Genomic DNA, 45,155 nt, shown 5'->3' on the forward strand with positions numbered 1-45,155 from the left:
CCAAGGGGCACCAGTTCGAGGTGCCGTTCGCCGTTGACGCCGAGGTTCCCATGACCTGGGAGTGCAAGTTCGACGGCAGCGTCGCCCGGCTTGTCGACGGCAACGAGCCGGAGGCGAAGAAGGCGAAGCCGCCGCGCACCCACTGGGACATGCTGCTCGAGCGGCGCTCGATCGCGGAGCTCGAGGACATCCTCAACGAGCGCCTCGAAGAGGTCCGCCACCGTCGCGGTCGCTCGGCATAAGCGGGACCACCGCATAAGCACACAGGACGGCAAGGACGCCCCGACGGTCGATGACCGTCGGGGCGCTCTGCGTGCCGGCCCGCCCGCCAGGCCGGCCGCAGCGCAGCCGGCAGCACCAGACGCCGAGAGCACCAAGAGCGCCGACCCCCGGGCCGGGCTTCGCGCCGACTGTGGCAGCTGCTTCGGGTTGTGCTGCGTAGCGCCGGCGTTCGCGAGGTCCGTGGACTTCGCCATCGACAAGCCCGCCGGGCACCCCTGCCCGAACCTCGGCACCACCCCGACCGCCAGCCCGACCGGCACCCCGGCCGGCAGCGGCACCCCGACCGGCGGCGGGTTCGGGTGCGGCATCCACACCCAGCTGCGGCAGCGCGGGTTCGTCGGGTGCACCGTCTACGACTGTTTCGGCGCCGGGCAGAAGGTCGCCCAGGTGACGTTCGGGGGCCGGGACTGGCGGCAGGCACCGGGCCAGGCGCCGCTGATGTTCGCCGCGTTCGCGACCATGCGCCACCTGCACGAGCTGCTGTGGTACCTGACGCAGGCCCGTGACCTGCCGGCCGCGGCGCCGCTGCACGACCGCCTCGACGCGGCCGTCGCCGAGACGCAGCGCCTCAGTGACCTGCCCGCCGGGGAACTCGCCGGCGTCGACGTTGACGCGCACCGCGGCTCGGTGGTGCCGTTGCTGCGGCAGGCCAGCGAGCTCGCGCGGGCGAAGGTGGTGGGGAGGCGGACGCCGTACCAGAGCCGCAGCGTCGTCGGGAAGGACCTTCGGCGTGTCGATCTGCGTGGTGCTGACCTGCGGGGCGCGTCAGCCGTCGGCGCCGATCTGCGGGGTGCGGACCTGACGGGCGCCGACGTCACCGGCGCGGATCTGCGTGGCGCGGATCTGCGGGGTGCGGACCTGCGCGGCGTGCTGTTCCTGATCCAGTCGCAGCTGGACGCCGCCCGTGGTGACGCGGTAACCCGCCTGCCGGCCGGGTTCAGCCACCCGGCGCACTGGACCGTTCAGCGGACGCACCCCGGGACGGACCCTACGAGGGCGGGGCATCCTCGATCGGGTCGCGAGGCCGGGGGGCGGGCGGGGCGCCGGTCAGGGCGTCGCTGACCGTGGCGTGGACCGGGATCCGACCGGTGAGCCCGACCGTGTCCAGCAGCCCGGCCAGAAACGGTGACGGCGCCGCGAGCCGTAGGTAGCCTCCGTGGGCGACGCACCGGTTGTGGCTGTACGCGAACGTCCCGAGCCCCACCGAGTCGCAGAAGTCGACGTCGCCGAGGTCCACCACGATCCGGGAACGGCCACGGTCCAGCGCGCCGTGCATCGCCTCACGTAACTGTGGGGCCGAGTCGATGTCGAGGGCGCCGCGCACCGCCACGAGCACGACACCGTCGGCACAGTCTGTCACTGCAACGTCCATCATCCGATCCTGCACCGGTTCGGCGCGGTCCGCAGGACAGCGGGTACGTTGCTGCGATGCTCGCCCGTCTCCTCACGGCCGCGACCCTGGCCCGGACCGCGGAGGCGGCCGCCGCGGTGGTGCTGCTGCTCGCCGCGGTGCGGCAGACCGGCGACCCGGCGCAGGGCGCGACGGTCCTGGCCGCGTTGCTGGTCCCGCACGTGCTCGCCGGGCCGTTCGTCGGTCTGGTCACCGACCGGGCCCGCCGGCCGCGGCTCGTCCACGCGGGGTTCGCGGCGCTGTTCGGGCTCGCGCTCGGTGGGGTGCTGCTGCTGACGGGGGTGGCGCCGCTGCCGGTGGTTGTCGGGTTGGCGCTGGTGGCCGGCAGCTGCGGTCCGATGATTTTCGGTGGTCTGTCGAGTCTGCTGGATGATGTGGTACCGCCACCGCGGCGGCCGCGGGCGCGGGGGCTGGACGCGGCGACGTACAACGTGGCGGAGATCGCGGGTCCGGCGGCTGGGGCGCTGCTGGTGGCGGCGTTCGGGGTGCCGGTCGCGGCGCTGGTGCTGTCCGGCGCGTGTCTGCTCGCGGCGGGCACGCTGCTCACCGTCGCCGACACTCTCGACCCGGAGCCGGCTCTCGACCCGGAGCCGGCTCCCGCCGTGGAGCCGGCACCCGCCGTGGCGGCCAAGAACGCCGCCGGAGCTCAGAACAGCGCCGGGGCGCAGAACGCGGCCAGCGCTCAGGACAGCGCGGGGGTTCAGGACGACGCGGGGGCGCGGGACGGTGGGGCGGGCGGGGCGCGGGTCGGGGTCCGGGACGGCCTCGCCGCGATCGTGCGCAGCCGCCCGCTGCTGGCGGTGACCGCGGCGACCGCCCTGGCCTCGTACGGCGCCGGCATGATCACCCCGGTCGCCGTCGTCCTCGGCGTCGCCGCCGGGCATCCGGCCGGTGGTGGCCTGCTGGTGACGGCGTTGGGCGTGGGTGCGTTGTGCGGGTCGCTGCTCGTCGCGCGGTTCCCGGTGCGGCCGGCGCCGCAGCTGGTCGTGGTGGCGTGCCTGCTGGGGGTGGGTGCGGCGTTCGCCGGGCTGTCCGGTGCGGTCCTCGGCGGCGTGTCGTGGCCGGTGCTGGTCGCGGTGTTCGCGGTGGCCGGGGTCCTGGACGGCCCGTTGCTGTCCTCGGTGCTGCTGGTCCGCTCGCGGGAGGCGCCGCCGGGGACCCGTACGCAGGTGTTCACGCTCGGCGCGGGGATCAAGCTGACCGCGGCGGCGGTCGGCGCGGCGACGTTCACGGTTCTGGCGGCCGCTCCGCCGGCGGTCCTGGTCGGGGTGTTGTCCGCGAGTCACCTGCTCGCCGCCGCCGTCGGCGCGGCCCTGCTGCGCCGGCGGACCCGCTGACGGGCCGGGACCGCGGACGAACGCCGGCGGGCGGCACCCGGGAAGGGTGCCGCCCGCCGTGTGCGATGCGATGGGTGCTAGCGGTGGCGGCGGCCGCCGTACTCGTGCGCGACCAGGACGTACCGGACGTGGTTGCGGCTGCCGATGCGGTAGCAGTCCGAGTCGTCCCACCAGTTGCGCTGCTCGCCGATCCAGCCGGCGAAGTTGCACGCCTTCTTGTTGCGGAAGGTGTCCACCACCCAGGACTGGACCCACTGGTTGTTGCGGCGGTGGCCGTCGAAGTTGCCGTGCCAGCGGCCGCCGCCGTTGTTGTTGCCCATGCCACCCGGCCAGGCGGGACCGCCGCCGGGCTGGCCGCCGCCACCGCCCGGCTGGCCGCCGCCCCCACCGGGCTGACCGCCACCGCCGCCACCGCCGGGCGGCGGGGCCTGGACGGCGGTGGTGCCGCTGTCGGCGCTGGGCGCGGCCGACGCGGCGGTGGCGCCCATGCCGAGAATCGCGCCCGCAGCGAGCGTCATGCCCGCCAGGGTCAGGAACCGTTGTGTGTTACGCATCTTTGACTCCCCCTCGTGTCGTGATGACGTGATTACACTATGTAGCGGAAAGCGGCATTTCTCGCAAAACGCGTCATCCTTTCAGCCAAAGGCTGGACGACTTTAGGGCAGCCGACGACCGCTTTCGGGCCAGCTCGTTGAACATTGACCGCCCGGTGCGAGACCGGTGCGAGACCGGTGCGAGATTTATGCGAGGCGCAGTTCCAGGACGGTCCCGCCGGTCGTGAACGGCGCCCGCCGGGCGGCCGTGAACCCGGCCCGGACGTAGGTCCGCAGCGCCGCGTCGTTGCCGGCGGCGACCTCGAGCTCGACCCGGCTCGCGTGCCGGCGCCGGGCCCAGCCGGTGACGGCGGCGACGAGCCGCCCGCCGGCGCCGCGGCCGCGGGCGGTGGGGCTGACCCACATGCCGATCAGGTGGGTGACGTCGGGGTCCGTGGGGATGATCCAGGTGCCGGCGATCCCGACCGGGTCGGCGCCGTCGAACACGGCGAAGCAGGCGCCGTGCCGCGGCCAGTCCCGCCACTCGGCCTCGGACCGGCCGGCCTCACGGGCGTGGCTGCTGGCGAACGCGGCCGGGCTGTCCAGCAGCGCGGCGAGCCTCAGGTGCCGTTTGAGCTGCCATTCGTCGCAGGTGAGGGGCCGGGTGCGCACGGGTGGCGGTTCACCGGGCGGCGTGGTCGGTGTCCAGCTGCTCCAGGACCGGCCGGACCACGTCGTCGAGGTGCCGCACGAGGACGGTGACGGCGCGTTCGGCGGCGGCGTCGACGTGCCGGTCCTCGGTCGGGGTCGGCAGCCCGTCCAGGGGCAGCGGCGTCTCCAGCAGCAGCGTCCCGCGCAGGTGCGGGTGCCGGCTGAGGTCCTGCTCGGTCGGTTGGATGAACTGCCCGAACAGTTCCGGCCAGCCACGCCAGCCGCGGTCACGCCACCAGGTGCGGGACACGGTCAGCGGCGCCGGCAGCGGCGACACCAGCTCCACCCGGGCGGTGAGGCCACCGTCGAACGGGTTGCGCTGGCACACCGCGGTCAGCACCCGCCGGTGCCAGCGCACGTAGCCGGGGTCCAGCAGCGGCGGCGTCGCGGCGGCCCAGGCGACGCACGCGAACCCGACGGGGGCGATGTCGCCGACGGTGCCGGCGAACTCCGCCGCGTGGCGCTGGACGGCGCTGAGGTACCGGTCCCGGTCACGGTCCACCCAGAACGTCTTCACACCTTGCGACGGTAGCCCGTGAAAGGTCAACCCGTCCGCAGGACCGCGGCGGTGACGGCCCGGCGCAGGTCGGCGCGGCCGAGCAGGTCGGTGTTGTCGACGTACTGGTCGACGCCGCCGACCGGAGGCAGCGCCGCGACGGCCGGGTCGGTGACGGCGGCGCTCAGCGCGGCGGCGAACCGCCCGGCGTCGATCACCGGGTAGGGCCGGTCGAAGTACGGCCGGCGGGTCGCGTCCACGGCCGCGGACAGCCCGAGGCTGTTCTGCCGGCGTCCCGCGTCCTCGTACGCGCCGCACAGGTCGTCCACGTCCAGCGGCCCCGGCAGCGAGCTGAACGCGGTGCCGAGCCATTTGCTGTACGGCGGCCACCGCCGCTCCTGCAGCAGCCGCAGCCGCATCACGTGCCGGGCGAGCCGCGCCGCGACGACCCGCCCGCCGAGCGTGTCGCCGGCCTCGGCCGCCCGGCCGGGGAACGCCTCCTCCTGCGCGATGTGGGTCCACTGCGCGGCCAGCACGTACCGCCACAGGTCGGGCGGGTACCAGGCGACCGCCGCCCGCAACGCCGTCAGGTCCCCGGTGTCGTCGTGGTACACGGCGCCGCCGGCCGTCTCCGCGAACGTCTGCGTCGGGGTGGCGAGCCAGTCCAGCAGCGACCCGGTGAACGGCGCCCCGAACTGCCCGACGGTCCAGTCGGCGACGGTGGTGACGTCGACGCGGTGCGCGACCGGCCCGTCGGTCGCGGTCATCACCCGGACCCGCGCGTCCTCGGGTGTGAAGTGCGTCGGCCAGCCCAGCACGTGTTTCGGTAGCCTCGCCCGCAGCAGCGCGTCGATCCCGGCGGCGTGCCGGGCGTGATCGGCGGGGTCGAGGAACAGGGTGAGCCGCGGCCCCCAGTCGTGGTCGGTGGAGCGGGGACCGTCGTAGCCGAGGACCTCCGACCCGGCGCCGATGCGGGCGGCGGCGTGCGGCAGCCCCGGGTACACGTCGTCCAGCAGCGGCCGGACCGCGTCGCGGTAGAACACCCCGCACAGCTCAAGCCCCGGCACGAAGACCGGGGCCGGATCGGGGGTCACAGTACGACCGCTGGGTGGCGGGGGTCGTCGGCGCGCACGACGACGTCGGCGATGTCCTGGGGCAGCACCTCATTGTCGTACCGCTGGAACGCCGGCAACGTCCACTGCATTTCGGCCGGGGTGCGGCGGGCGAGCGCCGCCGGGGACTGCGTGAGGTGGACGGTGACGTCGAAGTCGAGACCGGCGCCGAGCAGCATCGTGCCGGACACGACGACCACGGCACCGGCCGGCAGGTCCAGGTAGGCGGCGCGGGTGGCCCGGTCGGTGACCGGGTCCCGCAGCGACGGCAGGACCCGTCCGGTGCCGCCGGTCGCCGCCGGTCGCAGGACCTCCCGGGTGATCGCCCGCAGGTCCAGCCAGTCCTCGTAGTACGCGTCAGGGTTGGTGCGGCCACGCTCCAGCCGCAGCGACGCCTGCCGCAGGAACCCGCCGGCGGGGATGTGCACGGCGTGCCCACCGTCGGCGTGGACCTGCTCGACGACCCGGGCGGCGAGGACGTCACCGCCGGCGGTCGGTGCACCGTCGACGGCGACCCGGGTCGCGTGGACCTTCCCGACCCGGGCGGCGATGTCGGCGGCGAGCCCGCCGACGGTCACGGGACGGGCCTTCACGCGTTGTGGTGCCGGTGCTGCGGGTCGATCACGTCGCCTTCGATGACCTCACCCTGCAGGACCTCGCCGCTGCCGGGCTGGTGCGGGACCTGGCCCGGGTCGGTGCGGGAGTCGGTGTGCGGGTCGGCGCGGGTCGCCTTGACGACCCTGGGACCGAACAGGTCCCCGGCCGCGGCGGCGGAGATCCGCGCCTCGGTGGCCCGGCGGACCTGCCGCCCCGCGAACGCCCGCACCGGCGGGATGAGCAGCAGCAGCCCGGCCGCGTCGGTGACGAACCCGGGGGCGAGCAGCAGCAGCGCCCCGGTGAGCCCGGCGACGCCGGTGCCGGCGTCACCGCCGGGTGGGCGGCCTTCGCTGACCGCGGCCCGCAGCCGCTGCCACGCCCGGATCCCCTCGCGTTTGGCGAGGATCCCGCCGAGGATCGTGGTGCCGATCCCGGCCAGGACCGCCCACCACCAGCCGATCGCGTGCGCGACCAGCACGAACACGGTGATCTCGACGATCACCAGCAGCAGCGCGCCGGCGGCGGCGAATCCCAGGGTCCGCATGACAGTTGCTCCTCAGCCGCTCTGCCGGGCGTCGGCTCGGGCGTCCCGGGAATCCCTGGGTCCGCCGCCGGCGACGCCGCGGCGCAGCGCCTCCCACCGCGCCGACGCACCCCACACGGTGACCCGCCACAACGCTTCCCGCACGATCGACGAGCTCATCTTCGAATGCCCGCGTTGCCGTTCGGCGAACGTGATCGGGACCTCCTGGACCCGGAACCCGTTGCGGAACGACCGCCACGCGAGGTCGACCTGGAAGCAGTACCCCTGCGACGCGATCGACTCGATGTCAATCTTGCTGAGGACCGGGATCCGGTACGCCCGGTAGCCGCCGGTCGCGTCGCGGAACGGCATCCCCAACGCGATCCGCACGTACAGGTTGCCGCTGCGGGAGATCAGGTGCCGGTGCAACGGCCACCCGACGGTCTTGCCGCCCTTGACGTAGCGGGAGCCGAGCACGACGTCGGCCTCGCCGAGCGCGTCCAGCAGCCGCGGCAGCTCCTCGGGCGCGTGGGACCCGTCGGCGTCCATCTCCACGACCGCGTCGTAGTCGTGTTCGGTGCCCCACGCGAACCCGGCCAGGTACGCCGCGCCGAGCCCCTGTTTCCCGGGCCGGTGCAGCACGTGCACGGCCGGGTCGTCGGCGGCGAGCTCGTCGGCGATCCGCCCGGTGCCGTCGGGGCTGTTGTCGTCGGCGATGAGCACGTCGACGGCCGGGGTCGCGGCGCGGACCCGGGCCACGATCGGCCGCAGGTTGTCGGCCTCGTTGTAGGTGGGGATGATGACGAGGACCCTGCCGACCCCGGGGTACTGGTTCACGCCTCGGTCGGTTGCGCTCACACGTCCTCCTCGGTTGGGTGCTGCCGGTTGCGCCGGCGGACCGCGGCGGCGGCCACCACAGCGGCAATACCCAGCATCACGATCACATACTCGGGACCGGCGCCGACCCTCGTCGCCAGCGTACGGGCCGACCCGAGGTGCAGTTCGGCGACGATGACGGCGGCCTCGTTGAACTTCGTCTCCTGCCGGGTCCGGCCGGCGGCGTCGGCGAACGCGGAGATCCCGACGGTCGAGGCCATCAACGCGTCCCGGCCGTGTTCGACGGCCCGCAGCCGCACCATCGCCAGCTGCTGCCGCGCCTCGGCCTCGTCGAACGTCGCGTTGTTCGTCTGCACCGCGAGCAGCTGCGCGCCGCCGGTGACGGTGTCGCGGACGAGCCCGTCGTAGGCGACCTCGAAGCAGATGACGTCACCGACGGTTGCCGGCCCGACCCGCAGCACCCCGGGCGTGTCACCGGGGGTCATGTCGGAGACCCGGTCGACCTCTTTCGACACGATCCGGGCGATGTCCCGCAGCGGCATCGTCTCCGCGAACGGCACCGGGTGCCGTTTCGTGTACCGCGCCGACACCCCGCCCTGCCGGGCGTTGCCGTCGGCGTCGACGTCGGGTTCCCAGACGAGCCCGGCGTTCTCGACCCCGACGGCGGGGTCGGTGAGGACCGCACCGACGAGGATCGGCACACCGACGGCGCGGGCGGCGGTCGCGATCGCCGCGGCCGCGTCGGCGTTGCGCAGCGGGTCGATGTCGGAGGAGTTCTCCGGCCACACCACCAGGTCCGGCCGGCGCGCGCCCTCCTGGGTGACCTTGCGGCCGAGTTCGACGGTGGCCCGCACGTGGTTGTCCAGGACGGCGCGGCGCTGTTCGTTGAAGTCCAGCCCGAGCCGCGGCACGTTGCCCTGCACGACGGCGACGTACACGCCCTTGCCGGCCGGCTGCTGCAACGGGATCAGCAGCGCCCCGGCGACGACCACGAACGCCCCGGCGACGGCGGCGGCGGATCTCACCCCCGGATTCCACCCGGGGGTGACAGCGCCCGCCGCGGCCGGTCGGGGTGTGCTGATCCGCAGCAACGGCACGGCGAGGAGGGCACCGGTGAACGCGACCGCGAACGTCACGAGGGGCGCCCCGCCGACGGCGGCGAGCCGCAGCAGCGGCGACGTGTCCTGGCTGAACGCGAGCCGGCCCCACGGGAACCCACCGAACGGCGCCCGGTCCCGCAGCGCCTCCTGCGCGGTCCACAGCGCGGCCAGCGCCGGCACCCACGTCCACGCCCACGACCGGGCCCACGACCGGACCGGCGTCCGGGCCCCGGTCCGGGTCCGGAGTGGGCTGATCCAGGCGGTGGCGACGCCGAGGAGCCCGATGAACAGCGCCTGCAACGCCGACAGCAGCAGCCACGGGACCATGCCCGTGTGCAGGTTCGTCCACGACAGCAGCGGCGTGAAGAACACCGCACCGGTGAGGGTGCCGAGCCCGAACCCGGCCCGCAGCCGCCGCCCGTGCACGGCGGCGGCGGCGAGCGCCACCGCGATCGGCGCGGCCCACCACCATCCGTACGGCGGGAACGCGACGAGCATCACCGCACCGGCCGTGGCGGCGAGCACCACGGCAACCCACAGCGGCGGCACCGCCCGCCCCGCAGAGCCCGCCACAGACCCCGCCACAGACCCGGCCGCGGTCCCTGAGACGGGTCCGGGGGTTTCGCCGTCCGCGGCGCCGTGTGATGGCTGCGGGGGACGGTCGGCGCCGTCCCGGCCGTCGGTGCCGTCGGTGCCGTCCGCCGCGCTCCCGGTGTCGACCAAGGTCACCTGCGCCATCCCCTGCCGTGTCGTGCGGTCCGCCCGACCGCGGCGTGTGCAGCGTCGGACCCGCGGGCCGGTACCGGCCCGCGGCGCCAATTATGCGGCCAGGTCACCCGGGACAGGGAATCGGCGGTGGTGTCCGCCGCTGTGAATGTGCTGGGATGTGGCTGGACTGTCCCCGACGCGCGACCGCGACCGGGCCGGCCGTCACCACACCCTCGCGACCGTTGCCGGTGACCGCCGGGGCGGCGACCCGCGGGTGCGACCCTGGCGGCGGTGCGCTTCGGGGCTGAAATCGGGGCGCGACCGAAGTCGCGCCCCGCGCTCCCAGGCCCTTGGTCCGGCCGGTGCGGCAGGGGTGTCTGGGCGCGGCCTTCGTTCCGGCGCGGCTCGGGCTGGCTGCCCGGGGCGTGCCGTTGTCTACTGGTCGCGTGACCCCCCTGCCCTGACACCGGTGGATGCCCGGCCCGCGGCCCCCGCCGACCCCCGCACACTGGATCCGGTGGTGTCCCGTCGGTTGACGAGGACGTCCGATCAGTGGGCGTTGGGGAGTAGCGAACCGTGGTCATCCGCGCCGAAGTAGGACGCAAAGACGTTACGCGCTCGCCGGGGGGCCCTGTCAACCGTCGCACGCGATGTAATTCACCTGGTTCGGCGTGTCGGGTGCGTCGGGTGCGGTGTGTCGGGCCTGGTTCACCCGCGGCGAGTGACAAGCGCTCACGGGCCGCCGGATGCTCCGTCCGTCACCCACTGTGCAGGTGCGCCCGGAGCAGCGCCGCCGCGGCGGCGGGATGCTCGTCGGCGAGCAGGCCCGCGGCGGCCAGGACGTACCGGTCGTCGACGGTGACGTGCGGGTCGCGGGGCAACGCCCACCCGCCGGCGTGATCGTGCAGGACCGGGCCGAGCGCGGCGACCGCGTCGCGGCGCTCGGCGTGCCGGAACACCCCGCCGGACGCGACGACCGTCACGACGTTGCGCAGGTCCCGGCCGCTGCGGGCGTGCCGGCGGGCCGCGATCACGGTCGCGGCGGCGGCGACGCCGAGCGGCCCGTCGCCGACGGTGACATGTTCACGTCCGGCGGCGGTGTGGACCCCGTCGACGTTCCACCGGACCCCCAGGTCCCCCTCGACGGTCCGGGCCCGCCACAGCGTCCCGGCGACCCCGGAGGTGCCGCCGTCGGGGACGAGCGCGGAGTACACGTCGGTGGTGGCGCCGCCGACGTCGACGACCAGCAGGTCACCGGCGGTCGTGTCGGCGAGCAGCGACACGCCGGTCAGGACCGCGTCGGGGGTCGCCATCCGCACCAGCCGACCGAACCGGGGCCCCTTGGACAGGTGTTTGCCGCCGATGACGTGCCGCAGGAACACGTCGCGGATCGCGGCGCGCGCCGGCCCGGGTTCGGTGACCCCGATGCGGGGCAGGACGTTGCCGGCGCCGACCGCCGGCACACCCCGCGCGGTGAGCAGTTCCACGGCGGTGTCGCGGACGTCGGTGTTGCCGGCGACGACGACCGGGACCCGCCACCTGGCGGCGGCGAGGCGCCGCGCGTTGTGCAGCAGGGTGTCGCCGTCACCGCCGTCGGTGCCGCCGACGAGCAGCACCACGTCGGGTGCCGCGGCCCGCACCGCCCGGACCCCGGCCGGGTCCTGCATGCCGGCGGCGACGTGGACGACCCGCGCGCCCGCCGACAACGCGACGCGGTGCGCGGCGTCGGCGGAGACGAGAGCCTCGTAGCCGATGACGGCGAGCCGCAGCCCACCCCCGGCCGACGAGCAGCAGTACACGGCACCGACCGGCCCGGCGTCGCGCAGCAGCGCGTCGACACCGTCCAGGACGTCACCGGCGGTGGTCGGATGGGTGCCGGTCCGCACCAGCGTGCCGTCGGTGGTGTCGACGACGGCGAGTTTCGTGTCCGTCGACCCGACGTCCAGGCACGCGACCAGCGTCCCGCGGGAAGGCACCGGATTCAGGGGACGACGACGGTGCCGGTCGCCGACACCGCCAGCAGCGGCGGGTCCAGCACGGCGGCGGCCGAAGCGCCCGCCTCCGGCGTACCCCGGCACACGACGTGGCAGGTGAACTCGACGGTCCGGGAACGGGTCCCGACCTTGACGATCGTCGCCGTCACCTCCAGGACGTCACCGGCCCGCACCGGCGCCTGGAACGCCACGCTCGCGTACCCGGCGAACAGGCCCTCGTCACCGTCGGTCCGGATGCACAGTTCCGTGGCGACGTCACCGAACAACGCCAGGCTGTACGCACCGTCGACGAGGTTCCCGGCGTAGTGCGCGTGCGAGTACGGCACGTACCGGCGGTGCACCACCCGCACCCCGACCTCCGCGCCGCTCACCGCGCACCCACCGCATGGATGAGGTACGACGCGACCTCCCGCGGGGTGGTGCCCCGCCCGAAGATCCGGTCGACGCCGAGGTCCGCGGTCTGCAGCTCGTCGAACCGCGGGCCGCCGACGACCAGCAACGGCCGTTTCGCGGCCGGGAACGCCTCCCGGAACGCCGCCGACATCTCCCGCGTGTTCGTCAGGTGCGCGTCGCGTTGCGTGACGACCTGACTGACCAGGACCGCGTCGGCCTTCTCCGCCCGGGCGTGCTCGACGAGCGCGGCGACGGCGACCTGCGCGCCGAGGTTCACCACCCGGCACTCCCGGTAGTACTCCAGACCCTTCTCACCGGCGATCCCTTTCACGTTGAGGATGGCGTCGATGCCGACGGTGTGCGCGTCGGTGCCGATGCACGCACCGACCACGACGAGTTTGCGCCGCAACCTGGCCCGGATCGCCGCGTTGACCTCCTTCGCCGACAGCAGCGGGTAGTCCCGCTCCGCGACGACGACCTTCCCCGGTTCCACGAGGTGGTTGACCCGGCCGTACACGACGAAGAACGTGTGCTGCGCACCGATCGGCCGGGCGTGCACGACCATCGCCGGGTCGATGCCCATCTTCCCCGCCAGTTGCAGCGCCGCGCCCTCACCACGCTTGTCCGCCGCGAGGGGCAGCGTGAAACTGACCTGGACCATGCCGTCGCCGGTCGTGTCCCCGTAGGGGCGGATCACCGCTGCGCTCATGACTGTGTCCATGACGGCCCGTCCAGGATCTCGATCGCCGGGTTGAAGTAGCCGGGTTCCCGCGCCGCGACCCCGTCGAGGCCCTTGCCGCGGTCCGCGGGCCGGCGCATGATCCCGAACGTGCCCTCGCCGATCGCGTCGAGGAGCCCCTGCCGGCCGATCTGCCGCAGCAGGGTCACGGCCTCACCGAGGACAGTGTGGGCCCGGTCCCGGATGAACGCGCCGGGGGTGAAGTCCTCGTGCAGGTTCCCGGCCGCGGACAGCACGTACCGCACGTTCTGCAGCGCGATGTCCCGGTCCGACAGCCACGGCGTCACCACCGCCTCCGTCATCATCCCCACGAGGAGGATCCCCTGCCCGGTGAGCGCACCGGCGAGGTTGAAGAACCCGTCGAGGAGGTTCCCGCGGAACACGTCGCCGGTCATGTGTTTCGTCGGCGGCATCCACTTCAACGGCGCGTCCGGGAACAGTTCCCGCGCCAGCAGCGCGTGGGCGAGCTCGAGCCGGAACGACTCCGGCAGCTCCGGGTTGATCTCGAACGCGTGCCCGAGCCCCAGCTGCCAGTCCTCAAGTCCGGCCTCGTGCGCGAAGTACTCGTTGAGCAGCTGCGACACCGTCACCGTGTGCGCCGCGTCGACCGCGTCCGCGGTCGTGAGGTAGTTGTCCTCACCGGTGTTGATGATGATCCCGGCGCGGGCGTGGACCTGCCGGGAGAACCGCTGGTCGACGAACGTGCGGATCGGGTTGATGTCGCGGAACAGGATCCCGTACATCGAGTCGTTGAGCATCATGTCGAGCCGTTCGAGCCCGGCGAGGGCCGCGATCTCCGGCATGCACAGCCCCGACGCGTAGTTCGTCAGCCGCACGTACCGGCCGACCTCCTTCGACGTGTCGTCCAGGGCGGCGCGCATGAGCCGGAAGTTCTCCTGCGTCGCGTACGTCCCGGCGAACCCCTCCCGGGTCGCGCCCTCCGGCACGTAGTCCAGCAGCGACTGCCCCGTCGACCGGATCACCGCGATCACGTCGGCGCCGGCCCGCGCCGCCGCCTGCGCCTGCGGGATGTCCTCATGGATGTCGCCGGTCGCGACGATCAGGTAGATCCACGGCCGCTGCTTCGGGTCGCCGTACCGTTTGATCAGCCGGTCCCGTTCTCTCCGGCGCCGATCGACCTGGGCGAGACCGGTTTTGACCGCTCGTGCCGCCGCCCGTTTCGCCGCGGCCGGGGTCTCGGCGCGGAACGTGACGCTGCCCGCCGCCGCCTTCTGCGCCAGCAGGGTCAGGTCCTGGTGCCCGTCGCGCTGCAGCGCGTCGAACACCGGCCCGGCGACGCCACCGCCGAGCCCGACCTGCTCCACGACGGTGTCGACGAGGCGGTTCACCCACGGGATCCCGTCCGGGTCCGCGCCGGTGATCCCGGCGAGACGCAACGTGGCCCGTTCCACCGACACCGTCGTGTGGCTGCGCGCCAGGTCCACGACCGGCCGGCCGGCGGCCGCCGCCAGCCGCCGCGCGGTCGCGACGGTCCGCCGGTCCAGCTTCAGCTTGTTCACAGGGGTTCCTGCCTGTTGTGGATCGGGCGGCCCCGCAGCACCGTCACCCGCGCCTGCGGGTTCGTCTCGGTGTGCAGCACCTCACTGATGTCCTCGGTCGTGTCCCACACGGTGAACGTCGCCGACCAGCCCGGGTTCAGGACACCCTCGTCGTCGACGCCGACGGCCCGCCACCCGCCGCGGGTGTGCGCCGCGAACGCGGCCTTCGCCCCGATCCGCTGCACCGGGTTGTGGTGCCGCATCGCCGCCCGGCACGTCCCCCACGGGTCGAGGTCCGTGACCGGCGAGTCCGACCCGAACGCCAGCAGCACCCCGACCCCGGCCAGGGCCCCGATCGGGTTCGACGCCAGGGACCTCGCCCGGCCGAGGCGCTGCGCGTACATGCCGTGCTCGCCGCCCCACAGCCGGTCGAACGCCGGCTGCACCGACGCGACGAGCCCGAAGTCGACGAGCCCCGCGATCAGCGTCTTGTCCAGCAGCTCGACGTGTTCGATCCGGTGCCGCCCGTCGCGGATCCGGTCGATCCCGACCCGTTTCGCCGCACCCTTGAACCCGTCTACGACGGTGCTGATCGCCTGGTCGCCGATGGCGTGGAACCCGCCCTGCATCCCGTGCCGCACACAGTCCACGACGTGCTCGGTGACCTGCTCGACGCTCAGGTACCCGTGCCCGTGCTCATCCGCGGCGGCGCCGTCCAGGTACGCGCCGCGCAGGTGCGCGGTGCGGGCACCGAGCGCACCGTCGGCGTACAGGTCACCGGCCGCGCCGACCGCACCGAGCTGCTTCGCCTTCCCGGCGGCGTTCACCTCACCCCACAGCCCGTACACCTGCGGGTATCCGCCGCCGTGACCGAGCGCGGCGACGAAGTCCGCCTCCCCGGACGTGCCCGGACCCCCGCACTCGTGGATCGACGCGATCCCCAGCGACGCGGCGTGGGTCAGCGCGGCGCGTTGCGCGTCGAGGATCTGCGGGTGCGTCACCGACCCGAACGCGACCTCCCGCACCAGGTGGTGCGCGTCGCGGCGCAGCCAGCCCGACTCGTCGTATCCAGCGGCGGCCCGCACGGCGCCGGTGAGCAGCGCGCTGGACACCAGCGCCGCGTGGACGCAGGCCCTGGACAGGTACACGGCGCGGCCGCCGCCGGCCCGGTCGAGCTCGGCCGCGGTCGGGGTCCGCTGGTCCCGCCACCCGGACTCGTCCCAGCCGTGCCCGATGACGATCGCGTCGGCGGGCAGGGTCGCGGCGTGCGCGGCGACGGCGTCGAGGACCTGGAGTTTGGAGGTGGTCCCGGCGAGGTTGAGCCCGCGCAGGGTGAACCCGGTCGCCGTGGTGTGCACGTGCGCGTCGACGAACGCGGGCGTGACGAGCGCCCCGTCGAGGTCCACGACCCGGTCGACGCCGCCGGTCGGCGCGTCGCCGGTCGGGCCGAGCCAGGCGATCGTGTCGCCGTCGACGAGCATCGCCGTCGCGGACGGGTCGGCGGGGGTGTGGACGCGGCCGTCACGGAAGAGGGTTCGCATGCGGCTCAGTCTGCCAACCCGGGCGGTGCTTCGGTCCGCAGCCGCGCCTGGAAAAGGTCCCGGACGCCCGCGTCGGTCCGCAGCAGCCGCAGCGCGTAGTCGGCGTGTCCCGGGACGTAACCGTTGCCGATGAGCATCGTCACATCCGCGGCGAGCCCTTCGGCGCCGAGCGCGGCGGCGGGGAACGACGTGGCCATCGAGAAGAAGATCACGGTGCCGCCCGGCGCGGTGGCCAGGACCGCGGCGTGTTCACAGCCGGGGACGTCGACGCAGACGACGGTGACGTCCGCGGGGCCGCCGGTGCGGTCGAGGGCGGCGGCGAGACCGACGGCGTCGCGGGCGTCGGCGACGGTCACGGTGTCAGCGAGCCCGGCGGCGGTGAGCCTGGCCCGTTCGGTGTCATCCCGTACCACTCCGACCGCCCGGACCGTCACACCTGCGTCGTCGACAACGGCGCCGGCGTCCCGTGCGACATCCCGTGCGACATCCCGGGCGTCTCCGGCGGCGTCTCTGGCGGCGGCGAGGGCGAGGGAGCCGCTCTTGCCCGCCGCGCCGAGCACCGCCACCGTCAGCGGCCCCGTCGCGGCCGCCCGGTCCCGCAGCGACTGCCGCACGACCCGGGCCACCAGGGCCGGGGCGCCGCACACGTCCAGGACGGCGAGGGCCAGCTGCGGGTCCAGGTCGCCGGGCAGGACCGCGGCGATCGACCGGGCGAACAGGATCGCGTGACCGTCGCACGGCACCTGCTCCGACAGCCCGTCCCAGTCCCGCAGGTCATCGGCGATCCGCAGCGGGGTCAGGGTCAGCGACACCAGCGTCGCGACCCGGTCACCGGCCCGCAGGCCCAGCGGCGACGCCGGCCCGACCGCCTCGACGGTGCCGATGAGCATGCCACCGGAGCCGGTCACCGGGTTGTGCATCTTGCCGCGGCGGCCGACGATGTCCAGCACCGCCGCCCGGACGAGGCCACCGTCGCCGCCGTGTTCGGTCCGCAGCTGATGAAACGACGCGGCGTCGAGGTTGAGCCGCTCGACGCGGATCCGGACCTCGTCCGCGCCGATGACCGGGTCCGGGTCGAGACGGTCAGCGGCCTGGGGCAGCACCCCGGCCGGTTCCACGACCCGATGCAACCCGATCGGCGATGTCATTTCCCGCACTGCCACAAGTTAGCCGAAGATTTTCCGGCACACCAGCCACAACGCGGGAAGAACTACCGTGCCCGTGCGGTCGACAGCGACAACACATGCTCAACCAGGCCGATCAGCACCGCCTTGCTCGACTCCCGGTCCCGCGCATCACACAACAACAACGGCACATGACCGTCCAGATCAAGGGCCTCCCGGACCTCCGCCTCCGTATACGACGACGCGTCATCGAAACAGTTCACCGCCACCACGAACGGCGTATTGCGCCGCTCGAAGTAGTCGATCGACGGGAAACAGTCCGCCAACCGGCGCGTGTCCGCCAACACGACCGCACCCAGCGCACCCAACGCCAACTCGTCCCACAGGAACCAGAACCGGTCCTGACCAGGCGTACCGAACAGGTACAACACCACATCCTGCCCGATCGTGATCCGCCCGAAATCCATCGCCACCGTCGTGGTCGACTTCCGCTCCACCCCGGTCAGATCATCCGTGCCGATCCCCGCCGCCGTCAGCGACTCCTCCGTCTGCAACGGCCGGATCTCACTCACCGCACCGACAAGCGTCGTCTTCCCCGCGCCGAACCCGCCCGCGACCAGAATCTTGATCGCCGTCGGGACCGGACGACTAGAGCGCCCGTAGTCCATTGATCACCGCCTTGAGGATGCTCTCGCTCGGCAGCTCGCCCGCCGCCGGAGGGTGGTACATCTCGATCAACCCCTGCCCCAGCAGGTCACCCAGCAGCACCCGCACCACACCCAGCGCAAGATCCAGATGCGACGCCAGCTCCGCCACGGCCAGGGGCTCCCGCGCATACGCGAGGATCGCCCGGTGCTCCGGCTGCAACCCGTACCCGAGATCCGACATCGCCGCCCGGTTCGTCACCACCATCGCGACCACATCGAACGACCCCGACGCCGGATGGACCCGGCCACCCGTCATCGCATACGGCCGCACCACCGGACCCGCATCCCGGTCCACCCACGTGTGATCCACCCACGGCTCCGCAGCCAGATCACCCCGCGGCCGCTCCGGCCACGGCTGCTCACCCCGCAGCACCACATACTGCTCAGCCCGGTACGCATCCGCCCGCTGCTGCTCAGCCCACTGCTGCTCGACCCACTCCTCGGCCGCACCCGCCTCCCGCGGATCGCCACGGTCCGGGTGCCCGGCGGCGTGCCGGCCCGGCGGCGTCGTCATCCGCCGGCCGCCGGACGCGCCGACGTCGACAGGTTCTGCCCCACCCGCTGCACCAGCATCGCCATCTCATACGCGATCAACCCGATGTCAGCGTCGGACTCGGCGAGGACCGCCAGACACGCCCCACGCCCCGCCGCCGTCACGAACAGAAACGCCGACTCCATCTCGATGATCGTCTGCCGGACCGGCCCACCGCCGAAGTGCCGCCCCGCACCCCGCGCCAGACTCTGGAAACCCGCCGCAACCGCCGACAGATGCTCCGCGTCCTCCTGCGACAACCCCTTCGACGCGCCCATCATCAGCCCGTCCACCGACAGCACCACCGACCGCTGCACCGACGGCACCCGATCCACCAGGTCGTCCAGAAGCCAGTTCAGCCCGATGTTGCTACCCTGCGCCGCCGTCATCCCGCCACCCCGTCACGACCCGTGCTGCCATTGCTGCCGTTGCTGTCGCCGCTGTCCTCGGAGCCGCTGGCATGCCGGCCCCGCGCCGTGCCCGCCTGGAACGACGACATCATCTTCCGCAGCTGCTCCGGCGACCGGTTCGGCTGCGGCACCTCCACCTCATCCAGATCGTCGACCGCGGCCGTGTCCTGCTGCAGCTGCGGCGCCAGGCTCTGCTGCCGCACCCGCTTCGGCAGACCCCGCGAACCCGCCGGCTTCGCACCACCAGCGCTCCCCGACGCCCCGCCGGCCCCGCCAGCTCCACCGGCCGCGCTCGCCACACCCGCCGGCGCTGCCGCCGGCCGCTGCCGCGGCAACGGACCCGGCCCGCTACGGCGCCCGTCCGGCACCACCGACAACGCCGGCCGCGCACCGATCGACGACGACGGCAACACCTGCGTGTGCTCAGGCACCTCACCCTCACCCGGCAACCACGAGAACGGCTCCCGCGCCACCACCTGCATCTCATGCGTGTTCGACAGATCCGCCGGCGCCCCCGGCGGCAGCGGCGACGGCACCGCCGAAGGCTGCGCCACCACCAGGTCCGTCGGCAGCAACGCCACCGCCGTCACCCCACCGAACGGCGAGGACCGCAGCACCACCCGCACCCCGTGCCGCGCCCCCAGCTGCGCCACCACGAACAACCCCAGCCGGGCGCTGTTCGCCGGATCGAACTCCGGCGGCTCCACCAGACGCCGGTTCGCCTCCACGATCGCCTGCTCCGACATCCCCAGCCCACGGTCCTCGATCTCGATCACGAAACCGTTCGGCACCAGCTGACCCGTCACGTTCACCCGCGTGTGCGGCGGCGAATACGCCGTCGCGTTCTCGATCAGCTCCGCCAGCAGGTGGATGATGTCGCCGACGGCCCGACCGACCACCGCACCCTCACCGATCTGCTGCACCTGCACCCGCGCGTAGTCCTCGACCTCCGACACCGCGCCACGCACCACGTCGATCACCGACACCGGGTTACGCCAACCCCGGCCCGGCGCCGCACCCGCCAGGATCACCAGGTCCTCCGCGTGCCGCCGCATCCGCGTCGCCAGATGATCCACCCGGAACAGGTCCGCCAGGTCATCCGGCTCCGACGTGCGCCGCTCCATCCCGTCCAGCAGCGACAACTGCCGGTGCAGCAGCGTCTGCGACCTGCGCGCGATGTTCAGGAACACCTCGTTCATCCCCTGCCGCACCGACGACTCCTCCACCGCCGACGCGACCGCGGTGCGCTGCACCGAGTTGAACGCCTCACCCACCTGACCGATCTCGTCTGTGCCCAGCCGCAGCGGCGGCGCCTCCGCCGCCACATCCACCTGCACACCACGCCGCAACCGCGACACCACCGACGGCAGCCGCTCATCGGCGAGCTCCAGCGCCGCCGCCCGCAGCCCGTCCAGCCGCCGCGCGAGGGACCGGCCGATCCGCACCGACAGCACCAGCGACAGGACCACCGCGAGCAGACCCAGCACACCGGCGATACCCAGCCGCAGGAAGATCGCGTTCGACGCGTCCTGCGCCGCCTGCACGTTGTGCGCCTGCACCTCGGTCCGGAAACGCTTCAGGTCCTCGTTCACCGGGTCGAACGCACCCCGCCACGCCTGCAGGTTGATCCCCGCCGCCTCCGCCGTCCCCGGCGGCGTCGCCAGCAACTGGTTCTCCAGCTGCGTCAGCTTCTGCATCGGGTCACCACCAGCGATCCCACCGAACCGCGCCTGCGTGTCCCCCGACAGCAGCGACACACCGTACGGCAGGATCAGCCGCTTCTGCCCGATTAGCGCCACCAGCTCCGTGTGCACCGACGCCGTGAACTGGTTGCTCGCCGCCGCCTGCGTGATCAGCGCGTCCTCCTGCGAGAACAGGTCCCGGGACAGACCCAGGACGAACACGCCGGTCGCCTCCTTCGTCACCTCGGAGTCCTGGTGGTTCGTCACCGACTCACCGATGCCGTAGGTGCCGGTGATGATCCCCGAATACGCCTGCCGCACCGCGTCCGCCGAACCACCACCGTCCGCGAGCTGCCGCAGCTGCGGCAGCGCGTCGAGGGCCTTCGTCGACGTCGCGATCGCCTGCTTCGTCTCCGCGCTCGCCACGTCCTGGAAGTCCTTGGACGCCGCGAGATCCCGGAACTCCGTCACCTCCAGGTCCGTCTTCGCCCGCTGCTCCTGCACCGCCGTGGCGTTCCTCCGGCCGCCGGCGACGTACACGGTCGTCAACTGCCGCTCGATCTGCAGCTGCTCGACCATCGCCTCGGCCGGTTCGGTGACCTTGTCGCTGACCAGCTTCGAGTTCCGCAGGTCCAGCGCCGGCTGGAGAGTGAAACTCACCGCGAACAGCCAGATCGCGATGAGCATGACGATCGGGATCGCCAGCATCGCCGTGATCTTCGCGCGGATGGACCAACGGTTGTTCATGAGACCTCGGGCATCGCTCGGGTGCGGTTCGGTTGCGGACCGCCACCGTAAGCGGGCCCGACGGTGACCGACCGTCATGTCCGCGGCCGCGCTTTTCCGACCAGCCGGATGACAGACAGTAGGATCTCCCGCCAGGACTCGAAAGACCGGAGAATCTTCGCTACTGTGACGGTTCTAGCGCAGAATTTCTGGAGGTGTGTCGTGCAGCCGTACGCGTATGAACGCCACGAGCTCATCGAGCCGGACTGGCGACGCCTCCCCGGCTGGCGCCACGTGACCCGCGACGAATGGGAATCCGCCCAATGGCAGCGGGCCCACTGCGTCAAGAACATCGCCCAGCTGCGCACCGTCTACGGCGACCTCATCACCGCCGACTTCTACGACGACCTCGCCCTCGACCAGGCCACCCAGGCCACCATGTCGATGCTCGTCCCACCCCACATGATCAACACCATGGTCCCCACCGGCGAGATCACCGACAAAACCCTCCTCGCCGACCCCGTCCGCCGCTACATGCTGCCCGTCGCCTCCGACCGGCTCACCGACTTCGCCTCACACCCCCACGCCAGCCGCGACTCACTCCACGAACACGACATGTGGGTCGCCGAAGGCCTCACCCACCGCTACCCCACCAAAGTCCTCGCCGAACTGCTGTCCACCTGCCCCCAGTACTGCGGCCACTGCACCCGCATGGACCTCGTCGGCAACAGCACCCCCACCGTCGCGAAACTCAAACTGTCGCTCAAACCCGTCGACCGCTACGACGCAATGATCAACTACCTGAAAGGCCAGCCCGGCGTCCGCGACGTCGTGGTCTCCGGCGGCGACGTCGCCAACGTCCCCTGGCCCCAGCTCGAAACGTTCCTCATGCGACTGCTCGCCATCGACACCATTCGCGACATCCGCCTCGCCACCAAAGCCCTCGCCGGCCTCCCCCAGCACTGGCTCCAACCCGCCGTCGTCGAAGGCCTCGAACGCGTCGCCCGCACCGCCGCCCGCCGCGGCGTCAACCTCGCCATCCACACCCACGTCAACCACGCCCAGTCCCTCACCCCACTCGTCGCCCGCGCCGCCCAGACCGCCCTCGAGGTCGGCGTCCGCGACGTGCGCAACCAGGGCGTCCTCATGCGCGGCGTCAACGCCACCGCCGCCGACCTGCTCGACCTCTGCTTCGCACTGCAGGGCGAGGCCGGCATCCTGCCCTACTACTTCTACATGTGCGACATGATCCCCAACGCCGAACACTGGCGCGTCGCCGTCTGGCAGGCCCAGCAGCTCCAGCACGACATCATGGGCTACCTGCCCGGCTACGCCACCCCACGGATCGTCTGCGACGTGCCCTTCGTCGGCAAGCGCTGGGTCCACATGGTCACCGACTACGACCGGGAGCGCGGCATCACCTACTGGACGAAGAACTACCGCACCTCCATCGAGGACTCGTCCATGGACCTCGACCGCACCTACCCGTACTACGACCCCATCGACACGCTGCCCGCCGCCGGCATCGCCAAGTGGCGAGCCGAGGCACAGCTGCCCCTGGTCGCCTACGCTGGGTAAGTGCGACGTAACCTTCTGCGCCTTCTCGGACTGAGCATCGCCGGTGTCGCCGTCGTCCTGTACATCAACTCGATCGGCGACACCGGCGATGAGACCGCCTCGGATCCGGCCCGCCGGCTGCAGTGCGCGGAGAACGGCGAGATCGCCGCCGCCTACGCCACCGCGTCGCCCACCAGCCGCGAGACCCGCTCCCCGCAGCAACTCGCCACCGCCTGGGCGCAGCTGCGCCCCAGCACCCTGATCAAAGGCATGCACCAGGTCTACTCCGAGCCCGCACGCGTCGACATCGCCTTCGACGCCAAGGCCCACACCGTCGCCGTGCTGACGTTCCGCTCGCACGACCCGCTCGGCTGGCACCTGGACGCCGTCGTCGCCTGCCAGGAATCCGATCTGGAACGCCCGACGGCCCCGACCAGCGGTCCCTGACCGACAAAAACGGAAATCTGCCGCGCAGCGGCTTCTTTTGTACTGGCGTGGCGTCAGCCACGTCGCCTAAGGCATCCTAGGACGCTAGGATATGACGATGGACAGTGTGCGCCCGGCATCGGCAATGACCTGGGCGGACGCGATCCGGGCCCACGAGGCGAACAGCGAGCGGAAGGAGTCGCCGTGCCGCGCCGCCACGGCCGGATCCTGCTCGACGACGTCCAGCTCGTTGACGACGGTCAGGTCGGCGAACGACCGCAGCACGTCGGGGTCCAGGGACTCGACCGTGTCCGTGAAGCGGTTCCAGACCTCCCCGGTGTCGGCCAGACGCCGCCAGGTGCGGTCCCGGTCGCAGGCGCCGTAGAGGTAGACCAGCCGTTGCGCGGGCGCCCCGATAAGGTCCCGCAGCGTGTCATGGTCGGCCGGGTCGAGCAGGACCAGGTCGAAGCCGTCCGTGCCGTATACCGCGTGCGCCAGCCCGGCCAGCTGCACGTCGACGCCCAGCCCCAGCGCGCCCAGCCGGTCATGGACGCGCGACAGGTGCGCATACAGCGTGCCGCCGGGATGCTCGACCGTCTCCGCGCCGTGCTGCCGCAACCACGCCCGTAGGTCCTCCTCAGCGCTCATGCCCCGAGCCTAGGAGCGCCGCGGTCGCCGGCTCCAGGGTGACGCGGCGCACGTCGCGTCAAGCATCCTAGGACGAAGGTCTCAGGTCAGCAGGCGGGTCCGGGCCGCCGGGGCATCCACGGCCAGCTCCGACAGCAGGGCGGCGACCGGATCGGGCCGGCCCCGCTCCAGCAGCGCCAGCAGCAGGTGCCGGGTCTCGATCCGGCGGGATCTCGCCGCCGCGGCCAGTGCGAGGGTGCGCGACAGGACCTCGCGGGCCCCGGAGCTGAAGGGCGGGCGCTTGCCGGCGCCCGCGGCGCCGGTGGGCCGGAAGTCGCCGATGTCGACACCGATCGCCGCCAGAGCCTGCCGGTCGAGCTCGTCCGCCGCCGTCCGGGCCGCGGCAACCGTGACACCGAGCAGGCCGGCGCCGGTCGGCTCGCTGAGCACGGCCAGCAGCAGGTGCTCGGTGCCCACCCGCCGGTCGCCCCGCCGGCGGGCCTCCTCAACGGCGCCCTGCACGGCCGAACGCGCCGTCGCGGCGAATCTCTCGAACATCTCAGCGTCCCTTCCCGTACTTGGCGTGGATCGACTGCCGCGACACCCCGAGCGCGTCGCCGATCTGCTCCCACGACCAGCCCTCGGCGCGGGCGAGCTCGACGTGCACGGCCTCGACCTGCTCGGCGAGGCGGTGCAGGGCGCCGACGGCGCGCAGGCCCACGGCGGGATCGGCGGACCGGATCCGGGCGGACAGATCTGCATCGCTCATGGTTGTCAGTCTGGGTTGACAGGACGGGATTTGTCAACGCAGACTGACGCCACCGAACGATGTCAGTCCAGACTGACAAACCTGGAGGAGAGACCGTGGACGCCGAAGTCGTCATCGCCGGAGCCGGCCCCACCGGCCTGCTGCTCGCCTACGAACTGGGCCGGGCGGGCGTGCCCGCCCTCGTGCTGGACAGGTCCCCACACCCCGACGAGCAGCCCCGCGCGAACGGGCTCGTCGGCCAGATCACCCGCGTGCTCGCCTACCGCGGCCTGCTCCACGGCACACCCCTGCACCCCGTCGCCGTGCCCAGGTTCCCGTTCGGGCCACTGACCCTGGAGCTCGACCGGCTCGAGGCCAGCCCGCTGCACGTGCTCCCCGTGCCGCAACGCGCCCTCGAGGACCTCCTGCACAGCGCCGCGACCGCAGCCGGCGCGACCGTCCGGCGCGGCCACGAAGTCACCGGCTTCGCGCAGACCGACGACGGAGTCACGCTGGACGTCCGGGGGCCGGACGGCGACACCACGCTCACCGCGGGACACCTCGTCGGCTGCGACGGCGGGCGCAGCTTCGTCCGCAAGCACGCCGGCATCGCCTTCCCCGGCATCACCAGCGACGAGATCTCCCGGATGGCCCGCGTGACCATGCCGGCCGGCGAGGTCACCGTCGACGGCGGCACCCTGACGGTGCGCGGTGTCCGGCTGGCGCTGCTGCGACCGAACCGCACCGCGACCGGCACGATCACCGTCGCCCCCCAGCGGATGCTCGACCCGGCCGCCGACCCGGACGTCTACATCCTGGCCACCTCCGAGCCACTCCCCCCGAACCGGCCCGACCAGCCCCTCACCCTCGACGAACTGCGCGCCAGCGTCCACCGGGTAATCGGCACCGACCTGCCGATCACCGCAGCGCACTGGGCCCGCAGCACGGTCGCCAACAGCAGGCAGGCCGAGACGTACCGGTCCGGCCGGGTCCTGCTCGCCGGCGACGCCGCGCACGTGTTCGCCGCCGGCGGCACCGCCCTCAACGCCGGCCTGCTCGACGCGGTCAACCTCGGCTGGAAACTGGCCGCCACCGCACGCGGCACCGCTCCGGCCGGCCTGCTCGACACGTATCAGGCCGAGCGCCACCCCGCCGCACGTCGCGCGATCCTGCACACGCGCGCCCAGGCGGCCCTGTCCGCGTCGGGCGAGAACGCCGAGGCCCTGCGCGAGATCCTCACCGACGTCCTGCGGCACCCGGGCCCGCTGGCGCACCTGGCCGCGCTCATGGAGGGCTCGGACGTGACGTACGGGCCCGGACCGCTGACCGGCGGCTGGGCCCCCGACGTCCTGGACGGCCCGGCGGCGACGGCGGCGATCAACCAGCTGAGCACCGGCCGGCCGCTGGTCATCGACGCCGCCGACGGCGGGAAGATCGCCACGGCGGCGGACCCGTGGCGGCAGCGGCTCGACGTGGTCGCGCTGCCGGGCGCCGGCCCGTCCGCGTTCATCCGCCCCGACGGCTACCTGGCCTGGGCGGGCGACTCCCCCGACGGGCTGCACGAAGCGCTGACGCGATGGATGGGAGCGCCGTAACGGCGCACGCCCTCGGCGTCCTGGGACGCCGAGGGCACGGCCCCGCGCCGCCTGGAACGGCCTGGAACGGCTTGGAACGCCGGAAGGGCAGAACCTCGAGGCGATCGGAGCGTGCCGAGTGAGCGCTGGAGCTGCGTACCCGTTGCAGGAGCAGGTCCGTGCCGTCCTCCCGGACCACGGCTGGACGCTCACGACCGGCGCCGGCTGGTGCCACGCCGGCCCCACCGGCTACCCGTTCCAGCGCCAGGGCTGGAAGCTGCACGTGTCCGCGACGCCGCTGTCGGCGCTGCTGGTCCTCAGCCGATGCGCACGCGTGCTGGTGGGGCACGGCCACGCCTTCAAGTTCGCGCCGGACCTCTCCCGGCTCCTCGACCTCCTCGACCGCGAGTCCGACCGCGGCAGCGCCGGCAAGTTCATCACCGTCTACCCCACCCGGGACGCGGACATCGCCGGACTGGCCGGCGCGCTGCACCGGGAGACCGCCGGCCTGCCAGGGCCACAGATCCTCTCCGATCGCCAGTACCGGCCGGGGAGTCTCGTGCACCTGCGCTACGGCGTCCACACGGAGCACCCGACGCTCACCGACGACGGCGAGCTGCACACCCGCCTCACCGCACCCGACGGCACGCGCGTCCCCGACCGGCGGCAGGCCTGGTTCACGATGCCCGACTGGGCCGAGTATCCGATCCGGGCCACCGCCGACGCCGACGCCGATCCGAGGCTCGCCGGCAGGTACCGCGTCCACACTGCCATCCAGCACGCCAACAAGGGCGGCGTCTACCAGGCCCTCGACGAGCAGCAGCAGTGCGAGGTCATTGTCAAGCAGGCCCGCGCCCACACCGGGGCGACCCTCACCGGCCAGGACTCGCAGACGCTGCTCCGCGCCGAGGCCGACGCCCTGGACATCCTGCACCCGCACGGCGTGTGCCCCCGGAGGATCGACCTGTTCACCTACGGGGACAGCCTGTTCCTGGTGGAAGAGGCCCTGACCGGAACGACCCTCGCGGACTGGGTGATCCACCGGCTCGTGCCGGGCAGCCGCTTGAATGACGGCCTGCCGATCCAGGACCTGCTTCCCGTGGCCGCGCAGGTCGTCGACGTGCTCCGCACGGTCCACGACGCCGGGCTGCGACTCGGCGACCTGACCCCGACCAACCTGATGATCTGCCAGGACGGTTCCGTCCGGTGCATCGACCTCGAGGGAGCCGGACGCTTCGGCACCCCGATCGCTCCGATCGGCACGCACGGTTACATTCCACCCGAGTTCACGACCTCGACGACTGAGCCGACCGAGCCGACCGCCTCCGGCGTCGCCAACGACCTGTATGCCCTCGGCGCCGTGCTGTTCTTCCTGGTCACCGGGGCGCATCCGGTCCTGCTCGACGACGACGCCGGCACCCGCGAGCACCGGCTCGCGGGACTGTTCGCGCTGCTCGGCGCCGACGGGGACGCGGCCCGGGCCCTCGGCCCGGCCGTCCTCGGGCTGATGGCCGACGACCCGGCCGCCCGGTGGTCCCTCGACCGCGTCCGGATCCATCTCCTGGAAGCCGCCACACCCGCCACACCCGCCGCGCCCGTGGCGACCCTGCCCCGGCGCCGTGGCGGCGGCCCGTCGCCGCGCGAGCTGCTCACCGACCTCGCCGAGCAGCTCGCCGAAGCGGCCACCGACGACCCCGGCACGGCGCCCAGGTCCGACCCGCGGACGGTGTACCGCGGCGCCGCCGGACTCCTCGCCGTGCTGACCCGGATCGATCCCCGGTCAACGGCCGTCGACGCCCTCATCGACCGGATCAGCGCCGACCCGCCGGCCGGTCCGGTCCTGCCCGGCCTGTACAGCGGCGTCGCCGGCGTCGCCTGGGCGGGTTTCGACGCCGCCAGACTCCGCGGCGAAGATCCCGGCCACGCCCTGGACCTCGCCCGGCGGATCCCCACCAGCTGGCACGTGCCGGACGTGTGCCACGGCCTCGCCGGCGCCGGCCTGGCGTTCGCGCACCTGTGGCGCCACGGCGCCGGCGACGAGTTCCGCGCACGGGTCGCGGACTGCGCCGACAGCCTGACCCGAATGGCGGACGACACCGAGCATGGGCTCCTGTGGCCGTTTCCGCCCGACGCCGACACCCCGCTCGCCGGCCAGTCCACCTACGGCTTCGCCCACGGCGTCGCCGGCATCGGGACCTTCCTGTTGACCGCGGCCGCGGTCACCGGCGACCACCGGCACCTCAACCTCGCGGTCCGAGCGGGCCGGACCCTCGCCGGCAACGTCCAGGGCGACGACACGGCGGCCTGGTGGTACGCCGACCCGCAGGAGCAGCAGGAGGGCGGCCATCCGGTCGCCGCCGCCCACTGGTGCAACGGCGCCTCCGGCATCGGCACCTTCCTGCTCCGGCTCGGATGCGCGACGGACGACCCCACGTGGACCGCGCTCGCCCGGCGCGCCGCCGTGACCGTGCGCATGGAGGCCCGCGACGCGTCCGCCTGCTACTGCCACGGGCTCGCCGGCAACGGCGACTTCCTGCTCGACCTGGCCGAGCGCCTGGACGACGACCGGTACCGCACCTGGGCCGGCGAACTGGCCGACCTCATCGCGGCGACCGCGGTGCGGCAGAACGGGAGATTCGTCATCGCCGACGACACCAGGAAGGCCGTCACACCCGGCTTCGCCACCGGCACCGCCGGCACCGCGGCATTCCTGCACCGCCTGACCCACGGCGGCGACCGCTGGTGGATGACCGGATGAGCCCACAGTCTCCGCCGCGGAACCGCCGCGGCGGGAGCACGGACCGAACGGAGGTGAACCACATGATCACGAAGCTCGAGGCGCTGCAGAAGCTGCAGGCCGTCAAGCAGGCCAAGCCTGGCCGGTGCGCACCCAGCACCTGCATCTTCACGTCGGCGATCCACCTGCCGTAAGCGCAGGTGAAGAGGCCGGCAGGGGCGATCCCTGCCGGCCTCTTCAACCGGTATGACGCGGCCGACACCGCGTAAGGCATCCTAGGACACTAGTTCAGGACACCGACAGCGAGTGGATCGCGCCGGCGCGGGTGCCGAAGTACATGGCGCCCTTCCACACCGCCGGGGTCGACTCGATGCAGCCGCCGATCTTCAGCTCCCACAGCAGCTTCGGTTGGGCGTTGGTGTCCTTGACGTCGTAGGCGTGCATGATGCCGGAGCAGTCGCCGATGAACAGGGTGTCGTCGACGACGACCGGGGACTGCCAGGTCTCGTTGCCCGGCACGTGGAACTTCCAGCGCACGGCGCCGGTGGCGCGGTCCAGGCCCATGACGTCCCCGCCGGTCGTGTCGAAGATCGCGATGTCCTTGAACAGCGCCGGCGTGCCCCAGATGCCGGCGGGCTTGGTGCCCTGGTCCTTCACCGCCCACACGACCGGGTTGTCGGGCTTGGACGGGTCGAGCTTCATCATCTGCCCGACCTGCTTGGAGCGGGCGTTGCCCTTCTCGTACTCGGAGCCGACGTAGAGGAAGCCGGCCTCGTCGATGACGATGGTGGCGTCGGTGTCGTCGCCCGTCCAGAAGCGGAACACCCGGGTCGGGGTCTTGCCGGCCTTCAGGCCGCTGATGTCCCAGCCCTGCACGAGACCGCCGGAGTTGGCGAAGTAGACGGTGTCCTTGTAGATCGCCACGGAGTTCTCGATCGAGACGTTGCTGTCGCCGAAGTCCTTGAGCAGCTGCGCGTCCCAGCCCGGGGTGTTGAACACCAGCTTCGGGTTCACCGTGACCTTGCCGTTGGCGTCGTAGCCGCGGTTGAGCTTCACGATGTGGAACTGGCTGTTCTCGCCGCCCTCGAACAGGTAGTCGTCGATGATCAGGCCGGAGCCGTCCCAGTCGTCGTTCCACATGACCGGCGACACCGCGTTCGCCGACAGCTTCCACAGCTCCGTCGGCTTGTCCCGGTCCAGGGCGATGACCCGGTAGTAGTTGTCGCGGGAGCCGGAGTACAGCAGCGGGAAGCCGTCCGGGTCCATCGTCACGGTGCCCTTGATGATGTCGCCGGTCGGGAAGTCGGGGAGGATGCGGTCGCCGGTGGCGGCGTCGAGGAAGTGGATGGCACCGTCGTAGGCGCCGAAGACCACCCAGGTCCGGCCGTCCTTCTCGAACACGGCGGGCTGGCCGGTCCAGCCGTTGCCGCACCACTGCGTCGTCTTGCCCTTGTCCTCCGACATCCGGCACAGGCCGCCGGTCTTCGGGAACTGCCACTTGTGCACCGGCATGCTGCGCGGCACCGGGCCCTGCCCGTAGTAGGTGCGGGTCGGGTTGCCGCGGAACGTCAGCAGGCCCTGCACCTTCGTGCCGTACGGCTTGCCGACCAGTTCCGGATCGGACCAGCCGGTGAACGCCGGTTTCGCCGGTGACGGGGACGTCGAGGCGGCGGGTGCACCGCTCGCGGAGGCGGCGGTGCGCTCCGAGGCGGTCTTGCGCAGCGCATAAGCGGTGGTGGCGATCCCGCCCAGGACAAGGACCAGGGCAGCGGCGAGCATGAGACGGAACGTCCCCGTACGTGACATGGCGACAGTATGTCGATCCATCGCCATACTGTGGCTCCCCCGAACGGCGTTAAGGGATCTGTGCCACTGCGCTCACATCAGTTCACCCGGTCTTCTCGAAGTGCTGGTAGTCCACGCCGGTGCGCCACGAACCGCCCCAGGTGAAGCCCTCGGCCTTGAACGCGGTCACGACCGCGTCGCCGGCGACGATCATCCCCGGTCTGACGGTGCGCCGGTCCAGGTAGTCCTTGCCGGCCGGCGGCATGATCTGCTTGCCCGGCAGGTAGGGGTTCTCCACCGTGTTGATGTCGATCGCCCGGCCGTAGGCGTGGTTGGACCAGTGCTTGGTGTTCGGCACGTTGCGGCAGTTGAAGGCCGAGGTGTTGTCGGCCGCCATCGACGCGTCGTCGCTGCCGTCGTAGGCCTCGATGGCCTGCATGCCGCGGATCGGGAAGCGGGCCGCGTAGAGCTTCGCGAAGACCCGCACGGTCGCGTCGGCGATCGCCCGGTGCACGACGAGCTCGCCGACCTTCGCGGTGCCGTCGAAGTCGACATAGGACAGCCGCAGCAGGCGCAGGTCGTCCAGGCCGACCGGGCACCCCGGCCGCCACGACACGCCGGTCATGCGCTGCCGGGCCGCGGCGGGCAACGCCTCGACCGTGCCCACGAAGGCACCCGCCGAGGCCGGCGGTGAGGACGACGGGGACGGCTGCACCGCCACGGTCGGTGACGGTGCCGAGCCGCTCGCCGCGGTGCCTCCGGTCCCCCCACCGCAGCCCGCCAGCACGAGCAGGACCAGCGTCAATGCCGGAACACGGCGGGTGCGGCTGCGGATCGGCATGGGCTCGATACTATGTGTCGTGCCGGTTGACCAGCGCAGACGACGCGCCCCACAGGCCCTGTTCGCCATCGCCACGCTGGTGACCGTGCTGACGGCGTGTAGCGGGAAGCCGTCCGGCTCCGCGCAGCCTGTCTCGACGCCGTCGGCCACCGGCAGCGGCGAGCCGTCGCCGCCGCCCTCCCCCGAGGTGTCGCCGTCGGCGGAGCCGTCACCGTCCGCATCCGCGTCGAAGAAGCCGTCGGTGTCGCCGTCGGCGTCGAAGACCGCGGCCGCCGCCGTGGTGGCCAACGACGCCTCCCGGCTCAAGACCCTGCCGGCCGGCACCACCCAGGTCGTCATCGTGCAGGCGGCGAGCGCGTCGGCGACCACGACGAGCCTGCGCGCCTACGCGAAGACGGGCGGGGTCTGGCAGCCGGCCCTGTCGGCGATGACCGCCCGGATCGGTGGCAACGGTTTCAGCGGCGACAAGCACGAGGGCGACAAGACGACCCCGACCGGCGTCTACGCCTTCGACGCGACCATGTACGGCATCGGCGCCAACCCCGGTGTCCGGTACACCTACCACCGGATCGTGCAGGACGACTGGTGGGACGAGAACAGCTCCTCGCCCGGCTACAACACGTTCCACCACGGCGCGAACCCGGGCGGGCCGAGCGAGCCGCTGTGGCAGATCAGCCCGCAGTACACGTACTTCGCGGTGATCCGGTACAACATGCCGGCCACGCCGGGCCGCGGGTCGGGCATCTTCCTGCACCAGGCCACCGGCAACGCCACGCTCGGCTGCGTGAGCCTGCCGCAGGCCGACCTGGTGGCGCTGCTGCGCTGGCTGAACCCGGCCGCCAACCCGAGGATCGTGCTGTCCCCGACGTCGCAGCTATCGCGCTACTGACCCCGCGGTTCAGACGACGTGGACGGTGGCGCAGGCGGGGCAGGTGAAGACGTGCAGGTCGCCGTCGAGGCGCAGGCCGGTCGGGCGCTCGTAGGCGTCGCCGTGCGGGGCGGACCAGTCCAGGTCCTGCTCCTCCAGGGGGATCCAGTGGTACGAGACTGCGTCGTACTCGCACTCGGCGACGACCAGCAGCAGGTCGGCCGGGGTGCCGCAGCGGGGGCACGGGATCTCGCCGGCGCGGCGGGGGTAGCCGCCGACCTTCCAGCCCGGGGCGACGAACCCGGCCGCCACGCCCGGCGGCATGCGGTCGCGGACGGGCGCGGGCAGCGCGTCGGCGCACGGGTGGTCGGTGATCCGCTCCGGGTGCAGGACGCAGGGCGTGGGGACCCAGCCGGCCCGCTCGATGTCGCCCTGCGGCGGGTCGGTGAGCAGGTCGGGCGGCAGGTCCGCGGCGCGACGGCGGAACACCTGCACGGCGGGACCGCGACGCTCGCGGAGGTGCTCGACCGGGCACCACAGCACCTGCAGCAGGTCGGACTCGTGTCCACCGGGGCCGGTGCGCGGCAGGTCGGGCACGTCCGAGGCCCACAGCTGCGCCAGCGGCACCAGTGGGTTGGCGGTGGCGTGGCGGCGGCCGTCGCGCAGTTCGCGGGTGCACACCGGCCACGGCTCGTCGGCCGGCCAGGCGAGGGGCCCGCCGGCGTGGCTGTCGCCGACGCCCGGCGTGCCGCGCCGTGGGTGCAGCCGGGTCGCGGTCCTGCCGAGCGCGGTGAGCTCCGGGAACTCGGCGAGGATCTCCGGCGCGAACGGCGGAGTGATCATGAACCCGAGAATAGCCATGGCGAAAGTTGCAAAGGGGAAAGATCACGCAGGTTTCTCGTTCTCCGCAACCAGCCAGCAACCGAACCACGCGATGATCATGGCGCCGGAGGCGGTTGCGGGCGCGTTGCGCAATTGTTACCGGCAACAACAATTTCGAAAACGCGGTGGCCTTGTGCCCACCGGCCGCAGGGGAATACGTTGCCGGGCACAACAATCACCGTCGTCCCCACACCCCCGACGGTGGAATCCCCCGCCCCGAACCCCCCGCGCGCCGTGAGGCGCAGATTTTGAAAGGACCCATGCAAATGCGCAAAGGGATCCTCTCCCTGATGGCGGTAGGCGTCCTCGCCACCGGCGGGCTCACCGCCTGCGGCGACGACAAGGCCGACGACCCGGGCAGCAGCGGCAACGCCAAGAAGGCAAAGATCGGCGTCATCCTGCCCGACAGCAAGTCCTCAGCCCGCTGGGAGACGGCGGACCGCAAGTACCTCGAGCAGGCGTTCAAGACCGCCGGCGTCGACTACGAGATCCAGAACGCGCAGAACGACAAGGCCGCCTTCCAGACCATCGCCGAGCAGATGATCACGGGCGGCGTCAACGTCCTCATGATCGTCAACCTCGACTCCGGCACCGGCAAGGCCGTGCTGGACAAGGCCAAGGCCGCCGGCGTCGCGACCATCGACTACGACCGGCTGACCCTCGGCGGCTCGGCGGCGTACTACGTCAGCTTCGACAACGTCGCGGTCGGCAAGCTGCAGGGCGAGGGCCTGGTCAAGTGCCTCACCGACGCCAAGGTCACCAAGCCGGTCATCGCTGAGCTCAACGGCTCGCAGACCGACAACAACGCGACCCTGTTCAAGCAGGGCTACGACGGGGTGCTCAAGGCCAAGTACGACAGCAACGAATACGTCAAGGGCCCGGACCAGTGGGTCGCCGAGTGGGACAACACCACCGCCGGCACCACCTTCGAGCAGATGCTGACCTCGACCCCGACGATCGCGGGCGTCCTGGCCGCCAACGACGGTCTCGGCAACGCCGCGATCAACGTGCTCAAGAAGCAGAAGCTCAACGGCAGGGTCCCGGTGACGGGTCAGGACGCGACCGTCCAGGGCCTGCAGAACATCCTCAACGGTGACCAGTGCATGACCGTCTACAAGGCCGTCAAGCAGGAGGCCGACGCGGCCGCCAAGCTCGCCATCGGCCTGGCCAAGGGTGAGAAGGGCGCCACCTCCCAGAAGGTGACCGACCCCGAGGGCAAGCGCGAGGTTGACGCGGTGCTGCTGACCCCGAAGTCGATCACCAAGGACAACGTGAAGGACGTCATCGACGACGGCTATGTCACGGTCGCCGAACTGTGCACCGGCGACTTCGCCGCCAAGTGCGCGGCGGCGGGCATCAAGTAAGAAACAGCCAATGAACGCGCCCGGTGCCCGCGGTTCCCCCCGCCGCGGGCACCGGGCCGTGGCTGTGATCGAACGCCACCCGTCGGACATGCAAGAAGGAGCATCGTGACCGACACACCTCTGCTGGAGGTCCGTGGGCTCAACAAGAGCTTCGGGCCGGTCCAGGTCCTGCGTGACGTGGACTTCTCCGCGTACGCCGGCCAGGTCACCGCGCTCGTCGGCGACAACGGCGCCGGCAAGTCCACCCTGGTCAAATGCCTCGGCGGGATCTACTCGATCGACTCCGGCGAGTACCTGTTCGACGGCAAGCCGGTCAGCGTCCACGGGCCGCGCGACGCCGCCGCGCTCGGGGTCGACATCGTCTACCAGGACCTCGCGCTCTGCGACAACCTCGACATCGTCCAGAACATGTTCCTCGGCCGCGAGATCAAGAGCGGCATCGTCCTGGACGACATCACGATGGAGCAGAAGGCCGCGGAGACCCTCGCCAGCCTGTCGGTGCGCACCGTCCAGTCGGTCCGCCAGCACGTGTCGAGCCTGTCCGGTGGGCAGCGCCAGACGGTGGCGATCGCCAAGGCCGTGCTGTGGAACAACCGCCTGGTCGTGCTCGACGAGCCGACCGCGGCCCTCGGCGTCGCCCAGACCGCCCAGGTCCTCGAGCTGGTCCGCCGCCTCGCCGACAACGGCCTCGCCGTGGTGCTCATCTCGCACAACATGAACGACGTGTTCGCGGTCGCCGACCGGATCGCGGCGCTGTTCCTCGGCCAGATGTGTGCCCAGGTGAGCGCCACCGACGTGACCCACTCGCAGATCGTGGAGCTCATCACCTCCGGTCGCAGCGGCGACCTGGGGTTGCGCCAGAACGGAGCCACAGCATGACCGCGTCCACGGTGGGTCTGGAGAAGAAGGGGCCCTCCGGGGAGCAGGCCACCCTCGGCCGATACGTCACGAACTACGTCGCGAAGGTGCGCGGCGGTGACATGGGCGCGCTGCCCGCCATCCTGGGCCTGATCACGCTCACGATCATCTTCTCCGTCGCCCGGCCGGTGTTCTTCAGCGCGGCCAACTTCGCCAACCTGCTCTCCCAGGGCGCGGCCGTCACGGTCATCGCCATGGGCCTGGTGTTCGTGCTGCTGCTCGGCGAGATCGACCTCTCCGCCGGCTACGCCAGCGGGGTCTGCGCCGCGGTCCTGGCGACGCTGCTGACCACCCACGGCTTCCCCTGGTACGTGGCGATCCTCGGCGCGGTCGTCACCGGCGTCGCGATCGGCGTCGTCATCGGCCTGCTGGTGGCGAAGATCGGCATCCCGTCGTTCGTGGTGACGCTCGCCGCGTTCCTGGCCTTCCAGGGCGCGGTGCTGCTGCTCATCAAGGGCGGCACGATCATCTCCGTCGACGACCCGACGATCAAGAAGATCAACTTCGACGGCCGGTTCACCCCGCTGCAGGGCTGGATCCTGTACGGCGTCACCATCGCCGCCCTGGCCGCGTTGCAGCTGTGGAAGCGCACCAGCCGCTCCCGCCGCGGCCTGGCCGTCGAGCCGGTCTCCGTCGTCGCGCTGCGGGTCGGCTCGATCGCCGCGCTCATGGGCGTCGGCGTCTACGTGCTCAACCTCGAGCGCGGCCGCAACATCCTGTTCTCGCAGAAGGGCGTCCCGATGGTCGTCCTGCTCATCGGCATCCTGCTGGTGATCTGGACGTTCGTGCTGGGCCGCACCGGCTACGGCCGGCACCTCTACGCCGTCGGCGGCAACAAGGAGGCGGCCCGCCGGGCCGGCATCAACGTCGACGCGATCCGCATCTCCGTGTTCGTCATCTGCTCCGGGATGGCGGCGGTCGGCGGCATCATCACCGCGTCGCGGCAGGCCTCCGTCGACCCGAACACCGGCGGCAGCACCGTGCTGCTCTACGCCGTCGGCGCGGCCGTCATCGGCGGCACCAGCCTGTTCGGCGGCAAGGGCCGGGTCCTGGACGCGGTCCTCGGCGGCGCGGTCGTCGCCGTCATCGAAAACGGCATGGGCCTGATGCAGTACAGCGCCGGCCAGAAGTTCATCGTCACCGGCGTGGTCCTCCTCGCCGCCGCCGGCATCGACGCCCTGTCCCGCCGCCGGGCCGCCGCCGCCGGGCTGAGATAGCCGCGCCCTCCCGCCGGTCGGAACAGCTGCCAGAACGGCCCTGTTCCGGCCGTCGGGACGGTCGTACGGTAAGCGCCAGGCACCACCAACGAGAAAGTCGAGCATGCGCGTCGGCCCCAGCCAGGAGGAGATCCGCAGGAGCAACCTCGGTGCTCTCCTGCGTTCCGTGCACCTCCACGGTGCGATGTCCCGCGCCGACCTCACCACCAGCCTGGGGCTCAACCGCAGCACGATCGGCGCGTTGACCGCAGACCTCGCCGCCGCCGGCCTCGTCAGCGAGGGCGTGCCCCGCGAGCAGCGGGGGCGGGCCGGTCGCCCATCCCTTGTCGTGCACCCCGAGTCCGAGCACGTGTACGTCTTCGCGTTCGCCGTGGAGGTCGACCGGATCGTCGCCGCCCGCGTCGGCCTCGGCGGGGTCGTGCTCGACCGGCACGCCGCGGTGCGGGAACGCGGCGACCGCAGCGCCGCGCAGGTGGTCGCGCCGATCGCCGACTTCGTCCGGCAGATGCAGAAGGCGGCCCCGCCCGGCGCCCGGCTCGTCGGCAGCGCCGCGGCGGTCTCCGCCATGGTGCGCCGGGAGGACGGGTTCGTCCGGCTCGGCCCGGAGCTCGGCTGGGTCGACCAGCCCCTCGGCGAGGCCCTCGCCGACGTCATCATCAGCACCGGCGTCGACCTGTTCCCCGCCACCAGGCTGCGGGCGCCGGCCGTGCCGGCGCAGCGGCACGCACCCGACGACGACCTCGTGGACGCGTCCCTCGCCCGCCGCAGCGCCACCGGCGCGACCGGCACCGCAGGCTCCGGCGGCGGGTCCGGCGACGACCTGCTCGACGGCGACGGCGACCTCCCCGAGCCCGGGGAGCCCGGCACCGGCAGTGACGCGACGCGCCCACTGGTGCAGGTGCGCAACAACGCCGACCTCGCCGCGCTCGCCGAACACGCCCGCGGCGCCGCCGTCGGCTGCGACAACGTCGTGTACCTGTACGGCGACGCCGGCGTCGGCGGCGGCATCATCGCCGCCGGCCGCCCCGTCACCGGCCACGGCGGCTACGGCGGCGAGGTCGGCCACATGGTCGTCAACCCCGCCGGCAAGCCGTGCAGCTGCGGCTCCCGCGGCTGCTGGGAGACCGAGATCGGCGAGCACGCCCTGCTCGCCGCCGCCGGCCGCAACCCGTCCTCCGGCCGCGAGGGCATCCTCACCGTCGTGGACGCCGCCGGGCGCGGCGACGCCTCGGCGCAGGCGGCCGTCCGGCAGGTCGGCGACTGGCTGGGCTTCGGCGTGGCGAACCTGGTCAACATCTTCAACCCCGAGATGGTGATCTTCGGCGGCACGCTGCGGGAGGTGTACCTGGCCTCCGCCGCACAGGTGCGCAGCCGCCTCAACCGCAACGCGCTGCCCGCCTGCCGCGAACACGTCCGCCTCCGCACCCCGGTCCTGGGCGAGGACGCCGCCCTGCTCGGCGCCGCGGAGCTCGCCTTCGAGCCGCTGTTCGCCGACCCGCTCGACTTCGCCTGACCCGCACCGCGCCCCCGGCACCCACGGCGGCCGGGCGCTGGTCGTGCACCTGCCAAACATTTCGGCAGGGTGCGGTGAGGTTGCCGGGCAGCCCGACGTCTCAGTTCTCCGCCCTGTCACCCGATCTTGCCGGGCACTGGACGGGAACGGCGACGGGGAGGCGACATGTTGAGCAGGCTGCGGCACGTCGTGGCCCCGACCCGGGGCTACGCGATCCTGTGCGGGGCCGCCGCCGGCAGCACCGCGGTCCTGTTCGTCGCGCTCGTCACCGGCGCCGGCGGGCCGATCGTCGCCCAGAACACGTCAAACGTCGCGCTGTTCGTCGCGGCCCTGGCCGCCGCCTGGGGCTGCTTCGCCAAGGCGCTGCGCCCCGCCGGTCGCCGGGTCCGCTCGTCGTGGACGCTGACGGGGCTGGGCGCGTTCTCCTGGGCCGTCGGGCAGATGTTCTGCATCTGGTACGAGACGATCCTGGGCACCGAGGTGCCGTTCCCCTCCCTCGCCGACGCCGGCTACTTCTGGATGATGCCGTTCACCGCCGCCGGTCTGCTGCTGCTGCCGATGAGCCGGCAGAGCGTCGCGCAGCAGGCCCGCAGCATCCTCGACGGTCTCATGATCGCCGCTTCGCTGCTGCTCATCACCTGGGTGCTGATCCTCGGCCCGCTCGCCCGGCAGGGCGCGGACAGCTTCCTCGCGCTGCTCGTCACGCTCTGGTACCCCGGCGGCGACGTCGTCGTGCTCACCGTCGTGCTGTTCACCCTGGCCCGGCTCCGCAGCGGCGGGCAACGGCCCATGTCGATGCCCCTCGTCGGCACCGGCCTGGCCGCGTTCACCGTGTCCGACAGCGGATACGCGTACCTCACCCTCATCGACAACTACGGCTCCGGAGCGGTGCTCGACCTCGGCTGGTTCGTCGGGTTCGTGCTGATCCTGCTCGCCGCCCGCAAACCCGACGGGCGCCAGAAGGCCGAACGCGTCGACGCGCTGGCCCGCCCCCTCGGCGTCATGCTGCCCTACCTCGCGGTCCTCGGCGCCCTCGTCACCAGCACCTTCGAGGTGCTCCGGCACGGCGCCCACGACCAGGTCGTGTCGTGGACCCGCTCCGCGATCATCCTGCTCATCGTCGGCCGGCAGCTGCTCACGCTGCTGGAGAACCGGAACCTGACCCGCGACCTGGAGGACCGGGTCGAGGCCCGCACCGCCGAGCTGCGCGCCAGCGAGCAGCGGTTCCAGGCCCTCGTGCAGCACAGCTCCGACGTCGTCACCGTCGTGTCCCTCGACGGCGTCGTCACCTACCAGTCCGAGTCGATCTCCCGGGTCTTCGGCTTCGCCCGCGAGCACGTCACCGGGCAGCGCATCCTGGACTTCCTCGGCGACGAGGCCCGCGAACGCCTCGAGGAGGCGTTCGGCGCGGTCGCCGACACCCCGTACGCCAGCCGCGTCGTGGAGATCCCGATGCGGCACGCCGACGGGCACTTCCGCCTGGCCGAGGTCACCGTCACCAACCTGCTCGGCGACCTCAACGTGCAGGGTCTCGTGCTCAACTCCCGCGACATCTCCGAACGCAAGGAGCTGGAGGACCAGCTCGTCCACGAGGCGTTCCACGACGGCCTCACGAAACTCGCCAACCGGGCCCTGTTCAAGGACCGGGTCGAGCTCGCGCTGCGCCGCCGCGGCGACGCCGACATCGCCGTGCTGTTCCTGGACCTCGACGGGTTCAAGGAGGTCAACGACAGCCTCGGGCACGCCGCCGGCGACCAGCTCCTCGTCCAGGTCGCCGACCGGCTCGCCGCCGCGGTGCGCCCCGGCGACACCGTGGCCCGCTTCGGCGGTGACGAGTTCGCGGTCCTCATCGACATCGTCGGTGAGGCCGGGGACGCCGACGAGCTCGCCACCCGGATCATCGACGCCCTGGACCTGCAGTTCGACATCGACAACACCGAGATCCACGTCCAGGGCTCCATCGGCATCGCGCTGACCGGCCCCGACGCCGCCGACGCCGACCAGCTGATGCGCAACGCCGACCTGGCCATGTACCGCGCCAAGGCGGCGGGCGAGGGCACCTTCGCCCGCTACGACCCCACCATGCACTCCGGTCTCGTCGACCGGCTCCAGCTCGCCGCCGACCTGCGCCGCGCCCTGGACAACAAGGACGAGCTCGAGCTGCACTACCAGCCGACGATCGAGCTGCGCTCCGGCACCATCATCGGCTTCGAGGCGCTCGTGCGGTGGCGGCACCCGGTCCGCGGGATGATCTCTCCGGCCGACTTCATCCCGCTCGCCGAGTCCACGGGCCTGATCCGCCCGCTCGGCCAGTGGGTCCTCGCCGAGGCCAGCCGGCAGTGCGTCGAATGGGGCGCCTACGACCCGGACCGGGTCCTGACGATGGCCGTCAACGTGTCCGGCCGCCAGTTCGACCAGCCCGACCTGCCGGCGATCGTCGCCGGGGTCCTCGCCGACACCGGGCTGCCGGCGGAACGGCTGTGCCTGGAGATGACCGAGAGCGTCCTGATGACGGACACCGAGGAGAACCTGGCCGTCCTGCTCAGCCTCAAGGAGATCGGCGTCAAGCTGGCGATCGACGACTTCGGCACCGGGTACTCGTCGCTGGCCTACCTGCGCCGCTTCCCCGTCGACACGCTGAAGATCGACCGGTCGTTCGTGGAACGCATCGGCGGCGCCACGCCCGACGCGGCCCTCGCCCGCACGATCGTGCAGCTGGGGCAGAGCCTCGGGATGGCCACGGTCGCGGAGGGCATCGAGCAGTACGCGCAGTTCCTCGCGCTGCGCCGGATGGGCTGCGACCTCGCCCAGGGCTACTACTTCTCCCGGCCGCTCCCGGCCGAGGAGGCGGGCGCGCTGCTGCGCGACCCGGCCGCCCTGGTCGCCTGAACCGCACCGCCCGCCGCGTCGGTTGCCGTCCGGGTGCGCTCACGGCTGCGCTCGCCCCCGACCCGCAACGCCGTCCTGCCGAAGTTCCGCCGCCGCGTGCCGATCTCGACTCCGACACCGCGAACACGTCCCGGCGAACCACGCCGCACTGCACCACCCGCTCGGAATGTCCGCCGCAGTCGCGACGGACATTCCGGATTTATCACGAGAATGGAGTGCATTACATGACGGCTGCCATCACCGACCAGGCGCGCCTCGACCTCCCCGGCCACTGGCCGGCCGCCCTCGGCCCGCGGGCCCTGGCCGGCTTCGACGTGCCCACGCCGTTTCTGGCAGTCGACCTGAACACCGTCGTCGACCGGTACACCGCCTTCGCCGCCGCGATCCCCGGCGTGTCGACGTTCTACGCGATGAAGTGCAACCCGAGCACCGAGATCCTCGGCACCCTCGCGGCGCTCGGCTCCAGCTTCGAGGTCGCCTCGATCGGCGAGCTGCGCATGCTCCAGGAGATCGGCGTCGACCCCGCCGAGGTCCTGTACAGCAACCCGATCAAGCCGCCCGCCGCGATCGTCGAGGCCCGCAAGGCCGGCCTGTGGCGCTTCAGCTTCGACTCCGAGGGCGAGCTGCACAAGCTCGCCCAGCTCGCGCCCGGCGCCGCCGTGTACATCCGGTTGCGCGTCGACGACTCGACCAGCAGCTTCCCGCTGTCACGCAAGTTCGGCGCCGAGGCGCACGAGGCGCGGGCGCTGCTGCTGCTCGCCCGGGAGCTGGGCCTGCGCCCGTACGGCGTCACCTTCCACGTCGGCTCGCAGTGCGCGACCACGAGCGCGTGGCGCCAGGCGATCGCGGCGGCCGGCCGGCTCATGGCCGCCCTCGCCACCGACGGCGTCCACCTGGAGATGCTCGACCTCGGCGGCGGCTTCCCGGCCCGCTACGTGGAGCGCGTCCCCTCCCTCGCCCAGATCGCCGACGCGATCGTGCCGGCCCTGGACGAGCTGCTGCCCTACCGGCCGCAGGTCCTCGCCGCCGAACCGGGCCGGCACCTGGTCGCGGAGAGCTCCGTCATGGTCTCCTCCGTGCTCGGCCGGGAGGTCCGCGCCGGGGAGAACTGGCTCTACCTCGACATCGGCGCCTACCACGGCATGATGGAGACCCAGCAGACCGTCCAGCAGTGGCGCTTCCCGCTGTGGACGTCGCGCACCGACCACGCGCTGGTGCCGCACCTGCCGTTCACCGTCACCGGCCCCTCCTGCGACAGCTCCGACACGATGTTCTACGGCGTCAACCTGCCCTCGACCATCGACGTCGGCGACAAGCTGTACATCGGCTCGGCCGGCGCGTACACGCTGAGCTACGCCTCGCACTTCAACGGCTTCCCGCCGCCGGAGCCCGTCTTCGTCGGCGGCGTCGCCCCGTCCGCGCTGCCCGTGCACCTTCCCACGGCCCGGGTGGGCGGCGCCTGATGACGACGGCCGTTGCGCCCCCGCGGACGCACCGGCCCGCACGCCCGTCCCGCCATCGCAGTGTGACCCCCGGCGGGCGTCGGCGCGCCGGGCGGTTGCGCGAACTCATGGTGTCCGGGCTGGTCGACTCGTTCGGCCTGTCCCTGGGCTGGACGATCTTCAACCTGGTCGCCGTGGACCGCGGCGGACTCGCCCTCGCCGGCCTGTTCAACGCCGCCATGCTCCTCGGCGTCGTGCTGTCCGCGCCCGTCACCGGCCGGCTGGCCCGGCACCTGCACGGTCGCAAGCTGCTGCTGCTCGCCGGCGGCACCGAGGGCACCCTGCGGGTGGCGACCCTGGCCGCGCTCCTCGCCGGCTACGACGGCAAGCTCATCGCGGCCGGGATCGTGCTCATGCACATCGCCGCCTACGCGGGGTTCGCCGCCATGCGCGCCGAGGTCGCCGCCGTGGACGCCCGCCCGCAGGCCATGACCCGCTACGCGCTGTCCATCGCCGCGGTCGAGGCCGCCGGCGCAGGGGTCGCGGCGTTGCTGCCCCTGCGCGGTGGCTATGTGATCGCCGTTTTCCTGGTGTACGGCCTGAGCCTGGTCCCGACCATCCTGACCGCCCGGCGGGCCAGGGTGCAGGACTCCGGCACCGCTCGTCCTCCCACGCCGGTGACCGGCGGGCAGGTCACCCGGACCGCGCGGCGCGAACACGACCGGGCCCGCACCGGCCGCCCCCGGCTGCCATGGCCCGTCCTCGCCGGCGGCGGCGTCATCACCCTCCTCGCCGCCGGCCCGACCCTGCTGTCCGTCGCCCTCGCCAGCGAGCTGCACGGCCACCACGCGGTGGCGGGCGCGGCGATCGCGTTCAGCGCGGGCTGCCTGCTGTCGTCGTCCGCGGTCTCCCTCGTCGACCGGCTCCGCCTGCCGATCCAGGTGACCTGGCCGCTGTGGGGCGTCGGCATGCTCGTCGGCTGGCTGCTCGCCCCCGCCCACCTCCTCGGCCTGTTCCTCGCCCAGTTCCTGTCCGGCCTGAGCATGACCGCGTTCGAGGGCGGGATGGACGCCCGCATCGCCCGCGACGCGACCCCCGGCACGGTGACCACGGTGCTCGCCTGGAGCGCCTCGACCCGCGCCCTCGGCGGCGCCGTCGCCGTCAAGTTCCTGCCGGTCCTGGTCACTGCCTCAGCGATCGGCCTGACCAGCGGCGTCGCGGCGGCGGCCCTCGGCGCGGCGGTCCTGTCCGCCCTCATCCGGCTACGCCTTCCCCGCCGGACCGCCCGTACCTGAGCCACACCACGCCCCCGGCGACGACACCGAGCGTGCTGGCCGCCGCGAGGGCGCACGCCAGCACCCGCTGGCCGGTCGAGAAGTCGTCGCCGAGGAGCGTGGCGGCGGCCACGACGAGCTGGACGCAGTACGCCACCACACCGAACGTGCCGACGATGACCTCGGCCGCGAACTGCGGATCGAACACCCGGTGCAGGATCAACGGCTGCATGCCCGCCTTGCCGGCCCCGTTCGTCGCGAGATGGGTCCGCCCGTCCTGCACCCTTTCGAAGAGCGCCTGGCGGATCCGGGCGATGTCACGGTCGTACACGTCCAGCACGGCGCCGAACTTCCGCACGCTCGCGAGGATCAGCAGGCTGATCAGCCCGAGCACCGCCGCCATGGCGGTGAGCCCGGTCGCGAGGGCCGGCCAGTCCTGGGCCCGGGCGCTGATCGCCACGAAGAACCCGACGATCGCGACGAGCAGCGTGAAGAAGAAGCCCAGGAACTGGTTGCGTTCCAGCTCGATGTGCCGATAGTGCAGCCAGTGCTGCTGGCCCTCGTACACCAGCGCGTCCGTCAGGAGACGTTCCTTCTCGAAATCACTCAGCCCGGTGCCGGTCAGCGCCGCGCCCCGGCGCCGTTCTGGCTCTGCTCCAGCACCGCCGACTTGGCCCGTGCGTATTCGGCCTCGGTCAGGATGCCACGGCGTTGCAGATCCGCGAGCTTGCCCAGCTCATCGGCGGGGCTCGAGGTGCCGGCGGCGGAGCGCACGTATTCACGGACCTCGGCGTCCTGGGCACGCGCCCGCTCGCGGGCCCGCGCGTTCATCGACGGCCCCCGGGTGATGAGGTAGACCAGCGCGCCCACCCACGGCAACACGATGAGGAACACCGTCCAGCCGGCCTTGCCCCAGCCACTCATCGAGTGGTCGCGGAACACGTCCGTCAGGATGCTGATCATCAACCAGATCCATGCGAAGACCAGCATGAACCACAGCGTCGAGAGAATCACGTCTCCGAACGAAAAGTCTTCCATATCTCCAGCGTCGATCTCCTCCCCCGCCCGTTCATCACCTCACCCGGGTGACCCCCCACCCGCCGCACTTCACACTCCACGTTGTCCACCACGCCTACCGTGCTCCACCTCGGTCATACATCGCCTCGGACGACCAGCCCACGACTTCGATCACCAACCTCGCACCCCCACAGCCCACCGGCGCCACCATCCCCGTGATCAAAGCGAGGTTCCGGCCTCGTCGCCCGCGTGCGCTGAACCGGGGGTGCATCTCCCCGATGATCGAAGTCGCCGTCGGGCCGTCCACGCAGCCAGCACACGACTTCGATCACGGACACCGCGCAGCCCCGCGCCATTCACGGGCCCCGCGCCGCCCCGCGCCATTCACGGGCCCCGCGCCGCCCCGCGCCATTCACGGGCCCCGCGGCGCCGAAAGTGGATCTTCCGGTGATCGAAGTCGCCGGGCGGCTGTCCGCGCGGTT

Annotated in this window: 42 protein-coding genes and 1 pseudogene (1 of these 43 only partly in view); 16 read left to right on the forward strand and 27 right to left on the reverse strand. The window is 72.4% G+C overall.

What is annotated here, in order from left to right:
• Both Dsi01nite_RS34275 and Dsi01nite_RS34280 read left to right on the forward strand, forming a co-directional pair.
• Window positions 1-242 carry the 3' portion of an RNA polymerase-binding protein RbpA gene (locus Dsi01nite_RS34275; protein WP_033364323.1) on the forward strand. Its footprint begins 103 nt before the window's first position, so 242 of the gene's 345 nt are visible here — the last part of the coding sequence; its start codon lies beyond the left edge, outside the window; its stop codon occupies window positions 240-242.
• A gap of 187 nt (window positions 243-429) precedes the next feature.
• A complete protein-coding gene (locus Dsi01nite_RS34280; protein WP_239136374.1) occupies window positions 430-1,344 on the forward strand; it encodes a pentapeptide repeat-containing protein in 915 nt (304 codons plus the stop codon).
• Here the strand turns inward: Dsi01nite_RS34280 and Dsi01nite_RS34285 are convergent.
• Window positions 1,271-1,642 carry an STAS domain-containing protein gene (locus Dsi01nite_RS34285; protein WP_239136375.1) on the reverse strand — a complete coding sequence of 124 codons (372 nt, stop codon included), beginning with the start codon at window positions 1,640-1,642 and terminating at the stop codon, window positions 1,271-1,273. The two genes, Dsi01nite_RS34280 and Dsi01nite_RS34285, sit on opposite strands and share 74 nt — an antisense overlap.
• Before the next feature lie 68 nt (window positions 1,643-1,710).
• On the opposite strand from Dsi01nite_RS34285, the gene Dsi01nite_RS34290 reads away from it, so the two are divergent.
• A complete protein-coding gene (locus tag Dsi01nite_RS34290) occupies window positions 1,711-3,030 on the forward strand; it encodes an MFS transporter (RefSeq protein ID WP_203850490.1) in 1,320 nt (439 codons plus the stop codon).
• Between the two features lie 77 nt (window positions 3,031-3,107).
• On the opposite strand, the gene Dsi01nite_RS34295 is transcribed toward Dsi01nite_RS34290, so the two are convergent.
• The 18 genes from Dsi01nite_RS34295 to Dsi01nite_RS34380 form a co-directional block, all read right to left on the reverse strand.
• Window positions 3,108-3,584, reverse strand: coding sequence for a hypothetical protein (locus tag Dsi01nite_RS34295; protein WP_203850491.1), 477 nt, complete (start codon window positions 3,582-3,584; stop codon window positions 3,108-3,110).
• 186 nt (window positions 3,585-3,770) lie between these two features.
• Window positions 3,771-4,235: a GNAT family N-acetyltransferase gene (locus Dsi01nite_RS34300; protein ID WP_203850492.1), complete on the reverse strand. Its 465-nt coding sequence runs from the start codon at window positions 4,233-4,235 to the stop codon at window positions 3,771-3,773.
• Window positions 4,236-4,245: 10 nt separating this feature from the next.
• On the reverse strand, window positions 4,246-4,791 hold the full coding sequence (locus Dsi01nite_RS34305; protein ID WP_203850493.1) for a hypothetical protein: 546 nt from the start codon (window positions 4,789-4,791) through the stop codon (window positions 4,246-4,248).
• A 26-nt stretch (window positions 4,792-4,817) separates the two neighbouring features.
• Window positions 4,818-5,864: a DUF4037 domain-containing protein gene (locus Dsi01nite_RS34310; protein WP_203850494.1), complete on the reverse strand. Its 1,047-nt coding sequence runs from the start codon at window positions 5,862-5,864 to the stop codon at window positions 4,818-4,820.
• Window positions 5,861-6,475 carry a nucleoside/nucleotide kinase family protein gene (locus Dsi01nite_RS34315; protein ID WP_203850495.1) on the reverse strand — a complete coding sequence of 205 codons (615 nt, stop codon included), beginning with the start codon at window positions 6,473-6,475 and terminating at the stop codon, window positions 5,861-5,863. Before Dsi01nite_RS34315 ends, Dsi01nite_RS34310 begins: the two co-directional genes overlap by 4 nt.
• Window positions 6,472-7,023: an FxsA family protein gene (locus Dsi01nite_RS34320; RefSeq protein ID WP_203850496.1), complete on the reverse strand. Its 552-nt coding sequence runs from the start codon at window positions 7,021-7,023 to the stop codon at window positions 6,472-6,474. The genes Dsi01nite_RS34315 and Dsi01nite_RS34320 overlap by 4 nt, the downstream gene beginning before the upstream one ends.
• A gap of 12 nt (window positions 7,024-7,035) precedes the next feature.
• Entirely contained in the window at window positions 7,036-7,860 is an 825-nt protein-coding gene (locus Dsi01nite_RS34325; RefSeq protein ID WP_239136376.1) for a polyprenol monophosphomannose synthase, read from the reverse strand.
• Window positions 7,857-9,524: an apolipoprotein N-acyltransferase gene (lnt, locus tag Dsi01nite_RS34330; RefSeq protein WP_239136383.1), complete on the reverse strand. Its 1,668-nt coding sequence runs from the start codon at window positions 9,522-9,524 to the stop codon at window positions 7,857-7,859. Before lnt ends, Dsi01nite_RS34325 begins: the two co-directional genes overlap by 4 nt.
• Before the next feature lie 881 nt (window positions 9,525-10,405).
• Window positions 10,406-11,623 (reverse strand): glutamate mutase L, encoded by a 1,218-nt coding sequence (locus Dsi01nite_RS34335; RefSeq protein ID WP_239136377.1) that lies wholly within the window; start codon window positions 11,621-11,623, stop codon window positions 10,406-10,408.
• Window positions 11,624-11,628: 5 nt separating this feature from the next.
• Window positions 11,629-12,012, reverse strand: a complete 384-nt coding sequence (kal, locus tag Dsi01nite_RS34340) for a 3-aminobutyryl-CoA ammonia lyase (RefSeq protein ID WP_203850498.1) — start codon at window positions 12,010-12,012, stop codon at window positions 11,629-11,631.
• Window positions 12,009-12,743, reverse strand: a complete 735-nt coding sequence (gene kamE / locus Dsi01nite_RS34345) for a lysine 5,6-aminomutase subunit beta (RefSeq protein ID WP_239136378.1) — start codon at window positions 12,741-12,743, stop codon at window positions 12,009-12,011. The genes kal and kamE overlap by 4 nt, the downstream gene beginning before the upstream one ends.
• Window positions 12,740-14,293, reverse strand: coding sequence for a lysine 5,6-aminomutase subunit alpha (kamD, locus tag Dsi01nite_RS34350; protein ID WP_203850500.1), 1,554 nt, complete (start codon window positions 14,291-14,293; stop codon window positions 12,740-12,742). The genes kamE and kamD overlap by 4 nt, the downstream gene beginning before the upstream one ends.
• Window positions 14,290-15,822 (reverse strand): amidohydrolase, encoded by a 1,533-nt coding sequence (locus tag Dsi01nite_RS34355; RefSeq protein ID WP_203850530.1) that lies wholly within the window; start codon window positions 15,820-15,822, stop codon window positions 14,290-14,292. Before Dsi01nite_RS34355 ends, kamD begins: the two co-directional genes overlap by 4 nt.
• A complete protein-coding gene (gene kdd / locus Dsi01nite_RS34360; protein WP_203850501.1) occupies window positions 15,819-16,961 on the reverse strand; it encodes an L-erythro-3,5-diaminohexanoate dehydrogenase in 1,143 nt (380 codons plus the stop codon). The genes Dsi01nite_RS34355 and kdd overlap by 4 nt, the downstream gene beginning before the upstream one ends.
• Before the next feature lie 62 nt (window positions 16,962-17,023).
• Window positions 17,024-17,605 carry a GTP-binding protein gene (locus Dsi01nite_RS34365; RefSeq protein ID WP_203850502.1) on the reverse strand — a complete coding sequence of 194 codons (582 nt, stop codon included), beginning with the start codon at window positions 17,603-17,605 and terminating at the stop codon, window positions 17,024-17,026.
• Window positions 17,586-17,972, reverse strand: a complete 387-nt coding sequence (locus Dsi01nite_RS34370; protein ID WP_203850531.1) for a DUF742 domain-containing protein — start codon at window positions 17,970-17,972, stop codon at window positions 17,586-17,588. Before Dsi01nite_RS34370 ends, Dsi01nite_RS34365 begins: the two co-directional genes overlap by 20 nt.
• 182 nt (window positions 17,973-18,154) lie before the next feature.
• Window positions 18,155-18,565: a roadblock/LC7 domain-containing protein gene (locus Dsi01nite_RS34375; RefSeq protein WP_203850503.1), complete on the reverse strand. Its 411-nt coding sequence runs from the start codon at window positions 18,563-18,565 to the stop codon at window positions 18,155-18,157.
• Window positions 18,562-21,015 (reverse strand): sensor histidine kinase, encoded by a 2,454-nt coding sequence (locus Dsi01nite_RS34380; protein WP_203850504.1) that lies wholly within the window; start codon window positions 21,013-21,015, stop codon window positions 18,562-18,564. The genes Dsi01nite_RS34375 and Dsi01nite_RS34380 overlap by 4 nt, the downstream gene beginning before the upstream one ends.
• 153 nt (window positions 21,016-21,168) lie before the next feature.
• Between Dsi01nite_RS34380 and Dsi01nite_RS34385 the strand changes: the two genes are divergently transcribed.
• The gene (locus Dsi01nite_RS34385; RefSeq protein ID WP_239136384.1) at window positions 21,169-22,572 is read left to right on the forward strand and encodes a KamA family radical SAM protein; all 1,404 of its coding nucleotides are present in this window, start codon (window positions 21,169-21,171) and stop codon (window positions 22,570-22,572) included.
• Window positions 22,573-22,998: a hypothetical protein gene (locus Dsi01nite_RS34390; RefSeq protein ID WP_203850506.1), complete on the forward strand. Its 426-nt coding sequence runs from the start codon at window positions 22,573-22,575 to the stop codon at window positions 22,996-22,998.
• An 84-nt stretch (window positions 22,999-23,082) separates the two neighbouring features.
• Here Dsi01nite_RS34390 and Dsi01nite_RS34395 read toward each other — a convergent pair whose 3' ends face one another.
• The 3 genes from Dsi01nite_RS34395 to Dsi01nite_RS34405 all read right to left on the reverse strand — a co-directional run bounded on the left by Dsi01nite_RS34395 (window position 23,083) and on the right by Dsi01nite_RS34405 (window position 24,373).
• Window positions 23,083-23,625 carry a DUF6817 domain-containing protein gene (locus Dsi01nite_RS34395; protein ID WP_203850507.1) on the reverse strand — a complete coding sequence of 181 codons (543 nt, stop codon included), beginning with the start codon at window positions 23,623-23,625 and terminating at the stop codon, window positions 23,083-23,085.
• Between the two features lie 81 nt (window positions 23,626-23,706).
• Entirely contained in the window at window positions 23,707-24,162 is a 456-nt protein-coding gene (locus tag Dsi01nite_RS34400; RefSeq protein WP_203850508.1) for a Clp protease N-terminal domain-containing protein, read from the reverse strand.
• 1 nt (window position 24,163) lies between these two features.
• Window positions 24,164-24,373: a helix-turn-helix domain-containing protein gene (locus Dsi01nite_RS34405; RefSeq protein WP_203850509.1), complete on the reverse strand. Its 210-nt coding sequence runs from the start codon at window positions 24,371-24,373 to the stop codon at window positions 24,164-24,166.
• A 95-nt stretch (window positions 24,374-24,468) separates the two neighbouring features.
• Here Dsi01nite_RS34405 and Dsi01nite_RS34410 point away from each other — a divergent pair, with 95 nt between their 5' ends.
• On the forward strand, window positions 24,469-25,947 hold the full coding sequence (locus tag Dsi01nite_RS34410) for an FAD-dependent monooxygenase (RefSeq protein ID WP_239136379.1): 1,479 nt from the start codon (window positions 24,469-24,471) through the stop codon (window positions 25,945-25,947).
• A gap of 118 nt (window positions 25,948-26,065) precedes the next feature.
• Complete coding sequence (gene lanL / locus Dsi01nite_RS34415; protein WP_203850511.1) at window positions 26,066-28,684, forward strand: class IV lanthionine synthetase LanL; 2,619 nt, start codon at window positions 26,066-26,068, stop codon at window positions 28,682-28,684.
• A 267-nt stretch (window positions 28,685-28,951) separates the two neighbouring features.
• On the opposite strand, the gene Dsi01nite_RS34420 is transcribed toward lanL, so the two are convergent.
• Entirely contained in the window at window positions 28,952-30,469 is a 1,518-nt protein-coding gene (locus Dsi01nite_RS34420; protein ID WP_203850512.1) for an outer membrane protein assembly factor BamB family protein, read from the reverse strand.
• A gap of 82 nt (window positions 30,470-30,551) precedes the next feature.
• Window positions 30,552-31,577, reverse strand: a complete 1,026-nt coding sequence (locus Dsi01nite_RS34425) for a M15 family metallopeptidase (RefSeq protein WP_203850513.1) — start codon at window positions 31,575-31,577, stop codon at window positions 30,552-30,554.
• Here Dsi01nite_RS34425 and Dsi01nite_RS34430 point away from each other — a divergent pair.
• Window positions 31,531-32,178 (forward strand): L,D-transpeptidase family protein, encoded by a 648-nt coding sequence (locus tag Dsi01nite_RS34430; RefSeq protein ID WP_203850514.1) that lies wholly within the window; start codon window positions 31,531-31,533, stop codon window positions 32,176-32,178. The genes Dsi01nite_RS34425 and Dsi01nite_RS34430 overlap by 47 nt on opposite strands.
• Window positions 32,179-32,187: 9 nt before the next feature.
• Here the strand turns inward: Dsi01nite_RS34430 and Dsi01nite_RS34435 are convergent, their stop codons facing one another.
• A complete protein-coding gene (locus tag Dsi01nite_RS34435; RefSeq protein ID WP_203850515.1) occupies window positions 32,188-33,000 on the reverse strand; it encodes a hypothetical protein in 813 nt (270 codons plus the stop codon).
• A 305-nt stretch (window positions 33,001-33,305) separates the two neighbouring features.
• Here Dsi01nite_RS34435 and Dsi01nite_RS34440 point away from each other — a divergent pair, with 305 nt between their 5' ends.
• The 8 genes and pseudogenes from Dsi01nite_RS34440 to Dsi01nite_RS34470 all read left to right on the forward strand — a co-directional run bounded on the left by Dsi01nite_RS34440 (window position 33,306) and on the right by Dsi01nite_RS34470 (window position 43,677).
• Window positions 33,306-34,403 (forward strand): sugar ABC transporter substrate-binding protein, encoded by a 1,098-nt coding sequence (locus Dsi01nite_RS34440; RefSeq protein ID WP_203850516.1) that lies wholly within the window; start codon window positions 33,306-33,308, stop codon window positions 34,401-34,403.
• Between the two features lie 105 nt (window positions 34,404-34,508).
• On the forward strand, window positions 34,509-35,282 hold the full coding sequence (locus Dsi01nite_RS34445) for an ATP-binding cassette domain-containing protein (protein WP_203850517.1): 774 nt from the start codon (window positions 34,509-34,511) through the stop codon (window positions 35,280-35,282).
• A complete protein-coding gene (locus Dsi01nite_RS34450) occupies window positions 35,279-36,538 on the forward strand; it encodes a sugar ABC transporter permease (protein ID WP_203850518.1) in 1,260 nt (419 codons plus the stop codon). Before Dsi01nite_RS34445 ends, Dsi01nite_RS34450 begins: the two co-directional genes overlap by 4 nt.
• A gap of 103 nt (window positions 36,539-36,641) precedes the next feature.
• Window positions 36,642-36,836, forward strand: a pseudogene (locus tag Dsi01nite_RS58965) (sugar kinase); the annotation flags it as partial.
• A gap of 141 nt (window positions 36,837-36,977) precedes the next feature.
• Complete coding sequence (locus Dsi01nite_RS34455; protein ID WP_373318889.1) at window positions 36,978-38,051, forward strand: ROK family protein; 1,074 nt, start codon at window positions 36,978-36,980, stop codon at window positions 38,049-38,051.
• Window positions 38,052-38,216: 165 nt separating this feature from the next.
• Window positions 38,217-40,940, forward strand: a complete 2,724-nt coding sequence (locus tag Dsi01nite_RS34460; protein WP_203850519.1) for a putative bifunctional diguanylate cyclase/phosphodiesterase — start codon at window positions 38,217-38,219, stop codon at window positions 40,938-40,940.
• A gap of 224 nt (window positions 40,941-41,164) precedes the next feature.
• On the forward strand, window positions 41,165-42,403 hold the full coding sequence (locus Dsi01nite_RS34465) for a type III PLP-dependent enzyme (protein ID WP_203850520.1): 1,239 nt from the start codon (window positions 41,165-41,167) through the stop codon (window positions 42,401-42,403).
• Window positions 42,404-42,465: 62 nt separating this feature from the next.
• On the forward strand, window positions 42,466-43,677 hold the full coding sequence (locus tag Dsi01nite_RS34470) for an MFS transporter (RefSeq protein WP_239136381.1): 1,212 nt from the start codon (window positions 42,466-42,468) through the stop codon (window positions 43,675-43,677).
• On the opposite strand, the gene Dsi01nite_RS34475 is transcribed toward Dsi01nite_RS34470, so the two are convergent.
• Entirely contained in the window at window positions 43,637-44,224 is a 588-nt protein-coding gene (locus tag Dsi01nite_RS34475; protein ID WP_203850521.1) for a hypothetical protein, read from the reverse strand. The two genes, Dsi01nite_RS34470 and Dsi01nite_RS34475, sit on opposite strands and share 41 nt — an antisense overlap.
• Before the next feature lie 53 nt (window positions 44,225-44,277).
• Window positions 44,278-44,646, reverse strand: a complete 369-nt coding sequence (locus tag Dsi01nite_RS34480; RefSeq protein WP_203850522.1) for an SHOCT domain-containing protein — start codon at window positions 44,644-44,646, stop codon at window positions 44,278-44,280.
• Between the last annotated feature and the right edge of the window lie 509 nt (window positions 44,647-45,155).

The sequence above is a fragment of the Dactylosporangium siamense genome, from assembly GCF_016862795.1.
GTDB lineage: Bacteria > Actinomycetota > Actinomycetes > Mycobacteriales > Micromonosporaceae > Dactylosporangium > Dactylosporangium siamense.

Coding starts and splice junctions, on each gene's coding strand:
- Dsi01nite_RS34480 (WP_203850522.1), bottom strand. CDS start 44,646: ATGCTGGTCTTCGCATGGATCTGGTTGATGATCAGCATCCTGACGGAC.
- Dsi01nite_RS34290 (WP_203850490.1), top strand. CDS start 1,711: ATGCTCGCCCGTCTCCTCACGGCCGCGACCCTGGCCCGGACCGCGGAG.
- Dsi01nite_RS34400 (WP_203850508.1), bottom strand. CDS start 24,162: ATGTTCGAGAGATTCGCCGCGACGGCGCGTTCGGCCGTGCAGGGCGCC.
- Dsi01nite_RS34320 (WP_203850496.1), bottom strand. CDS start 7,023: ATGCGGACCCTGGGATTCGCCGCCGCCGGCGCGCTGCTGCTGGTGATC.
- Dsi01nite_RS34395 (WP_203850507.1), bottom strand. CDS start 23,625: ATGAGCGCTGAGGAGGACCTACGGGCGTGGTTGCGGCAGCACGGCGCG.
- kdd (WP_203850501.1), bottom strand. CDS start 16,961: ATGACATCGCCGATCGGGTTGCATCGGGTCGTGGAACCGGCCGGGGTG.
- Dsi01nite_RS34375 (WP_203850503.1), bottom strand. CDS start 18,565: ATGACGGCGGCGCAGGGTAGCAACATCGGGCTGAACTGGCTTCTGGAC.
- Dsi01nite_RS34420 (WP_203850512.1), bottom strand. CDS start 30,469: ATGTCACGTACGGGGACGTTCCGTCTCATGCTCGCCGCTGCCCTGGTC.
- Dsi01nite_RS34405 (WP_203850509.1), bottom strand. CDS start 24,373: ATGAGCGATGCAGATCTGTCCGCCCGGATCCGGTCCGCCGATCCCGCC.
- Dsi01nite_RS34435 (WP_203850515.1), bottom strand. CDS start 33,000: ATGATCACTCCGCCGTTCGCGCCGGAGATCCTCGCCGAGTTCCCGGAG.
- Dsi01nite_RS34460 (WP_203850519.1), top strand. CDS start 38,217: ATGTTGAGCAGGCTGCGGCACGTCGTGGCCCCGACCCGGGGCTACGCG.
- Dsi01nite_RS34295 (WP_203850491.1), bottom strand. CDS start 3,584: ATGCGTAACACACAACGGTTCCTGACCCTGGCGGGCATGACGCTCGCT.
- Dsi01nite_RS34440 (WP_203850516.1), top strand. CDS start 33,306: ATGCGCAAAGGGATCCTCTCCCTGATGGCGGTAGGCGTCCTCGCCACC.
- Dsi01nite_RS34380 (WP_203850504.1), bottom strand. CDS start 21,015: ATGAACAACCGTTGGTCCATCCGCGCGAAGATCACGGCGATGCTGGCG.
- Dsi01nite_RS34450 (WP_203850518.1), top strand. CDS start 35,279: ATGACCGCGTCCACGGTGGGTCTGGAGAAGAAGGGGCCCTCCGGGGAG.
- kamE (WP_239136378.1), bottom strand. CDS start 12,743: ATGAGCGCAGCGGTGATCCGCCCCTACGGGGACACGACCGGCGACGGC.
- Dsi01nite_RS34365 (WP_203850502.1), bottom strand. CDS start 17,605: ATGGACTACGGGCGCTCTAGTCGTCCGGTCCCGACGGCGATCAAGATT.
- Dsi01nite_RS34465 (WP_203850520.1), top strand. CDS start 41,165: ATGACGGCTGCCATCACCGACCAGGCGCGCCTCGACCTCCCCGGCCAC.